At 59.8% G+C, this 56,803-nt stretch carries 52 protein-coding genes, 2 tRNA genes and 2 pseudogenes (1 of these 56 running past the window's edge); 35 read left to right on the top strand and 21 right to left on the bottom strand.

Annotated features, from left to right (window positions below; all coding sequences use genetic code 11):
- Positions 1-872 (top strand): annotated as a pseudogene (locus ACM6G4_RS16955) (cache domain-containing protein) (its annotated part extends 163 nt beyond the left edge of the window); the annotation flags it as partial.
- Between the two features lie 93 nt (positions 873-965).
- On the top strand, positions 966-1,730 hold the full coding sequence (locus ACM6G4_RS16950) for a methyl-accepting chemotaxis protein (protein WP_414914295.1): 765 nt from the start codon (positions 966-968) through the stop codon (positions 1,728-1,730).
- Positions 1,731-1,793: 63 nt separating this feature from the next.
- Here ACM6G4_RS16950 and ACM6G4_RS16945 read toward each other — a convergent pair whose 3' ends face one another.
- From ACM6G4_RS16945 to ACM6G4_RS16925, 5 genes are all read right to left on the bottom strand, one after another.
- The gene (locus ACM6G4_RS16945) at positions 1,794-2,396 is read right to left on the bottom strand and encodes a DUF924 family protein (RefSeq protein WP_056725774.1); all 603 of its coding nucleotides are present in this window, start codon (positions 2,394-2,396) and stop codon (positions 1,794-1,796) included.
- Positions 2,397-2,399: 3 nt separating this feature from the next.
- Entirely contained in the window at positions 2,400-3,410 is a 1,011-nt protein-coding gene (locus tag ACM6G4_RS16940; protein ID WP_007975526.1) for a class 1 fructose-bisphosphatase, read from the bottom strand.
- Positions 3,411-3,614: 204 nt separating this feature from the next.
- Positions 3,615-4,988, bottom strand: coding sequence for a DUF3999 domain-containing protein (locus ACM6G4_RS16935; RefSeq protein WP_414914157.1), 1,374 nt, complete (start codon positions 4,986-4,988; stop codon positions 3,615-3,617).
- Entirely contained in the window at positions 4,985-8,191 is a 3,207-nt protein-coding gene (locus tag ACM6G4_RS16930; RefSeq protein ID WP_414914156.1) for a DUF2339 domain-containing protein, read from the bottom strand. The genes ACM6G4_RS16935 and ACM6G4_RS16930 overlap by 4 nt, the downstream gene beginning before the upstream one ends.
- A 171-nt stretch (positions 8,192-8,362) precedes the next feature.
- Positions 8,363-10,813, bottom strand: coding sequence for a glycogen/starch/alpha-glucan phosphorylase (locus ACM6G4_RS16925; RefSeq protein ID WP_409078521.1), 2,451 nt, complete (start codon positions 10,811-10,813; stop codon positions 8,363-8,365).
- 256 nt (positions 10,814-11,069) lie between these two features.
- On the opposite strand from ACM6G4_RS16925, the gene ACM6G4_RS16920 reads away from it, so the two are divergent.
- Positions 11,070-11,510: a YkgJ family cysteine cluster protein gene (locus ACM6G4_RS16920; RefSeq protein ID WP_056725779.1), complete on the top strand. Its 441-nt coding sequence runs from the start codon at positions 11,070-11,072 to the stop codon at positions 11,508-11,510.
- Between the two features lie 159 nt (positions 11,511-11,669).
- Here the strand turns inward: ACM6G4_RS16920 and typA are convergent, their stop codons facing one another.
- Positions 11,670-13,490, bottom strand: a complete 1,821-nt coding sequence (gene typA, locus ACM6G4_RS16915) for a translational GTPase TypA (protein WP_007989225.1) — start codon at positions 13,488-13,490, stop codon at positions 11,670-11,672.
- A gap of 139 nt (positions 13,491-13,629) precedes the next feature.
- On the bottom strand, positions 13,630-15,084 hold the full coding sequence (thiI, locus tag ACM6G4_RS16910; RefSeq protein WP_056725781.1) for a tRNA uracil 4-sulfurtransferase ThiI: 1,455 nt from the start codon (positions 15,082-15,084) through the stop codon (positions 13,630-13,632).
- A 328-nt stretch (positions 15,085-15,412) separates the two neighbouring features.
- Between thiI and glnA the strand changes: the two genes are divergently transcribed.
- The 6 genes from glnA to ntrC all read left to right on the top strand — a co-directional run bounded on the left by glnA (position 15,413) and on the right by ntrC (position 21,325).
- Entirely contained in the window at positions 15,413-16,819 is a 1,407-nt protein-coding gene (gene glnA / locus ACM6G4_RS16905) for a type I glutamate--ammonia ligase (protein WP_008002929.1), read from the top strand.
- 178 nt (positions 16,820-16,997) lie between these two features.
- Positions 16,998-17,420, top strand: a complete 423-nt coding sequence (locus tag ACM6G4_RS16900) for a cupin domain-containing protein (RefSeq protein WP_414914294.1) — start codon at positions 16,998-17,000, stop codon at positions 17,418-17,420.
- 25 nt (positions 17,421-17,445) lie between these two features.
- Positions 17,446-17,961 (top strand): DUF4124 domain-containing protein, encoded by a 516-nt coding sequence (locus ACM6G4_RS16895; protein WP_056725784.1) that lies wholly within the window; start codon positions 17,446-17,448, stop codon positions 17,959-17,961.
- Positions 17,958-18,578 carry a DUF4124 domain-containing protein gene (locus tag ACM6G4_RS16890; protein ID WP_223541781.1) on the top strand — a complete coding sequence of 207 codons (621 nt, stop codon included), beginning with the start codon at positions 17,958-17,960 and terminating at the stop codon, positions 18,576-18,578. Before ACM6G4_RS16895 ends, ACM6G4_RS16890 begins: the two co-directional genes overlap by 4 nt.
- 228 nt (positions 18,579-18,806) lie before the next feature.
- The gene (gene glnL, locus ACM6G4_RS16885) at positions 18,807-19,892 is read left to right on the top strand and encodes a nitrogen regulation protein NR(II) (RefSeq protein ID WP_056725787.1); all 1,086 of its coding nucleotides are present in this window, start codon (positions 18,807-18,809) and stop codon (positions 19,890-19,892) included.
- Positions 19,889-21,325 (top strand): nitrogen regulation protein NR(I), encoded by a 1,437-nt coding sequence (gene ntrC, locus ACM6G4_RS16880; protein ID WP_056725788.1) that lies wholly within the window; start codon positions 19,889-19,891, stop codon positions 21,323-21,325. Before glnL ends, ntrC begins: the two co-directional genes overlap by 4 nt.
- Positions 21,326-21,861: 536 nt before the next feature.
- On the opposite strand, the gene ACM6G4_RS16875 is transcribed toward ntrC, so the two are convergent.
- Positions 21,862-22,302, bottom strand: a complete 441-nt coding sequence (locus tag ACM6G4_RS16875; protein ID WP_056725789.1) for a hypothetical protein — start codon at positions 22,300-22,302, stop codon at positions 21,862-21,864.
- Here ACM6G4_RS16875 and trmL point away from each other — a divergent pair.
- Positions 22,301-22,756, top strand: a complete 456-nt coding sequence (gene trmL, locus ACM6G4_RS16870) for a tRNA (uridine(34)/cytosine(34)/5-carboxymethylaminomethyluridine(34)-2'-O)-methyltransferase TrmL (RefSeq protein ID WP_056725791.1) — start codon at positions 22,301-22,303, stop codon at positions 22,754-22,756. The two genes, ACM6G4_RS16875 and trmL, sit on opposite strands and share 2 nt — an antisense overlap.
- A gap of 161 nt (positions 22,757-22,917) precedes the next feature.
- Here trmL and secB read toward each other — a convergent pair whose 3' ends face one another.
- Genes secB through ACM6G4_RS16855 form a run of 3 tightly spaced genes read right to left on the bottom strand, consistent with a single transcriptional unit; the run spans position 22,918 to position 24,129 of the window.
- Positions 22,918-23,403 (bottom strand): protein-export chaperone SecB, encoded by a 486-nt coding sequence (secB, locus tag ACM6G4_RS16865; protein ID WP_008047739.1) that lies wholly within the window; start codon positions 23,401-23,403, stop codon positions 22,918-22,920.
- Positions 23,404-23,459: 56 nt separating this feature from the next.
- The gene (gene grxC / locus ACM6G4_RS16860) at positions 23,460-23,714 is read right to left on the bottom strand and encodes a glutaredoxin 3 (RefSeq protein ID WP_008047737.1); all 255 of its coding nucleotides are present in this window, start codon (positions 23,712-23,714) and stop codon (positions 23,460-23,462) included.
- Position 23,715: 1 nt separating this feature from the next.
- Positions 23,716-24,129 carry a rhodanese-like domain-containing protein gene (locus ACM6G4_RS16855; protein WP_008047735.1) on the bottom strand — a complete coding sequence of 138 codons (414 nt, stop codon included), beginning with the start codon at positions 24,127-24,129 and terminating at the stop codon, positions 23,716-23,718.
- Positions 24,130-24,283: 154 nt separating this feature from the next.
- Between ACM6G4_RS16855 and gpmI the strand changes: the two genes are divergently transcribed.
- The 4 genes from gpmI (at position 24,284) to ACM6G4_RS16835 (ending at position 29,489) form a co-directional block, all read left to right on the top strand.
- On the top strand, positions 24,284-25,813 hold the full coding sequence (gene gpmI, locus ACM6G4_RS16850) for a 2,3-bisphosphoglycerate-independent phosphoglycerate mutase (protein ID WP_414914155.1): 1,530 nt from the start codon (positions 24,284-24,286) through the stop codon (positions 25,811-25,813).
- A 251-nt stretch (positions 25,814-26,064) separates the two neighbouring features.
- Complete coding sequence (locus ACM6G4_RS16845; RefSeq protein ID WP_056725794.1) at positions 26,065-27,360, top strand: murein hydrolase activator EnvC family protein; 1,296 nt, start codon at positions 26,065-26,067, stop codon at positions 27,358-27,360.
- 31 nt (positions 27,361-27,391) lie between these two features.
- Positions 27,392-28,711, top strand: coding sequence for a S41 family peptidase (locus tag ACM6G4_RS16840; RefSeq protein ID WP_056725795.1), 1,320 nt, complete (start codon positions 27,392-27,394; stop codon positions 28,709-28,711).
- Position 28,712: 1 nt separating this feature from the next.
- Complete coding sequence (locus tag ACM6G4_RS16835; RefSeq protein ID WP_414914154.1) at positions 28,713-29,489, top strand: divergent polysaccharide deacetylase family protein; 777 nt, start codon at positions 28,713-28,715, stop codon at positions 29,487-29,489.
- Positions 29,490-29,530: 41 nt separating this feature from the next.
- Here the strand turns inward: ACM6G4_RS16835 and ACM6G4_RS16830 are convergent, their stop codons facing one another.
- From ACM6G4_RS16830 to ACM6G4_RS16800, 7 genes are all read right to left on the bottom strand, one after another.
- Positions 29,531-30,286, bottom strand: coding sequence for a substrate-binding periplasmic protein (locus tag ACM6G4_RS16830; RefSeq protein ID WP_056725798.1), 756 nt, complete (start codon positions 30,284-30,286; stop codon positions 29,531-29,533).
- A 78-nt stretch (positions 30,287-30,364) separates the two neighbouring features.
- A complete protein-coding gene (hisF, locus tag ACM6G4_RS16825) occupies positions 30,365-31,135 on the bottom strand; it encodes an imidazole glycerol phosphate synthase subunit HisF (RefSeq protein ID WP_007972752.1) in 771 nt (256 codons plus the stop codon).
- 9 nt (positions 31,136-31,144) lie between these two features.
- Positions 31,145-31,882, bottom strand: a complete 738-nt coding sequence (gene hisA, locus ACM6G4_RS16820; RefSeq protein ID WP_414914153.1) for a 1-(5-phosphoribosyl)-5-[(5-phosphoribosylamino)methylideneamino]imidazole-4-carboxamide isomerase — start codon at positions 31,880-31,882, stop codon at positions 31,145-31,147.
- A 42-nt stretch (positions 31,883-31,924) separates the two neighbouring features.
- Positions 31,925-32,182 (bottom strand): DUF2164 domain-containing protein, encoded by a 258-nt coding sequence (locus ACM6G4_RS16815; protein ID WP_007989200.1) that lies wholly within the window; start codon positions 32,180-32,182, stop codon positions 31,925-31,927.
- Entirely contained in the window at positions 32,183-32,821 is a 639-nt protein-coding gene (gene hisH, locus ACM6G4_RS16810; RefSeq protein ID WP_056725801.1) for an imidazole glycerol phosphate synthase subunit HisH, read from the bottom strand.
- On the bottom strand, positions 32,821-33,414 hold the full coding sequence (hisB, locus tag ACM6G4_RS16805; protein WP_003218037.1) for an imidazoleglycerol-phosphate dehydratase HisB: 594 nt from the start codon (positions 33,412-33,414) through the stop codon (positions 32,821-32,823). Before hisB ends, hisH begins: the two co-directional genes overlap by 1 nt.
- A 247-nt stretch (positions 33,415-33,661) precedes the next feature.
- A complete protein-coding gene (locus ACM6G4_RS16800; protein ID WP_056725802.1) occupies positions 33,662-35,326 on the bottom strand; it encodes an OFA family MFS transporter in 1,665 nt (554 codons plus the stop codon).
- Positions 35,327-35,557: 231 nt separating this feature from the next.
- On the opposite strand from ACM6G4_RS16800, the gene ACM6G4_RS16795 reads away from it, so the two are divergent.
- From ACM6G4_RS16795 to ACM6G4_RS16770, 6 genes are all read left to right on the top strand, one after another.
- Complete coding sequence (locus ACM6G4_RS16795; protein ID WP_056725804.1) at positions 35,558-35,962, top strand: acetyl-CoA sensor PanZ family protein; 405 nt, start codon at positions 35,558-35,560, stop codon at positions 35,960-35,962.
- 78 nt (positions 35,963-36,040) lie between these two features.
- A complete protein-coding gene (locus ACM6G4_RS16790) occupies positions 36,041-38,272 on the top strand; it encodes an AsmA family protein (RefSeq protein ID WP_409078516.1) in 2,232 nt (743 codons plus the stop codon).
- Positions 38,269-39,336 carry an A/G-specific adenine glycosylase gene (mutY, locus tag ACM6G4_RS16785; RefSeq protein ID WP_414914152.1) on the top strand — a complete coding sequence of 356 codons (1,068 nt, stop codon included), beginning with the start codon at positions 38,269-38,271 and terminating at the stop codon, positions 39,334-39,336. Before ACM6G4_RS16790 ends, mutY begins: the two co-directional genes overlap by 4 nt.
- Positions 39,333-39,605 (top strand): oxidative damage protection protein, encoded by a 273-nt coding sequence (locus ACM6G4_RS16780; RefSeq protein WP_007989188.1) that lies wholly within the window; start codon positions 39,333-39,335, stop codon positions 39,603-39,605. The genes mutY and ACM6G4_RS16780 overlap by 4 nt, the downstream gene beginning before the upstream one ends.
- 103 nt (positions 39,606-39,708) lie before the next feature.
- Positions 39,709-39,784: transfer RNA gene (locus tag ACM6G4_RS16775), tRNA-Phe, on the top strand.
- A 354-nt stretch (positions 39,785-40,138) separates the two neighbouring features.
- Positions 40,139-42,301: a calcium-binding protein gene (locus ACM6G4_RS16770; RefSeq protein ID WP_414914151.1), complete on the top strand. Its 2,163-nt coding sequence runs from the start codon at positions 40,139-40,141 to the stop codon at positions 42,299-42,301.
- A gap of 56 nt (positions 42,302-42,357) precedes the next feature.
- Here the strand turns inward: ACM6G4_RS16770 and ACM6G4_RS16765 are convergent.
- Positions 42,358-42,519: pseudogene (locus ACM6G4_RS16765) on the bottom strand (carboxypeptidase regulatory-like domain-containing protein); the annotation flags it as partial.
- A 144-nt stretch (positions 42,520-42,663) separates the two neighbouring features.
- Between ACM6G4_RS16765 and ACM6G4_RS16760 the strand changes: the two are divergent.
- Together ACM6G4_RS16760 and ACM6G4_RS16755 are read left to right on the top strand one after the other, a co-directional pair.
- The gene (locus ACM6G4_RS16760; protein ID WP_414914150.1) at positions 42,664-43,743 is read left to right on the top strand and encodes a hypothetical protein; all 1,080 of its coding nucleotides are present in this window, start codon (positions 42,664-42,666) and stop codon (positions 43,741-43,743) included.
- A gap of 41 nt (positions 43,744-43,784) precedes the next feature.
- Entirely contained in the window at positions 43,785-44,576 is a 792-nt protein-coding gene (locus ACM6G4_RS16755) for a TSUP family transporter (RefSeq protein ID WP_409079115.1), read from the top strand.
- A gap of 123 nt (positions 44,577-44,699) precedes the next feature.
- On the opposite strand, the gene ACM6G4_RS16750 is transcribed toward ACM6G4_RS16755, so the two are convergent.
- Positions 44,700-45,149 (bottom strand): carboxypeptidase regulatory-like domain-containing protein, encoded by a 450-nt coding sequence (locus ACM6G4_RS16750; RefSeq protein WP_414914149.1) that lies wholly within the window; start codon positions 45,147-45,149, stop codon positions 44,700-44,702.
- Positions 45,150-45,402: 253 nt separating this feature from the next.
- Here ACM6G4_RS16750 and ACM6G4_RS16745 point away from each other — a divergent pair, with 253 nt between their 5' ends.
- The 6 genes from ACM6G4_RS16745 to vapC all read left to right on the top strand — a co-directional run bounded on the left by ACM6G4_RS16745 (position 45,403) and on the right by vapC (position 48,982).
- Positions 45,403-46,152, top strand: coding sequence for a DUF1016 N-terminal domain-containing protein (locus ACM6G4_RS16745; RefSeq protein WP_414914148.1), 750 nt, complete (start codon positions 45,403-45,405; stop codon positions 46,150-46,152).
- Between the two features lie 68 nt (positions 46,153-46,220).
- Positions 46,221-47,195: an alpha/beta fold hydrolase gene (locus ACM6G4_RS16740; RefSeq protein ID WP_414914147.1), complete on the top strand. Its 975-nt coding sequence runs from the start codon at positions 46,221-46,223 to the stop codon at positions 47,193-47,195.
- 108 nt (positions 47,196-47,303) lie between these two features.
- Positions 47,304-47,720: a hypothetical protein gene (locus tag ACM6G4_RS16735; protein ID WP_008046520.1), complete on the top strand. Its 417-nt coding sequence runs from the start codon at positions 47,304-47,306 to the stop codon at positions 47,718-47,720.
- Between the two features lie 7 nt (positions 47,721-47,727).
- Positions 47,728-48,177, top strand: coding sequence for a hypothetical protein (locus tag ACM6G4_RS16730; RefSeq protein ID WP_414914146.1), 450 nt, complete (start codon positions 47,728-47,730; stop codon positions 48,175-48,177).
- Positions 48,178-48,344: 167 nt separating this feature from the next.
- Positions 48,345-48,575: a type II toxin-antitoxin system VapB family antitoxin gene (vapB, locus tag ACM6G4_RS16725; RefSeq protein WP_056725827.1), complete on the top strand. Its 231-nt coding sequence runs from the start codon at positions 48,345-48,347 to the stop codon at positions 48,573-48,575.
- Positions 48,575-48,982, top strand: a complete 408-nt coding sequence (vapC, locus tag ACM6G4_RS16720) for a type II toxin-antitoxin system tRNA(fMet)-specific endonuclease VapC (protein WP_414914145.1) — start codon at positions 48,575-48,577, stop codon at positions 48,980-48,982. The genes vapB and vapC overlap by 1 nt, the downstream gene beginning before the upstream one ends.
- Before the next feature lie 77 nt (positions 48,983-49,059).
- Here vapC and gabP read toward each other — a convergent pair whose 3' ends face one another.
- A complete protein-coding gene (gene gabP, locus ACM6G4_RS16715) occupies positions 49,060-50,451 on the bottom strand; it encodes a GABA permease (protein ID WP_056725832.1) in 1,392 nt (463 codons plus the stop codon).
- Between the two features lie 564 nt (positions 50,452-51,015).
- Between gabP and ACM6G4_RS16710 the strand changes: the two genes are divergently transcribed.
- From ACM6G4_RS16710 to ACM6G4_RS16680, 7 genes are all read left to right on the top strand, one after another.
- Positions 51,016-51,789 carry an ABC transporter ATP-binding protein gene (locus ACM6G4_RS16710; RefSeq protein WP_007972784.1) on the top strand — a complete coding sequence of 258 codons (774 nt, stop codon included), beginning with the start codon at positions 51,016-51,018 and terminating at the stop codon, positions 51,787-51,789.
- Between the two features lie 13 nt (positions 51,790-51,802).
- Positions 51,803-52,552, top strand: coding sequence for an ABC transporter substrate-binding protein (locus tag ACM6G4_RS16705; RefSeq protein WP_015093061.1), 750 nt, complete (start codon positions 51,803-51,805; stop codon positions 52,550-52,552).
- A gap of 72 nt (positions 52,553-52,624) precedes the next feature.
- Positions 52,625-53,320, top strand: a complete 696-nt coding sequence (locus ACM6G4_RS16700; RefSeq protein WP_056725834.1) for an ABC transporter permease — start codon at positions 52,625-52,627, stop codon at positions 53,318-53,320.
- The gene (locus ACM6G4_RS16695) at positions 53,317-54,006 is read left to right on the top strand and encodes an ABC transporter permease (protein WP_056725836.1); all 690 of its coding nucleotides are present in this window, start codon (positions 53,317-53,319) and stop codon (positions 54,004-54,006) included. Before ACM6G4_RS16700 ends, ACM6G4_RS16695 begins: the two co-directional genes overlap by 4 nt.
- Positions 53,987-55,216, top strand: a complete 1,230-nt coding sequence (locus ACM6G4_RS16690; protein WP_414914144.1) for a methyltransferase — start codon at positions 53,987-53,989, stop codon at positions 55,214-55,216. The genes ACM6G4_RS16695 and ACM6G4_RS16690 overlap by 20 nt, the downstream gene beginning before the upstream one ends.
- Positions 55,217-55,559: 343 nt before the next feature.
- On the top strand, positions 55,560-56,384 hold the full coding sequence (locus tag ACM6G4_RS16685; RefSeq protein WP_414914143.1) for an FkbM family methyltransferase: 825 nt from the start codon (positions 55,560-55,562) through the stop codon (positions 56,382-56,384).
- Positions 56,385-56,462: 78 nt separating this feature from the next.
- Positions 56,463-56,538, top strand: a tRNA-Thr gene (locus ACM6G4_RS16680).
- Positions 56,539-56,803 lie beyond the last annotated feature (265 nt).

Below are 56,803 nucleotides of genomic sequence, written 5' to 3'. Positions count from 1 at the left end.
GCAACATCCAGACCTGGCTGGAAAGCCGCATGCAATTGCTGCAGTCGATGGCCCAACAGATCAACGCCGACGGCAATGCTCCCGCTGGCCTGAAACGGATCATCGACCTGCCCGCCTACACCGGCAACTTCCAGCTGAGTTACTTCGGTGGCACCGACGGCGTGATGTTCTCGGTCCCGGCGGGCAACCGCGCGGCGGACTACGACCCGCGCGCCCGCGGCTGGTACAAGGCGGCCAACAGCGCGCAACAGACCATCGTCACCGAACCCTACATCGCCGCCTCCTCCGGCAAGCTGGTAATCACCGTCGCCACCCCGGTGCTGCATCAGGGCCAGATGATTGGTGTCGCCGGCGCCGACATCGACCTGTCCAGCGTCAGTGCAATCATCAATTCGCTGAACTTAGGCGGTCACGGCCATGCGTTCATCGTCGGTGCCGACGGCAAGATCCTGATTCACCCGGACAGCAAGCTGGTACTCAAGAACCTGACCGAGGCCTACTCCAATGGTGCGCCGAAAGTCAGCCCGGGCATGAAAGAAGTCGAGATCGACGGCAAGCGCCAGTTCATCTCCTTCACCCACGTCAACGGCGTACCGTCGGCGGACTGGTACGTGGCTCTGGTGCTCGACCAGGACACCGCGTTCTCGATGCTCAGCGAGTTCCGCACCTCGGCGATCATTGCCATGGTGATTGCCGTGGTGATCATCATTGTGCTGCTGGGCATGCTGATCAACCTGTTGATGCAGCCGCTGCTGACCATGGGTCGCGCCATGCACGACATCGCCGAAGGCGAAGGTGACCTGACCAAGCGCCTGGTCATTCACGGCCACGACGAGTTCGGCGCGCTGGGGCTGTCGTTCAACCGTTTCGTCGAACGCATTCACACCTCGATCATCGAAGTATCCTCAGCCACCGGCCAGGTCAACGAAGTGGCGCTGCGGGTGGTGGCCGCGTCGAACTCGTCGATGCTCAACTCAGACCAGCAAGCCTCGCGCACCAACAGCGTGGCCGCGGCGATCAACCAGCTCGGTGCCGCCGCCCAGGAAATCGCCCAAAACGCCGCCCTCGCCTCGCAACATTCCAGCGATGCCCGCAGCCTGGCCGAAGACGGCCAACAGGTAGTGGATAAAACCATCGCTGCGATGCAGCAACTGTCGGCCAAGATCAGCGATTCGTGCGGCAACATCGAGACCCTCAACAGCAACACGGTCAACATCGGGCAGATCCTGGAAGTGATTACCAGCATCTCCCAGCAGACCAACCTGCTGGCACTGAACGCGGCGATTGAAGCGGCGCGAGCCGGTGAGGCCGGCCGTGGTTTCGCGGTGGTTGCCGACGAGGTGCGCAACCTCGCTCACCGCACCCAGGACTCGGCGCAACAAGTGCAGACGATGATCGAAGAGCTGCAAGTCGGCGCCCGGGCAGCGGTGGGCATCATGACCGACAGCCAGCGCCAGAGCGAAAGCAGCGTCGGCATCGCCAACCAGGCGGGCGAGCGACTGGGGAGCGTGACCCTGCGCATCGGGGAGATCGATGGCATGAACCAGTCGGTCGCCACCGCCACTGAAGAACAGACGGCCGTGGTGGAGTCGATCAACGTCGACATCACCGAGATCAACACACTGAACCAGGAAGGTGTGGAGAACCTGCAGTCGACCTTGCGTGCGTGTGCCGATCTAGAGCAGCAAGCGGCGCGTTTGAAGCAGCTAGTCGGAAGTTTCAGGATCTAAGGCGCGCTCACCGGCCCCTTCGCGGGCTTGCTCGCGAAGACGGCATCAGCAGCGACGAAAAAATTAGAACCGAGACCCGGGCCCCGAAAGAAACTCAATTTCCTCAGCCGTCGATTCCCTTCCCAACACCGCATTGCGATGCGGAAACCGCCCAAACTGCGCAATCACCCTCTGATGCCGCTCGGCAAAGTCCAGATAATCGGCGAACAACGCCCGATCGACCTCCGGCTGCTGCGCCACCAATTCGATGTAACGCGAGACACCTTCGTTCTGCACCGCGAGGTTTTCGCTGTGCTCGAACACCAGGTAGATGAACACCCGCTGAATCGGCTGCAACTGCCGATCGAAATCCGCCGCAATGCCTTGGGCCACGAGTTTCTGTGCCCGGGAATCGCCGGAAAACGCTTTGGGGGTGTCGCGAAAGATCATTCGCGGGATTTGATCGAGCAACAGCACCAGGGCCAGCCAACCTTCGGGACGTTGCATCCACTCGGTCAATCCGCCGGCCAGTGCCTGCTCGGCCAAGTCCCCGAAACGCTCGCGCGCTTCGAGGTCCTGGCTGTCGCGCTTGCCAAACCACAACCTGCCCTTCTGCGCCGCCACTTCCCTCGCTGACCCGGAGTTTCCGAACCACCAATCAAGCAACGGCTGCCAGGGCGCGGTCATGGTTTACTCCTTGTGGTAAGCCGTGACGCGGGCAACTTCTTCTTTCGAACCGAGGAACACCGCAACACGCTGGTGCAGGCCTTCCGGCTGGATGTCGAGGATGCGCTGATGGCCGTCGGTGGACGCACCGCCCGCTTGTTCGACCAGGAACGACATCGGGTTGGCTTCGTACATCAGGCGCAGTTTGCCCGGCTTCGACGGCTCGCGGCTGTCGCGTGGGTACATGAACAGACCGCCGCGGGTCAGGATGCGGTGCACGTCGGCGACCATCGCGGCAACCCAGCGCATGTTGTAGTTCTTTTTCAGCGGGCCTTCATCGCCTGCCAGCAATTCGCTGACGTAGCGCTGTACCGGTGCTTCCCAGTGACGCTGGTTGGACGCGTTGATGGCGAATTCCTGGGTGGCTTCAGGAATGGTGATGTTTTCGTGGGTCAGTACGAAGCTGCCCATTTCACGGTCCAGGGTAAAGCCTTTCACGCCGTCGCCCAGGGTCAGGATCAGCATGGTCTGCGGACCGTAGATCGCGTAACCGGCGGCCACTTGCTGTGTACCTGGCTGCAGGAAGGCCTTTTCATTCAAGGGCTCGTTCTGGCTCAGGTATTCGTTCGGGCAACGCAGTACCGAGAAGATGGTGCCCACCGGGGCGTTGATGTCGATGTTCGACGAACCGTCCAGTGGGTCGAATACCAGCAGGTACGCGCCTTTCGGGTATTTGCCCGGGATCTGGTAGGCGTTGTCCATTTCTTCGGACGCCATGCCGGCCAGGTGACCACCCCATTCGTTGGCTTCGAGCAGGATCTCGTTGGAGATCACGTCGAGCTTCTTCTGCACTTCGCCCTGGACGTTTTCAGTGCCCATGCTGCCCAGAACACCACCCAGGGCGCCTTTGGACACGGCGTGGTTGATCTCCTTGCAGGCACGCGCCACCACTTCGATCAGGAAGCGCAGATCGGCAGGAGTGTTGTTGCTGCGGGTCTGCTCAATCAAATAGCGACTCAAGGTAACGCGGGACATGGAAGGCTCCGGAGGAATGGGGGGGCTAAAAACCCGCGCAGTTTAACGCGAGTCGGGGCGCATTTCCTCCTATCAGACGTGATCGGCCGAAGAGAGTTCATGCGCGGGGGATGAGCGTAGTTGGAAATGGACTGGATGCGAGCCTGGGAACTGCGGTCATTTCGGCATTTTCAGTGACCGGGCGAACGCATTCGCCAGCCTTCTTCAGGATTTGGCTGGCGGTTTGCGCAACAAACTGAACGCCATCGCTGCCAGGAACAGGACACTGAGCAACAACACCGCCCACAAGCCGAATGTCTTCCACTGGGTGTCCGTCGTCGCCAGCGTTTTCTCTGTCGCCGCATTCGGGACCACCGCCCCGACATCCACCTTGGCCCGGCCCAGGGTCGCGAGTTTTGCCGGGCTGTAATCCGGAATCAGCGTCGACAGCGGCAAGTTCGCCGCCTTCGCCGTCGAATTCCCCACGACCAGCGTGTAAGGCCCCGGCCCACGCGCCAGGAACACCAGTTGCGTGGCGCGCACGGCAAACTTCAGCGTCGGCGCCTGATCACCCAGGCCACCGCCGCGTTCGTCCACGGTCAGTTTCAATTGCTGGACGATTTGCCCTGACAGCTGCAATTGGTTTTGCACCACGTCCTGACCGTCCTGGGTCAGGCGATAGAGCAAACCGCTGCCCAACGACTGCCATGGCAAGCTGCTGTCGCGCCGGCCGGCCAGGCTCACTGGCGCCAGGCTGTTGGGCTGGCTCAACTCGACCTGCACCCGCTCGACATTCAGCCCCATCGGCAGCTGCCAGGTGTACTCGCCCGCCTTCACGCTGCTGCCGGCCAACGGCTGGGACCAGACCAACGGCAGCGGCAGGCTGCGGATATTGGCGCTTTGCAGTTGCGCCGAAGTCAGTGTCGGCGCCGAATGCGGGGTGATCCACAGCAACCGCAGGTAGCGTGCCGACTGGCCCGGCAGGTTGACTTCATGCTGTTCGACCCGCTCGTCGGAAAAGGTCAGGCGCGCCACCTGCCCTTCGCCCCAGGACTGCCAATGCTGCAAATCATCGCTGGCTTCGATGGTGAAACGCTGGAATCCGTCGCGCTCGCTGATCCAGTCGAGAACCAACTGCTGCAACGGTGCCTTGATAGACGATGCGTCGAGCAACCAGCCGCGCAACTCCTCCTCACCCGCCTCCAGCTGACTGGAGGGCTGCACCTGGACCAACGTGCCGTTGGTGTTCGATTGCACCCGCACACTCGGCGCGGTTTCAGTGGCGTCCAACGAGCTGTACAACGGAAACCATTTCACCTCGTTCAAGGTGCGGGTTTCATTGCTCCGCGCCGACTCCCGGGCCAAGGCATAAGCCTGAACTTCGCCCACGGCGTTGAACACACGCACGTCGCTCAGGTCCGTCTGCCGTGCATTCAGCTGTACGTTCAGAGGCAGTTCAAGGCGATACCAGGGGCCTTCGCCCGTCACCGACAAAGGCACTTGAGTGGCGAAGTCCGCCGGTTTTTCCTGGGCAACCGCCGATAACACCACACCCATGGCAACAGCCCCCAGCCAACCCAGGTTAAGCTTCTGACTCAAGACGACACTCCTTCGGATTCCGGGACCGGTTTCTCGTTATCCGGCTCAGCTTCGGCACGCTTGGGCGGCAGCGGGGCGAAATAGCCCACCACCAGCAGCAATACACCGACACCGATAAACGACACGATCCGCGCCAGCCCGCCGCGGTTACTCAATTCGACAAAGAACAGCTTGGCCACGACCACGCCGATCAAGGCCGCGCCGATCAACCAGACTTCACGGCGGCGAAGCAAATGGCCGCCGATCATCAGGCTCAGGGCCATCAAGGTCCAGACGATGGACAGGCCGGCTTGCACCCGCATCGACGCCAGCAACAGATCCAGCTCGAACGGCACCCCACTCCAATGGTGTGCCGTACGCATCACCAACGCAGTAAAGAACACGAACAGCGAGGCACCTGCGACCCCTTGCGTGGCGATGGCGGCGTAATCCTCGCGGACCGCCAGTTGTGTCATGGCGCTGCGGGACCAGACATAGACGCCGAACAGCGCCAACAACAGGCCCAGCTCCAGCGGGTTGATCAATGGCACGTAAGGCAGTGGCTCGGCGTTGCCGTCACTGGCGACATTCGCCAGCCAGAACCAGCCGAGCATCAACAACGCCAACGGCGCGGCGGCGTATACACGGTATTCGCGCGGATACGCCGACACCGGCCACGGCCACGCGCGAGGTGCCGCCATCAGCACCAGGTACAGACTGGGCAGAATCGCCCAACCCAACCAGCGCCAGGCGTTGTATTGCTCGGACAACACCAGCAAGCCGTAACGCAACTCCAGAGCCAGCACCCCCATCAACAACCAACAGCCGAGCACATGGGCGACGCTCGTCGCGCGCGCCGGCAGCATGGGCGCCAGGCGTCGCAGGGACATGAAATGCACCACGAACACGGCGGCCCACGCCAGCCAGCCGACGTTGGCTGCCGGGTGATAACGCGAGTGCCAGGCCGCGAGCAGCACCAGTGCCGCTGCGGGAATCAACACCGTGCCGAGTGCCCCAAGAGATGGCCATTTCAGGCGCAGCGCCACTACCGTCCACAGGGCCACACTCACGGCCGCGATGCCCAACAACAAAGGCGCCCGCATCGGCAACGGCGCAAAATGCAGCACTTCGATGACCCAGGCCAACGCCCACCAGCCTGCGCCCCACACCAGCAACGCCTGGGACAATCGCAACAGGCTCAGCCCTTCGAATACTCCAAGCGAATGACCAATCTGCAAACGCCAGGCCCCGACCATCGCCGCCAGCCCCAACACCAGCGGCGCCCAGAATCCGGCATGAGCCAAGGGGTTCAGCTCTTCACTGAACAGCGGCCCCGTCGCCAGGAACAACGCGCCACCCAACAGTTGCACAGCGAGCGCGCTGAACACGAAGGTGCGCGATGGCAGGCGCAAGCCAACCAACAACGTCAGTGCACCGGCCAGGGCCCAACTGATCACCGTGCCGTGGCTGAAGAAAAACAACGGCGCCAGCAAATAGAGAAACGACAGCCCGAGGCACGCCAGGATTGGCAGACCTTTCAGTTCCCAAGGCCTGATCTGTTCCGGCAGGGCTTTACGCAACTGGTAGAAGCTGAACAGCAGCGCGACGCCCAGCAACAGCGCGCCCAGTGGTACACCGCCGAGCAGGCTGCTCTCGCTGTCGTGCAGTTCGCTGAGAAACGCCAGTGCCGACCCCAGTTGCAGGAGTAAGGCAAAGCCCCGGGCCACGGGCCTTTGCTGACGCAGACCGAGCCAGAAGATCCCCGCGCCTTCCACCGCCCATGCCGCTGTCGTCCAGCGTGCATCGAGCCCCAGCGGAATCGCCAGGCTGGCGAAGATCACACCCAAAGCCAGGCAGGTTTCCCCCAGCAACAGCGTGCGCCCGGCCATCAGCCAACGGGCCAGCCCCATGTAAATCATGCCCAGCGCCAAGGCACTGAACGCCGCCGCGAACTCCAGATGCTGCACCAATGCGAACTGCAAGCCGAAACCCACCAGCGGCGGGCCGAACAGCAGCGTGCCGTCGACGTAGTTGCCCTTGCGCGCCGACCACTGCAGCAGCGATTCGCGACTGCCCTCTGCCGGTGCATCGCTCATTTCCAGCAGCCTGCGCCGGGCGAACAGCAGACCAATGGCCAGGTACATCAGGAAAAACAGAATCAGGAACGGCTCGGTACTCCACAACTGCTCCGGCGAGTAGGAGCGCAGGCCCCAGGCGAAACCGATGCCGAAGGTGCCGCTGAACCCGATGACATTCAACAGCCGCCAGGCCTTGAACCAGGCGATGGCGAAGATGCCGGCGTTGAGCAGGGCAAAATAGCTGAACAGTGCGACGTGGCTACCGGCACCGGTGGAGGCCAGCAGCGGCGCGGCGAATCCACCCAGTGCGGCAGCGGCGGCCAGCCCCAGGGAGTCCTGGGTAATGGCGAGAATCGCCGAACAGGCCGTCACCGCCACCAGCAGGCCAAACCCGGCCGAGGGATCGAGCAGCGGATGCAGGCGCATCGCGGCAAACACCGTCAGGTACAGCACGGCGATCCCGGCACCTTGCAGGATCAACGCATAACTGTTGTTGCGCGCTCGCAACCACCAACCCAGCCCGAGCAGTCCCAAGGCCGCCGCCGCAACACCTGCGTAACGCAACTCAACCGGCACCACCACGCCTTCGGTGGCATAGCGCAGCAGAAAGGCCAGGCCGAGGAACAGCAGCACCACGCCGACCCGCAACACGGTATTGCCGCCGAACAACCAGGCACGGGCACGGCTGATGGCGCGATCGATGAAGTTCGGGCCACGCGGGGTGACGGGTGGCTGTGGTTCGCGAGCGGACGGCTCGGACCTCCAGGCATCGACAGGCTGCGAACGCTTGGTTTCGCTGGCTGCGACGGCTACCGGCTCGAGTTCGGGCGGTAGCTCCCAGAGCAAATCCGGGGCTGCGACAGGTACTTCATCAAGGATGGTTTCAGGTGAGGCAAATGGTTCGCGGGCTTGCGGCGCCTTGACGCCCGATGCCTCGAGCAGCGCCAGCCGTTGCTCGACCGCGTGCAGCGCGACCTGGGCCTGCTCCAGCAAACGCTGCTGCTCGAAGGCCTGCGAGTCCATGCGAGCCAAGCGAAGGGCCTGGCCGATACCCAATCCGAGTAACGCGCCCAGCAGCGCATCGCTGAATGACTCGTCAAGTATCCAGCCGAGCACCAGCCCTATCAGCATGAACATCCATTGCATGGTCGATATCCCTAAGCGCATTGGCCAATCCGGAAAGATTAGCTCAGCCGTATCCATAAAGATCGCAGCCTTCGGCAGCTCCTACATAGTCGCGGTATTACGCGATCCTGTAGGAGCTGCCGAAGGCTGCGATCTTTTCCGGCGCGCCAGTATATCCACCTGCCTGAAGACTTACTCCAGTGCCTTCCAGATTTCCGTGGCGTACTCGCGAATGGTCCGGTCCGAGGAGAACCAGCCCATCCGCGCCGTGCTCAACACGGCTGAACGCCACCACTCCTTCGAATCGTGCCAATGGGCTTCGACGCGCATCTGGGCGTGCCAGTAGGAATCGAAGTCGGCGCAGACCAGGAAGCGGTCGTAGTCCACCAGCGAATCGATCAACCCGGCATAACGGGACGGATCATCCGGCGAGAACACCCCGCCACGAATCGCCTGCAGCACATCATTCAGACGATGGGACGCGGCGATATCCGGCACCGCGCTGAACTCATGGTTCTGCTTGCGCGCCTCCACCTGCTGCGCGCTGAGGCCGAAGATGAACATGTGCTCGGCGCCAATGCGGTCGCACATTTCCACGTTGGCCCCGTCCAGGGTGCCGATGGTCAGCGCGCCGTTCAGGCCGAATTTCATGTTGCTGGTGCCTGACGCTTCGAACCCGGCGGTGGAGATCTGCTCGGACAAATCCGCCGCCGGAATGATGCTCTCCGCCAGGCTGACGTTGTAGTTGGGCAGGAACACCACTTTTAGCAAGCCGCGCACGGTCGGGTCGTTGTTCACCACCCGGGCGATGTCGTTGGTCAGCTTGATGATCAGTTTGGCCTGGTGATAACTGGCGGCCGCCTTGCCGGCGAAGATCTTCACCCGTGGTACCCAGTCGATTTCAGGTTCCGCGCGAATCGCCTGGTACAACGCCACGGTGTGCATCAGGTTGAGCAACTGGCGCTTGTATTCGTGAATCCGCTTGACCTGCACGTCGAACATCGCCGCCGGGTTGACCGCCACACCCAACCGCTCATGAATCAGGTACGCCAGGGCTTTCTTGCTGTGCAGGCGTTGCTCGGCAAACGCCTTGCGGAATGCACTTTTCTCGGCGAACGGTTCGAGGGCGCGCAAACGCTCTTCCGGGTTATCCAGCACTTCGGGGCCGAGGGTATCGACCAGCATCGAGGTCAGCTCGGGGTTGGCCTGATACAGCCAGCGGCGGAAAGTGATGCCGTTGGTTTTGTTGTTGATCCGCTCCGGGTAGAGCTTGTGCAGTTCGGAGAACACCGTTTGACGCATCAGTTGCGTGTGCAACCCGGACACACCATTGATGCTGTGGGAGCCGAGAAACGCCAGGTTGCCCATGCGTACCCGGCGACCGTTGTCTTCCTCGATCAGCGATACCGCGCGCAGCACATCGAAATCGTGGATGCCTTTGGCCCGCAGGGAATCGATGTGCTGGGCATTGATCAGGTAAATGATCTGCATGTGCCGCGGCAACATGCGTTCCATCAAACCTACCGGCCAGGTTTCCAGCGCTTCGGGGAGCAATGTGTGGTTGGTGTAGGACAGCGTATCGACGGTGACCTGCCACGCCGCGTCCCATGCCACGTCATAGACGTCGACCAGTTGCCGCATCAGTTCAGCCACGGCAATCGAGGGGTGAGTGTCGTTGAGCTGGATCGAAGCGTGATCGCCCAGGGTCAGCACCGAGGTGTGCATGTTGCGATGGCGGCGCAGCAAATCCTGCAACGAGGCGGCGACGAAGAAATACTCCTGGCGCAGGCGCAATTCCTGGCCGGCCTCGGTGCTGTCCGCCGGGTACAGCACCCGGGAGATGCTTTCGGCCCGGGCCACTTCGGCTACGGCGCCAAGGTGGTCGCCGGCGTTGAAACGCTCCAGATGCAGATCTTCCATGGCCCGGGCGCGCCACAAGCGCAGCGTGTTGACGCTTGCCCCGCGCCAACCGACCACCGGCGTGTCATACGCAATGGCCCGTACGGTTTCCGCCGGGTGCCAGACTTGCCTGGACTTGCCGCTGTCATCGGTCACTGTCTCGACACTGCCGCCGAAGCCGATCGGGTAAACCACCTCCGGGCGCTCGAACTCCCAGGGGTTGCCGAAATCCAGCCAGTGTTCGGTCTGCTCCTGTTGCCAGCCATCGACGATGGCCTGGCGGAACAAGCCGTGTTCGTAACGAATACCGTAGCCATGACCGGCGATGCCGAGGGTCGACATGCTTTCCAGAAAACACGCCGCCAGACGCCCGAGGCCGCCGTTGCCCAGGGCCGCATCGGGCTCCAGCAAGCGAATGCGCTCAAGGTCGACGCCGAGTTCGGTCAGGGCTTCGCGGGCCACGTCGAGCAGGCCGAGGTTGCTCAGGCTGTCGAAGAGCAGCCGGCCGATGAGAAACTCCAGGGAGAGGTAATAAACGCGCTTCTGGCCTTTGCGGTAGATCTGCCGCGTGTGGTCCATCCAGTGCTCGACCATGTGATCCCGCGCGGCCAGTGCAATGGCTTCGAACCAATCGTGGTCGAAGGCGTGATCCGGGTCTTTACCCACTGCATAAGTGAGTTTGGTCAAGACGGCGTCGCGGAATGCGGCCACCTCTGCTTCGCGAACAAGTGGTTCTTGAGTCATCGATAGGACCTCGAGCGAGCTTGGAGTTGTCTGAGCCTAGTCGGTCTGACAGGCGGTAGAGGCTCTGGTTCGGCAGTTTTTGCTTTGAATGCGAGCTGGATCGACATTGCGTTGTCTTGTGCCTGAATCAATGCAGGGCTCGTGCCTATTTTCCGGTTGTTTGCGCCGTCCGTGAAAAAAACTGGCGAAAGGTTGTTCAAAAATCCACCAGTCCCGGTATGATCGCGCGCCCTGATGCACACGCTGGTAACAACCGATGATGAAGCCGAACCTGATCGCCGCCGCGGAGATCGACCGACTCGATACCTGGGCCAAGTACTCCGCCCCGATGTGCGGCTCGTGCATGTCCAGCTGCTGCACCCTGCCGGTCGAGGTCAAGATCAAGGATCTGGTCCGTATCGGCGTAGTCGATGAATTCGAGCTGGGTGACCCGCCGAAGAACATCGCCAAACGCCTGCAAAAGGAAGGTTTGGTCGAGCGTTTCAACCAGAAGTCAGGAATCTTCACCCTCCAGCGCATGAGCAACAACGATTGCTACTACCTGGATCGTAAGAGCCGTCTGTGCACTATTTATGAAAAGCGCCCGGATACTTGCCGCAATCACCCGAAAATCGGCCCGCGGCCGGGGTATTGCGCGTACAAGCCCAAGGAAGTGGAGCGCGAGAGCAGCAGCCGCCGGACTTTGGAAAAGTTTTAAGCCTGAAAAGATCGCAGCCTTCGGCAGCTCCTACAGAAATGCGCACGACTGTGCTTTTGTAGGAGCTGCCGAAGGCTGCGATCTTTTTTATGGCTTCAGACAAACAAAAACGCCCCCGGCCTTTCGACCGGGGGCGTTTTCGTTAAGCCGGGCTAAATCTTATGCCTTGGCTTTCTTGGCAGCGCGGGTACGCTCGCTTTCGTCCAGGATCTTCTTGCGAAGACGGATGGACTTAGGAGTCACTTCACACAGCTCGTCGTCCTGGATGAATTCCAGAGCCTGTTCCAGGGTGAAGCGAACAGGTGGAACCAGGGCGATGGTTTCGTCTTTACCCGAAGCACGCATGTTGTCGAGCTTCTTGCCCTTGGTAGGGTTGACGCCCAGGTCGTTGTCACGGCTGTTCAGACCAACGATCTGACCGTTGTAGATTTCCTGACCGTGTTCTACGAACAGCTTGCCACGCGCCTGCAGGGTTTCCAGGGAGTAGGTCAGTGCCTTGCCGGTTTCAACCGAAACCAGAACGCCGTTCTGACGGCCGGACATGTCGCCGGACTTCATCACGTCGTAACGGTCGAAGATCGAGGTCAGGATGCCAGCACCGTTGGTCAGGGTCAGGAACTGGTTACGGAAACCGATCAGACCACGAGCAGGGATGTTGTATTCCAGACGTACACGGCCCTTGCCATCCGGCACCATGTTGGTCAGGTCGCCCTTACGCAGGCCCATCTCTTCCATCACCTTGCCCTGGGATTCTTCCGGCAGGTCGATGGTGACGTTTTCGAACGGTTCGTGCTTCACGCCGTCAACCAGACGGATAATCACTTCCGGACGGCCTACAGCCATTTCGAAGCCTTCGCGACGCATGGTTTCGATCAGTACCGAGAGGTGCAGTTCGCCACGGCCGGAAACCTTGAACTTGTCAGCCGAGTCGCCTTCTTCAACGCGCAGTGCAACGTTGTACAGCAGCTCTTTGTCCAGACGTTCCTTGATGTTACGGGAAGTCACGAACTTGCCTTCTTTACCGCAGAATGGCGAATCGTTTACCTGGAAGGTCATGGAAACGGTTGGCTCGTCGACGGTCAACGGCTTCATCGCTTCAACGGTGTCCGGGTGGCACAGGGTGTCGGAGATGAACAGCGAGTCCATACCGCTGATGCATACGATGTCGCCTGCAGCAGCTTCTTCAACGTCCACACGGTGCAGACCGTGGTGACCCATCAGCTTCAGGATACGACCGTTACGCTTCTTGCCGTCGGCGCCGATAGCGACAACCGGGGTGTTCGGCTTGACGCGACCACGAGCGATACGGCCAACACCGATAACACCCAGGAAGCTGTTGTAGTCCAGTGCGGAGATCTGCATCTGGAACGGACCTTCACGGTCAACAGCCGGCGCCGGTACGTTGTCGACGATCGACTGGTACAGCGGGGTCATGTCTTCAGCCATTTCGGTGTGGTCCAGACCGGCAATACCGTTCAGGGCCGAGGCGTAGACGACTTTGAAGTCCAGCTGTTCTTCGGTGGCACCCAGGTTGTCGAACAGGTCGAAGATCTGGTCCAGAACCCAGTCCGGACGCGCGCCTGGACGGTCAACCTTGTTGATGCACACGATCGGACGCAGGCCGGCTTCGAAAGCCTTCTTGGTCACGAAACGGGTTTGCGGCATAGGGCCGTCTTGAGCGTCAACCAGTAGCAGAACGGAGTCGACCATCGACATTACGCGCTCAACTTCGCCGCCGAAGTCGGCGTGGCCCGGGGTGTCCACGATGTTGATGTGGTAGCCGTTCCAGTTGATGGCGGTGTTTTTCGCCAGAATGGTAATACCGCGCTCTTTTTCCTGGTCGTTGGAGTCCATCACGCGCTCGTCGTTGAGCTCGTTGCGCTCCAGGGTGCCGGATTGACGCAGGAGTTTGTCTACCAGGGTGGTCTTACCATGGTCAACGTGGGCAATGATGGCGATGTTGCGTAGATTTTCGATCACTTGTGTATCTCGATCAGAGGATTCGGTGTGCTGACAAGTCTTGGCAGCGATTAACAGTAGCGTCCGTGAAAGCCGTTACAGCTTGACGGTGGCATCGGGGGGCCGGTGACGCAGGCCACAGGCAAACAGCCCCGGGCACTTAGCTCGGTCGATAAACGCGCACATTGGCATGCCCCTCACTGAGCAAATGGTGGGCATGCAGGCGACTCATCACGCCTTTGTCGCAATACAGCAGGTACTGGCGAGTAGGGTCCAGTTCCTTGAAACGAGCGTTAACTGCATAAAACGGCATCGTTTGTACCTCGATGCCAGCGAGGTCCAGCGGGTCGTCTTCAGCGGCATCCGGGTGACGGATGTCGATGACGATCTGACCGGCCAGCGCTTCGCTGACTTCTTCAATCTGCAAATCCTGGCCCAGTTCATCGATCACGCGATCGATCGGCACCAGCTTGGCGTTTTCGAGCGCACGCTCGAGTACCGCCATATCGAATTCTTTCTCTTCATGCTCGACGCGATGGCGCTTGGCCGCGGTCTTCGGATTGACCGAGATGACGCCGCAGTATTCCGGCATGTGCCGGGCGAAATCGGCGGTGCCGATTTCGTTGGCCGTGTCGATAATGTCCTGCTTGTGCGCGACGATCAGTGGGCGCAGGACCAGTTTGTCGGTCACGCAGTCGATCACTGACAGGTTCGGCAACGTCTGGCTCGACACCTGGGAGATCGCCTCACCGGTGACCAGTGCGTCGATGTGCAGTCGATCGGCAATTTGGGACGAAGCGCGCAACATCATACGCTTCAATACTACGCCCATATGACTGTTATCGACTTTGCCGAGAATTTCGCCCAGCACTTCTTCGAACGGCACACTGACAAATAGCACGCGTTGGGAGCTGCCGTACTTCTTCCAGATGAAATGCGCGACTTCCATGACGCCCAGTTCGTGGGCACGTCCGCCCAGATTGAAGAAGCAGAAATGCGCCATCAGGCCGCGGCGCATGATCTGGTAGGCCGCCACGGTGGAGTCGAAGCCACCGGACATCAGCACCAGGGTCTGCTCCAGCGCGCCCAGCGGATATCCGCCGATGCCGTTGTGCTGGCTGTGGATCACGAACAACCGTTGGTCGCGAACTTCGATCCGGACTTCGATTTCCGGCTTTTTCAGGTCGATCCCGGCGGCACCACACTGACGGCGCAACTGGCTGCCGACATATTTTTCGATATCGATCGAGCTGAACGGGTGCTTGCCGGCGCGCTTGCAACGTACCGAGAAGATCTTGCCGGCCAGTGCATCACCGTAGTGCTGCTTGCACTTTTCAACGATGTCGTCGAAATCGCCCAGCGGGTACTCATCGATTTGCAGGAAATGCGCGATGCCCGGCATGCAGCTCAGGCGTTCGCCCATCTCCTTCAAGGCCTTTGGGTCGCTGACACGGGTTTCCAGCTCGAGGTTGTCCCACACGCCGTTCACCACCACGGCCGGGTCCAGATCGCGGAGCACGGCACGGATGTTCTTGGCCAATTGACGGATGAAACGCATCCGTACCGGGCGGCTCTTGATGGTGATCTCGGGGAAGACTTTTACGATTAATTTCATGGAAACAGCGCGCGCATGGCCTGCCGAAAAAGGGGGGCGCGGATTATAGCGGAAATTGCTCAAGGTTTAACCAGTTAATGTGCAGAAGGTTTCGCGCGCACCAAAACAGGTCATTTGCAGGAGGCGGCGCCACATTACAGGGCGAGATTTTCTGCTTTAAAGCGCAATATGCCCCCGCAAGCGTGTTTTTGGGGCAAAAAACCCATGCTGGGGCACTGGCATGCAATTTGCTCCCTTGTGAGGCAGGTTGCCTTGGCAGAGTATTCGCGCCGGCATCACCCACATTTAAGGGCATCCACTACTAGCCCGAAGCCACCCGGAGGACACTATGTCGAAGTCGGTTCAACTCATCAAAGATCATGACGTCAAGTGGATTGATCTGCGCTTCACGGACACCAAAGGCACTCAGCACCACGTGACCATGCCGGCTCGCGATGCGCTGGATGACGACTTCTTCGAAGTCGGCAAAATGTTCGACGGTTCCTCCATCGCTGGCTGGAAAGGCATCGAAGCCTCCGACATGATCCTGATGCCGGACGACTCCACCGCCGTCCTGGATCCGTTCACCGAAGAACCGACCCTGATCCTGGTCTGCGACATCATCGAACCTTCGAGCATGCAAGGCTACGACCGCGACCCACGTGCGATCGCCAAGCGCGCCGAAGAGCACCTGAAAGCCACCGCTATCGGTGACACCGTATACGCAGGTCCAGAGCCAGAGTTCTTCATCTTCGACCAGGTGAAGTTCAAGTCCGACATTTCCGGCTCCATGTTCAAGATCTACTCCGAACAAGGTTCGTGGATGTCCGACCAGGACATCGAAGGCGGCAACAAAGGCCACCGTCCAGGCGTCAAAGGCGGCTACTTCCCGGTTCCGCCGTTCGACCATGACCACGAAATCCGTACCTCCATGTGCAACGCACTGGAAGAAATGGGCCTGACCGTCGAAGTTCACCACCACGAAGTGGCGACTGCCGGCCAGAACGAAATCGGCGTCAAGTTCAACACCCTGGTGAAGAAAGCCGACGAAACCCAAACCCTGAAGTACGTCGTGCACAACGTTGCCGATGCCTACGGCCGTACCGCGACCTTCATGCCTAAGCCTCTGTACGGCGACAACGGCTCGGGTATGCACGTACACATGTCCATCTGGAAAGATGGCAAGAACACCTTCGCAGGCGAAGGTTATGCCGGCCTGTCCGACACCGCCCTGTACTTCATCGGCGGCATCATCAAGCACGGTAAGGCCCTGAACGGCTTCACCAACCCGGCAACCAACTCCTACAAGCGTCTGGTTCCAGGCTTCGAAGCTCCAGTGATGCTGGCCTACTCGGCTCGCAACCGCTCCGCTTCGATCCGTATTCCTTACGTGTCGAGCCCGAAAGCCCGCCGTATCGAAGCACGCTTCCCGGATCCGGCTGCCAACCCGTACCTGTGCTTCGCCGCACTGCTGATGGCTGGCCTGGACGGCATCCAGAACAAGATCCACCCTGGCGACGCTGCTGATAAAAACCTGTATGACCTGCCGCCTGAAGAGGCCAAAGAGATCCCACAAGTTTGCGGCAGCCTGAAAGAAGCCCTGGAAGAGCTGGACAAAGGTCGTGCGTTCCTGACCAAAGGCGGCGTTTTCAGCGACGACTTCATCGACGCTTACATCGCCCTGAAAAGCGAAGAAGAAATCAAGGTACGTACCTTCGTACACCCACTGGAATACGAGCTGTACTACAGCTGCTGATCCGGTAGCGTCGCAACACGCGGCGTGACAAAAAGAGGCCTCCTTCGGGAGGCCTTTTTTGTGGGCAACTTCCGACAATGAAACCCGACATCTCCTCGGGCACACACGGCATCGTCCGGCATCAACCAACTTGAATGACTCGTAGCCTGCTCACTACCTGCAATCAACGGATGGAATGATGAAAACCTTCCCACTCAAGACGCTACTGGCCGCTCTCACCACCTTCGCCCTCCTGGGCTGCAACACAATCCCCCAGTCGACAGAAATCAAACGGGAAATCCTGCTGCAAAGCAGCAAGTCGTGGGATAACACACCTTACATTCGCTACCCGGATGCCGCGCCCGAACTGACCGTGCTCAAACTCACGATCCCTGCCAATAGCAAACTCCCCTGGCACACTCATCCGATTCCCAACGCGGCTTACATCCTCTCTGGCGAGCTGATAGTCGAAGACAGGAACAGCGGCCAGACCCGGCGTATCAAACCAGGCGAAGCGCTGGCTGAAATGGTCAACATCACCCATCGCGGCGTCACCGGCGATGAACCGGTAGAACTTGTTGTGTTCTATGCTGGCAGCGAAGGCATTCCATTGGCGGAGTAGTCCTTGCTTCACACAGGAAGTCCGAATGCGGCCACTTTTACTCCTTCTACTGCTGTCCTTCATTTTTCCTGTGATGGCCCAAATCTACAGATACACCGATGCTGCCGGTAATACCGCCTACAGCAATCAACCGCCCGATGGCGTTGAAGCCCGGGCGGTGGATCTGCCACCACTCAACAGCATCGAACGCCAACCACCCGGCGATCTTGCGCAACCTCAGGCAGGCAATATCCCCGAGCCAATCCACGGCGCCTACGAAAAACTGGAACTCACCGGCCTGCCCACCACAGAAGCGTTACGCGCCAACAATGGCACCTTCACGATAAACGTACTGATCAAACCGCACCTGCAACGCCCTCACCTGTTGCGCCTGCTGCTGGACGGTCAACCCTACGGCGAGCCAGGCAATGTACCGACCCTGCAACTGGTGAACATCGATCGCGGCGAACACCGTCTCGCCGTACAAGTGATCGATGGCGAAAATGTTGTGCAGCAGAGCCCGGCGGTGACATTCACCGTACAGCGGGTGCACAAGCCTTGAAGGCCTGGTTACTGATCGCCTGCCTGATCGCCCTGCCCGCCTCGGCAGAGGTCTTCATGTATCTCGATGCTCAGGGCAATCGGGTTTTCACCGACCAGCCCAAACCCGGCGACGCCAGGCGCGTACCACTGATAACGAGCAATCGAATAGCGGCCACTCCCACCAGTGCAGCGCCATCGCTTGCCCAGAGCAGCCCCGAAGTACAAGCGCTGTTCCACTATGAGGTGCTGCGCATCCTGATCCCGGAACCCGACGCAACCATCCGTAGCAACACCGGCGAAGTCATCATCAGCGCCACCAACGAACCCGCCCTGCAACCCGGCCACCGTTACCGGTTGCTGCTCGACGGCCAGCCCACCGCCGACCCCGGCCTGAGCCCGGTGTTCGCCTTGAGCAACATCGATCGCGGCAGCCATACCCTGTCCGTGGAAATCCTCGACGAACAGGGACGCATCGTCGAACGCACCGCCAGCCAGCCTTTCCACATGCAGCGCACGTCTCTCGCCCAGAAGCGCAGGATCAAACCCTGTGTCCTCGAAGACTACGGCCAGCGGCCGGAATGCCCGCTCAGCGACAAACCTGGCGAAGAAAAAAATCCTTTCCTGAGACTTTTCTAACCTCATTCAGGTTTGCGCACTATATTGGTGCAATAGCTTGCACCGCACTCACATTCCAACCCATTTTGGTTCGAAAGTACCCGCGAAAGCTGGCAGAACGCCACGCAAACGAGCGTCAAACGCCTGTTTCAGGCCTTGAGCGCTTCTTTTCGGAGCCTTGGTTTGGTTTTTGCATTTTGCCCGTACCAGCGTTTTTTTTGCGCATGCTCTGCCCTAAAAGAGGTCCCGATGACCATTAGCGACGCGCTCCACCGTTTGCTACTCGACAACCTCACCACTGCCACCATCCTGCTCGACGCCGAACTGCGCCTCGAGTACATGAACCCGGCGGCGGAGATGCTGCTGGCCATCAGCGGTCAGCGCAGCCATGGGCAGTTCATCAGTGAGTTGTTTACCGAATCGACCGAGGCGCTGAACTCGTTGCGCCAGGCCGTCGAGCAAGCGCACCCGTTCACCAAGCGCGAAGCGATGCTCACCGCCCTCACCGGCCAGACCCTGACCGTCGACTACGCGGTAACGCCGATCCTGAGCAACGGCGACACCATGCTGCTGCTCGAAGTCCACCCTCGCGACCGCCTGTTGCGGATCACCAAGGAAGAAGCACAGCTGTCGAAACAGGAAACCAGCAAGATGCTGGTGCGCGGCCTTGCCCATGAAATCAAGAACCCCCTGGGCGGGATACGCGGCGCGGCACAATTGCTGGCCCGGGAACTGCCGGAAGAAAGCCTGCGCGACTACACCAACGTCATCATCGAAGAAGCCGACCGCCTGCGTAACCTGGTGGACCGCATGCTCGGCTCCAACAAGCTGCCGTCGCTGGCCATGTGCAACATCCACGAAGTGCTTGAGCGTGTCTGCCATCTGGTGGAGGCCGAAAGCCAGGGCTGCATCACCTTGGTGCGCGACTACGATCCAAGCATTCCCGACGTCCTGATCGACCGCGAGCAAATGATTCAGGCCGTGCTGAACATCGTGCGCAACGCCATGCAGGCCATCAGCAGCCAGAACGAACTGCGCCTGGGTCGCATCAGCCTGCGCACCCGAGCGATGCGCCAGTTCACCATCGGCCACGTACGCCATCGCCTGGTGACCAAGATCGAGATCATCGACAACGGTCCGGGCATCCCGGCAGAACTTCAGGAAACCATTTTCTTCCCCATGGTCAGCGGTCGTCCGGACGGTACCGGGCTGGGCCTGGCCATTACCCAGAACATCATCAGCCAGCACCAGGGCCTGATCGAATGTGACAGCCACCCCGGCCACACCACCTTCTCGATCTTTCTGCCACTGGAACAAGGAGCCACATCGACATGAGCCGTAGTGAAACCGTGTGGATCGTCGATGACGACCGTTCTATCCGTTGGGTCCTGGAAAAAGCCTTGCAACAGGAAGGCATGACCACGCAAAGCTTCGACAGCGCCGATGGCGTGATGAGCCGCCTGGCGCGCCAGCAGCCGGACGTGATCATCTCCGACATCCGCATGCCCGGCGCCAGTGGCCTGGACCTTCTGGCGCGGATTCGCGAACAGCACCCACGGCTGCCAGTGATCATCATGACCGCTCATTCCGATCTGGACAGCGCTGTCGCGTCCTATCAGGGCGGCGCCTTCGAGTACCTGCCCAAGCCGTTCGATGTCGACGAGGCGGTTTCCCTGGTCAAGCGCGCCAACCAGCACGCTCAGGAACAACAGGGCCTGGAAGTGCCCCCGACCCTGACCCGCACCCCGGAAATCATCGGCGAAGCGCCGGCGATGCAGGAAGTGTTTCGCGCCATCGGGCGCTTGAGCCACTCCAACATCACCGTGCTGATCAATGGTGAATCGGGTACCGGCAAGGAGCTGGTGGCCCACGCGCTGCACCGTCATAGCCCGCGCGCCGCTTCGCCATTCATTGCGCTGAACATGGCGGCGATCCCCAAGGACCTGATGGAATCCGAACTGTTCGGCCATGAGAAAGGCGCATTCACGGGCGCCGCCAACCTGCGTCGCGGGCGTTTCGAACAAGCCGATGGCGGTACGCTGTTCCTCGACGAAATCGGTGACATGCCCGCCGACACCCAGACCCGCTTGCTGCGGGTACTGGCCGATGGCGAGTTCTACCGCGTCGGTGGTCATGTGCCGGTGAAGGTCGATGTGCGCATCATCGCTGCGACTCACCAGAATCTGGAAACCCTGGTGCACGCCGGGAAATTCCGAGAGGACTTGTTCCACCGCCTCAATGTGATCCGCATCCATATCCCGCGCCTGTCGGATCGTCGCGAAGACATCCCGACCCTGGCCAAGCACTTCCTCGGCCGCGCCGCCCAGGAACTGGCGGTCGAGCCTAAGCTGCTGAAAAGTGAAACCGAGGAATACCTGAAGAACTTGCCGTGGCCCGGCAACGTGCGTCAGTTGGAGAACACCTGCCGCTGGATCACGGTGATGGCTTCGGGTCGCGAAGTGCACATCGGCGACCTGCCGCCGGAACTGCTGAGCCTGCCGCAGGACTCGGCACCGGTCACCAACTGGGAGCAGGCCCTGCGCCAGTGGGCTGACCAGGCACTGGCCCGTGGTCAGTCGAGCCTGCTCGACAGCGCTGTACCAGCCTTCGAGCGGATCATGATCGAGACCGCCCTCAAGCACACCGCCGGTCGCCGCCGCGATGCCGCCGTCTTGCTGGGCTGGGGACGCAACACCCTGACCCGCAAGATCAAGGAATTGGGGATGAAGGTTGATGGCGGGGATGATGATGAGGGGGATGAGGGTTAAATCTGGCTTTCGAGTTTAGTCGCAAGCGAAAAGATCGCAGCCTCCGGCAGCTCCTACAGTCGTACGCAAGACCCAGTAGGAGCTGCCGAAGGCTGCGATCTTTTTTGGCCGATAACAACGCCCCATGCACCGCCGCAATGCACCGTGAACCGCAATCGCGCACAAAAACAGCTTCGAATCCCCGCCTGCTTTCGCAACCGAATCCCTTTCGAAAAAACACGAAAGCCCCGAATTCCGGGGCTTTCAGCGCTTCAAAGCGATTTTTTGTTTCTCTTTGTGAAAACTGGCACGCCCCCTGCAACAACCCTTTCAGGTGAATCAGTTCACCCACCCGGTTTCGGGGACCTTGGTACAGGCAGGCCGGGGATTCCCCTCTTTACATCGGGCTCACACCGCACCCGCGACGAGCCCCGCAGTTTTGGGGCCCTTGATACAGGCAGGTCAGGGGTTCCTTCTTTACACCAGGCTCACACCGCACTCGCGACGAGCCTCCCGTTTCGGGAACCTTGGTACAGGCAGGCCGGGGATTCCCTCTTTTATTGCTCCCGGAGATGGATCTCCAGCCGCCAGCGGTCATCGACCTCGCTACCGGCCCATTGGCCCTGCAGAGGCCGGGCCGCCACCAGTGTCAGCAACAACCCCCCATCGCTCAAACGTACCCGCCAGTTCACGTCCTTGCCACCGAGCTTGAGCTGACCTTTCTGCGCCTTGCCCTCGGCGCCAAACAGTAGCGCAACACTGCCATCAACCATCTCGCCGTGGGTCTTGGGCTCATTGTTGAACCACACCACCAGCCCGTCGTTCGTCACTTCCACCTGCTGCAACTGACTGGGGTCCGGCGTGGTCAGGCGACCGATCATCATCCCGACCATCACCCCGACAATCGCCAGCGAGCCCATTACCCGCAGGAATAGTTTCGAACGCACGCCTTCTGGCGGCGTAGAATGCGCGTCATCTTTGCCTTCGGAGCCGTGCATGTTTCACGTCATCCTTTTCCAACCAGAAATTCCGCCGAATACCGGCAACGTTATCAGGCTGTGCGCCAACAGTGGCTGCCACCTGCATTTGATCGAACCGCTGGGTTTCGAGATGGACGACAAGCGCCTGCGCCGGGCCGGCCTCGACTACCACGAGTATGCCACCCTGCAACGCCACGCGGACCTTGCCAGCTGCCTGGAGAGCCTCGGCCATCCACGACTGTTCGCCTTCACTACCAAGGGTTCGCGGCCGTTCCACGATGCCAGCTTCGTCCCGGGCGACGCGTTCCTGTTCGGCCCGGAAAGCCGGGGCTTGCCCGCCGAGGTGCTAGACGCCCTGCCGAGCGAGCAACGCCTGCGCCTGCCGATGCGCGAGGGCTGCCGCAGCCTGAACCTGTCCAATACCGTGGCAGTGGCCGTGTACGAAGCCTGGCGTCAGAACGACTTCAAGTAACACCATGACCCAATGTAGGAGCTGCCGAAGGCTGCGCTCTTTTGATTTTGATTTTCAAGATCAAAAGAGCGCAGCCTTCGGCAGCTCCTACTCGAAGGTTTCGTTTGTTCCATGAAAAAAGCGCCTTCGGAGGCGCTTTTTTCATGGAGCAAACGAAGCTTTTACTGAACGGTCGGAGTCTCGCCAGCAGCCTGCATGCGTTGCAGCTCTTGCGCGTACAGCGCATCGAAGTTCACCGGAGCCAGCATCAGTGCCGGGAACGAACCGCGGGTCACCAGGCTGTCCAGGGTTTCGCGAGCGTACGGGAACAGGATGTTCGGGCAGAACGCACCCAGGGTGTGGCTCATCGAAGCGTCGTCCAGATTCTTGATCAGGAAGATACCGGCCTGTTGCACTTCAGCGATGAACGCCACTTCGTCACCGTTTTTCACGGTAACCGACAGGGTCAGCACGACCTCGTGAAAGTCAGCTTCCAGCGTCTTCTGACGGGTGTTCAGATCCAGACCGACGCTCGGCTCCCACTGCTGGCGGAAGATCGCCGGGCTTTTCGGAGCTTCGAAGGACAGGTCACGCACATAAATGCGCTGCAAGGAGAATTGCGGTGCAGTTTCTTCTTCGTTCGCAGCAGTGTTCTGTTGGTCAGTCATCGCAGATCCTTCTTGATCCAGGGTTCTTTTAGGTTTGCTTGTTTGGGATATTGCCGTCAGGCCCTGAGCAGCGCGTCGAGCTTGCCGGCGCGCTCCAGGGCAAACAGATCATCACATCCGCCCACGTGTGTGCTGCCGATCCAGATTTGCGGCACGGACGTACGCCCGGCCTTCTGGGCCATCGCAGCGCGTACCTGCGGCTTGCCATCGACCTTGATCTCTTCGAAGGCCACGCCTTTGTTCTCGAGCAGGTACTTGGCTCGCGAGCAGTAAGGGCAGTAATCGCTGGAATAGACGACGACGCTGCTCATATCACTTCACCAGCGGCAGATTGTCGGCTTTCCAGCTGGAGATACCGCCGGACAGCTTGGCGGCGGTGAAGCCGGATTTCATCAGTTCGCGGGCGTGGGTGCCAGCGGTCTGGCCCATGGCGTCGACCAGGATGATGGTCTTGGCCTTGTGCTTTTCCAGCTCACCAACGCGGGCGGTCAGTTTGTCCTGGGGAATGTTCAGCGCGCCGACAATGTGACCGGCGGCGAAATCCTTGGTCGGACGAATGTCGATTACCACGCCTGCGTCCTTGTTGACCAGCCCGGTCAGTTCGCCAGTGCTCAGGCTACGGCCGCCGCCCTGCATTTGATAGGCAATCAGCAACGCCAGCAGTACGACGAAGATACCGACGAGAATGTAGTGGTTAGTGGCAAATTGAATCAGGTTAGCAACCATCGAAGGAGGTTCCAGGGCGTTAAAATGTCGGCCAGTATACACAGCCACTATGGTGGGCCAAACCCCGTCCGGCGGTGACGCGGCCGGAACTTCGCTTTAAACTGCGACTCCCTTTTCCATTACCCCCCTTTTACCTCAGCCACGAGTGGATTCCATGACTACCACGCCTAAACCTTTGGTCCTGATGATTCTCGACGGCTTCGGTCACAGCGACAATCCCGAATCCAACGCCATTTTCGCGGCGAAGAAGCCTGTACTGGATCGTCTGTGGGCCACCGTGCCGAACGGCCTGATCTCGGGCAGCGGCATGGACGTCGGCCTGCCGGATGGCCAGATGGGCAACTCCGAAGTCGGCCACATGAACCTGGGCGCCGGCCGCGTGGTGTATCAGGATTTCACTCGCGTGACCAAATCGATCCGTGACGGCGAGTTCTTCGAGAACCCGACCATCTGCGCTGCGGTGGACAAAGCCGTCGCCGCCGGCAAAGCCGTGCATTTCATGGGTCTGCTGTCCGATGGCGGCGTGCACAGCCACCAGGATCACCTGGTCGCCATGGCCGAACTGGCCTTCAAGCGCGGCGCACAAAACATCTACCTGCACGCCTTCCTCGACGGCCGCGACACCCCGCCGAAAAGCGCGCAGTCGTCGATCGAGCTGCTGGACGCGACCTTCCAGGCCCTGGGCAAGGGCCGGATCGCCAGCATCATCGGCCGCTACTACGCCATGGACCGCGACAACCGTTGGGACCGCGTGTCCCAGGCCTACAACCTGATTGTCGATGGCCAGGGCGAATTCAACGCCGCCACCGCCCAGGAAGGCCTGCAAGCGGCCTACGAGCGTGGCGAGAGCGACGAATTCGTCAAGCCCACCTCCATCGGTGAGCCGGTAAAAGTCGAAGACGGCGATGCCGTGGTGTTCATGAACTTCCGCGCCGACCGTGCCCGCGAGCTGACCCGCGTGTTCGTCGAAGACAACTTCAGTGAGTTCGAGCGTGCCCGCCAGCCGAAACTGTCCGGTTTCGTCATGCTGACCCAATATGCCGCCAGCATCCCCGCGCCCTCGGCTTTCGCCGCCGGCAGCCTGGAAAACGTGCTGGGCGACTACCTGGCGAAAAACGGCAAGACCCAACTGCGCATCGCTGAAACCGAAAAATACGCCCACGTGACCTTCTTCTTCTCCGGCGGCCGCGAAGAACCGTTCCCGGGCGAAGAACGCATCCTGATCCCCTCGCCGAAAGTCGCCACCTATGACTTGCAACCGGAAATGAGCGCACCGGAAGTCACCGACCGCATCGTCGACGCCATCGAAAACCAGCGTTACGACGTGATCGTGGTCAACTACGCCAACGGCGACATGGTCGGCCACAGCGGCGTGTTCGAAGCGGCGGTCAAGGCCGTTGAGTGCCTGGACCTGTGCGTAGGTCGCATCGTCGATGCCCTGGAAAAAGTCGGCGGCGAAGCCTTGATCACCGCTGACCATGGCAACGTCGAGCAAATGTCCGATGAAACCACCGGCCAGGCGCACACTGCGCACACCACCGAGCCGGTACCGTTCATCTATGTCGGCAAGCGCGACCTGAAGGTCCGCGAGGGCGGCGTTCTGGCGGACGTGGCGCCGACCATGCTCAAGTTGCTGGGCCTTGAGCAACCGGCGGAAATGACCGGGACTTCGATTCTGGTCTGACCGGATCTCCAAAACGCCACAAAACCTGTGGGAGCGAGCTTGCTCGCGATAGCAATCTGACAGCCAACATCTATGTTGAATGATCGGACGCCATCGCGAGCAAGCCCGCTCCCACAGTGGTTTATGGAGTTTTCGAAATGGAATTCAGTCTGTCGCTTGCTCCAGTCATCACACAGTCAGAAATGGGCATTTTTTTTGCCGCCCATGGCGGGCATACTAGGCCGTCCCTTTCCCTGGTGCCGCCCGCCCCTATGCTCCGCGTCCTGATAGCCCTAGCTCTGACTTGCCTGCTCCAACCGGCCTTTGCTGACGAGCGCGCAGATACCCAACAACAGTTGGACGCCACGCGTCAGGACATTGCCGAGCTGAAGAAGCTGCTGGGCAAGTTGCAGGAAGAAAAGTCCGGTGTGCAGAAAGAGCTCAAGGGTACCGAAACCGAAATGGGCAAGCTCGAGAAGCAGGTCGATGCCCTGCAAAAAGAGCTGAAGAAAAGCGAAGCCGAGCTGCAGCGCCTCGATGCAGAGAAAAAAAAACTCCAGAGCGCGCGTATTGAACAACAGCGATTGATCGCCATCCAGGCCCGGGCGGCCTACCAGAACGGTCGCCAGGAATACCTCAAGCTGCTGCTCAACCAGCAGAATCCGGAAAGATTCGCTCGTACCCTCACCTATTACGACTACCTGAGCCAGGCTCGCCTGGAGCAGTTGAAGAATTTCAACGAGACCCTGCGCCAACTGTCCAATGTCGAGAAAGACATCGCCATGCAGCAGGCGCAATTGCTGGTGCAGCAAAGCAGCCTCGACACCCAGCGTGACGAGCTCGAGAAAGTCCGCAAGGAGCGCCAGCAAGTCCTGGCCAAACTCAATGACGACGTAAAGGCTCGCGATCAGAAACTGGCGGCACGCGAGCAGGATCAGGCAGACCTGTCTAAAGTCCTTAAAACCATTGAAGAAACCCTGGCGCGCCAGGCTCGTGAGGCAGAAGAAGCGCGGCAAAAAGCGCTGATTGCCCAGCAGGAAGCCGAAAAAAAGCGTTTACGTGAGGCCCAGGCGCAGGCAGATGCCAGCGACGACGCCCCACGCAAACCGGTCAGATCAACGCCTGGCGCTCTGGTTTCCAGTTCCGGCGAGACTTTTGGCGGCCCGTTTGCGTCAACCCGCGGCAAACTTCCCTGGCCTGTCGATGGTCGACTGCTGGCGCGCTACGGTGAAAGCCGTGGCGACGATGCCCGGACCAAGTGGGATGGCGTGATGATCAGCGCGTCTGCCGGCAGCACCGTGCATGCGGTGCATGGTGGTCGCGTAGTGTTTGCCGACTGGCTGCGAGGCGCCGGGTTGCTGGTGATCCTCGACCACGGCAACGGCTTTTTGAGTCTTTATGGTCACAACCAGACGCTGCTCAAGTCTGCGGGTGACGTGGTAAAAGCCGGTGAGTCCATCTCCACTGTGGGTAGCAGTGGCGGACAAGATACGCCGGCATTGTATTTCGCGATTCGTCAGCAGGGTCACCCGAGTGATCCGGCGCAATGGTGCCGCGCGCAAGGATAAGTGCGTTACCTAATTCAGGAGTTTGTTAGACATGCTGCATTTGTCCCGCCTTACCTCGCTGGCCCTGACGATCGCCCTGGTGATCGGCGCGCCTCTGGCGTTTGCCGCTCAACCAGCGCCGGCGGTTGCGCCTGCGGGCACTGCTGCGACCACCAAGGCGCCACTGCCGCTGGATGAGTTGCGCACCTTTGCCGAGGTGATGGACCGGATCAAGGCCGCTTATGTCGAACCGGTGGACGACAAGACCCTGCTGGAAAACGCCATCAAGGGCATGCTCAGCAACCTCGATCCGCATTCCGCCTACCTGGGCCCTGAAGATTTCGCCGAGTTGCAGGAAAGCACCAGCGGTGAGTTCGGCGGCCTGGGCATTGAAGTCGGCGCCGAAGACGGCTTCATCAAGGTGGTGTCGCCCATTGACGACACTCCGGCCTCCAAGGCCGGCATTCAGGCCGGCGACTTCATCGTCAAGATCAACGGCCAGCCGACCCGCGGCCAGAGCATGACCGAAGCCGTCGACAAGATGCGCGGCAAGATCGGCCAGAAAATCACCCTGACCCTGGTGCGCGACGGTGGCACGCCGTTCGACGTAACCCTGGCCCGCGCCGTCATCCAGGTGAAGAGCGTGAAGAGCCAGTTGCTGGAATCGGGCTATGGGTATATCCGCATCACCCAGTTCCAGGTCAAGACCGGCGAAGAAGTTTCCAAGGCGCTGGCCAAGCTGCGCAAGGAAAACGGCAAGAAGCTCAAGGGCATCATTCTCGACCTGCGCAACAACCCGGGCGGCGTGTTGCAAGCGGCGGTGGAAGTGGTCGACCACTTCATCACCAAGGGCCTGATCGTTTACACCAAGGGCCGCATCGCCAACTCCGAGCTGCGTTTCTCTGCCACCGGCAAGGACGAAAGCGAAGCGGTGCCAATGGTCGTGCTGATCAACGGCGGCAGCGCCTCGGCTTCGGAAATTGTCGCCGGTGCCCTGCAGGACCAGAAACGCGCCGTGCTGATGGGCACCACCAGCTTCGGCAAGGGCTCGGTACAGACGGTTCTGCCGCTTAACAACGAGCGCGCACTGAAGATCACCACGGCGTTGTATTACACGCCGAACGGCCGCTCCATCCAGGCCCAGGGCATCGTGCCGGACATCGAAGTGCGCAAGGCCAAGATCACCAGCGAGCAGGACAGCGACTACTTCAAGGAAGCCGACTTGCAGGGTCACCTGGGCAACGGCAACGGCGGCGCCGACAAACCGACCGGTTCCAGCGGCAAAGCCAAGCCAATGCCGCAGGACGATGATTACCAATTGGCCCAGGCCCTGAGCCTGCTCAAAGGGCTGAGCATCACATCCGGCCGTTGAGATGTTTCTGCGGTTGCTGATCGGTCTGTTGTGTTGTCTGGCGGGTGTTGCTCACGCAGAACCCGCCGGACCGACGCCCCACAAAGCCTACCTGAGCCTGATCATCGATGACCTGGGGCAGAATCTGCCCCGGGATCGCCGCGTACTCGCCCTGCCCGGCCCTGTGACCACGGCAATCATGCCCGACACACCCCACGCCACCGAATTCGCCCGCGAAGCCCATCGCGCCGGCAAGATCGTCATCCTGCACATGCCCATGGACCCGGCCACCGGACCGTTCGCCTGGCACCCCGAGCTGCCCGTCGAAGAGCTGGAAAAGCGCCTGGACGCCGCATTCAAAATGGTTCCGTATACCAGCGGCATCAACAACCACATGGGCAGCCGCATGACCGCGCAACCAGCCGCTATGGCGTGGTTGATGGCGGATTTGCAGCGCCGGCACAAGTTCTTCGTCGACAGCCGTACCAGCGCCCAGACCGTGGCCGCCGCCCAAGCGCAGAAGATCGGTTTGGCGAGCGTTTCACGGGATGTATTTCTCGACGATGAGCGTACTGAGGCGGCGATCCTGATCCAGCTGCAAACCGCGATCAGCCTCGCGCACAAGCAGGGCTCGGCGGTGATGATCGGTCATCCGTATCCGCAGACGCTGGCGGTGCTGGAGCGTGAATTACCCAGGCTCAAGGCCCAGGGGATCGAATGGATTGATATCCGACAGATGATCAGTGTGCGCGGAAACCGGGCGACGGCTGCGCATGGCAAGGATGGGGTGTACCGCTAAGTCTGCGCACCGCCGCTCCCACACTGGTATGTGCAGGATCGTTAGAGATACTGCGCCATGATCTCGTCCACCCGACCTTCCTTGCGCATCTGGTCCAGCGCCGCCTGGAGCTTGGCCACCGTCTCGTCCGGCACGCCCCTGTTCAGTGCCAGGTACAGTTCGGCACTGTTGAAACGCAGTACGGTTTTCAACCCGCTGACCCCTTCCTGGCGCGCCAGATAGCGCCCGGCCGGGTCACCGGTAGCCCACAGGTCGATCTGACCGTTGACCAGTTTCCTGGCGTTGTCTTGATCGCGCAGCACAACGATCGGCTGGAGGCCTTGTTTGGCAAGCGTCTCGGCAATGGCGTCGCCCTTGTAGGCGCCGATCTTGTATTTGCGCGCGTCATTCAAGGTTTCAAGGGTGATCTTGCTGTCAGCCTTGGCCAGCATGATCCAGTCGTCCGGGCCAATCGGGCCGACCCATTTGAATAGCTTTTCGCGATCGGGCAGGCGCGCCATGACGAATACGCCGTAACCGGGTTTTTCCAAGGCGAGTTTGTAGACCCGCTCCCAAGGGAAACGCAACGTCAGGCTGTAGCTAATGCCGGCGCGCTTGAATATTTCGCGGACGATATCGGTGGCGATGCCATTGATGTTCTCGTCCTGAGCGAAGTTCTTGCCGTTCTTCGCCATGTTGTACGGCGGGAAGTTCTCTGTCAGCAACACCAGGTCGGTATCGGGGCTGTCTTTAGCGTTTGCTCCGCTGATCAACAACAGAGAAGCGCTGGCAAGGACGAGAAGAAAGCGTTTAAGCATGTCTGGCTACCGAAATCCATGGCGTACCCAAGAGTGCCTTGGGTATGCCATGGTGTCCACTAGCCTGTACCGGTTTGTTTAACGCATCACGATTCCGCGATGGGCCATATAGGCCTTGGCTTCCTGCACGGTGTATTCGCCGAAGTGGAAAATACTCGCCGCCAATACCGCGCTGGCGTGGCCTTCGATAATGCCGTCGGCCAGGTGTTGCAGGTTGCCGACACCGCCGGAGGCGATCACCGGAATGCCCAGTGCGTCGCTGATGGCGCGGGTAACACCCAGGTCGAAACCGTTTTTCATGCCGTCCTGGTCCATGCTGGTCAGCAGGATTTCGCCAGCACCCAGGCCTTCCATCTTCTTCGCCCACTCAACGGCGTCGAGGCCGGTTGGCTTGCGACCGCCATGGGTGAAGATTTCCCAGCGCGGGGTTTCGCCAGGTCCGGAAACCTTCTTCGCGTCGATGGCCACCACTATGCATTGCGAACCGAAATGCTGCGCGGCTTCGCCGACGAATTCCGGGTTGAACACTGCTGCGGTGTTGATCGAAACCTTGTCCGCACCGGCATTGAGCAGGTTGCGGATGTCTTGCACGGTGCGCACGCCACCGCCCACGGTCAGCGGGATGAACACCTGGCTGGCCATGCGCTCGACGGTGTGCAGCGTGGTGTCGCGGCCATCGACGCTGGCGGTGATGTCGAGAAAGGTAATCTCGTCGGCGCCCTGCTCGTCGTAGCGACGGGCAATTTCCACCGGGTCACCGGCGTCGCGGATGTTTTCGAATTTCACACCCTTGACCACCCGGCCGTTGTCCACGTCCAGGCAAGGGATGATGCGTTTGGCCAGCGCCATGATCAGTCCTCAGCCTTTGTACGAATCGCAGAAAGCTTGCGCTTCGGCGACGTCGAGGGTGCCTTCGTAGATCGCACGGCCCGTGATCGCGCCGATGATGCCTGGCGCCTTGGCGTCGAGCAGGGTCTTGATGTCACCCAGGTTGTGGATGCCGCCGGAAGCGATCACCGGGATCTTTGTTGCAGCAGCCAGTGCAGCGGTGAACGGTACGTTGCAGCCCTGCATCATGCCGTCTTTGGCGATGTCGGTATAAACGATCGAAGACACGCCGTCGGCTTCGAATTGCCTGGCCAGGTCGATCACCTGGATGGTGCTGATTTCAGCCCAGCCGTCAGTGGCGACAAAACCGTCCTTGGCGTCCAGACCCACGATGATTTTGCCCGGGAACGCGCGGCAGGCTTCGGCGACGAAGGCTGGATCTTTCACCGCCTTGGTGCCGATGATCACGTAGCTCACGCCCGCTTTCACGTAGTGCTCGATGGTTTCCAGGGAGCGGATGCCGCCGCCGATCTGGATCGGCAGGTTCGGATAGCGCTTGGCGATGGCGGTGACCACTTCGCCGTTGACTGGCTGGCCTTCAAACGCGCCGTTCAGGTCGACCAGATGCAGACGACGGCAACCGCCCTCCACCCACTTGGCAGCCATGCTCACCGGGTCATCGGAGAACACCGTGGAATCTTCCATGCGGCCCTGGCGCAGACGAACACAGGCACCGTCTTTAAGATCGATAGCGGGAATAATCAGCATCTGGCAAACCTTCAAATTTGAATGTTCAGCTTGACTCGGAAATCAGTTTTTCTCGAGCGCCCACAGGTCGCTTTCGATGCTTTCGAACCTCTCTTTGAGGTGCGCCTGCACATCGAAAATCGCCCTGTTGTAATAGTGCGGAGCAATTTCACGGGTAAACAGCTCAAGAATCTCCGCCGCCTCGAACGAGCCGAGGTCGAGTTCGAAGCGGTCTTCCATGAAACGCTTGATCTTGCGATTGGCCTCGCTCTCTTGCTCGGGAGTGAGGGTCAGGATCGGGGGTTTCTTCTTGACTGCCATTTACCAGCGACCGTCCCACGCAGCGAAGTTCTGCAGCAACTGCAGGCCATGGGTATGGCTTTTCTCCGGGTGGAACTGCACGGCGAAACGCGAGCCTTCGGCCAGCGCCGCGGCGAAATCGACACCGTAGTGACCGCCACCGACCACCTGCCGCGCGTTGGCGGCAGCGATGTAGTAGCTGTGCACGAAGTAGAACCGCGCCATGTCCGGAATATCGTGCCACAGCGGGTGACTGACCTTCTGCTTCACTTCGTTCCAGCCCATGTGCGGGACTTTCAGGTGTTCGCCATCTTCGACCAGATCCTTGCCGAAGAACTTCACCGCGCCCGGGAACAGGCCGATGCAGTCGACGCCGTCGTTCTCTTCGCTGGTGTCGAGCAAGGCTTGCATGCCCACGCAGATGCCAAGGAACGGACGGTCCTGACTGACTTCACGCACCAGGGAATCGAAGCCGAGGCGACGGATCTCCGCCATGCAATCGCGAATCGCGCCGACGCCGGGGAAAACCACCCGGTCGGCTTCGCGAATCACGCTGGCATCGCTGGTGATCAGCACCTTGCCGGCACCGACGTGCTCGAGGGCCTTGGCCACCGAGTGCAGGTTGCCCATGCCGTAATCGATAACCGCGACTGTCTGCATTACAGGACGCCCTTGGTCGAAGGCATTTGCCCGGCCATGCGGTCATCGAGCTCGACGGCCATGCGCAGGGCGCGGCCGAATGCCTTGAACACGGTTTCGATCTGGTGGTGGGTGTTGGTGCCACGCAGGTTGTCGATGTGCAGGCTGACCAATGCATGGTTGACGAAGCCCTGGAAGAATTCCTGGAACAAGTCAACGTCGAAGCCGCCAACGGTGGCGCGGGTGTACGGCACGTGCATCTGCAGGCCTGGACGACCGGAGAAGTCGATCACCACGCGCGACAACGCTTCATCGAGCGGCACGTAGGCATGGCCGTAGCGACGGATGCCTTTCTTGTCGCCGATGGCTTTGGCAAATGCCTGGCCGAGGGTGATACCGACGTCTTCCACCGTGTGGTGGTCATCGATATGCAAGTCGCCCTTGCTGACGATATCCAGGTCGATCAGCCCATGACGGGCGATCTGGTCCAGCATGTGCTCAAGAAAAGGAACACCGATATCGAATCGGGCCTTTCCGGTGCCATCGAGGTTGATCGAGGCTTTGATCTGGGTTTCCAGAGTGTCGCGCTCGACAGACGCCTTACGTTCGGCCATCACCAGCTCCGCAAAATCATTGGGCGAAAAAGGCAGCCATTATAGGCGTGCGGGCGCCAAACAGAAACACGAGAGGTGATATCCCTGACGGAGTGAATTCGGGGGTGTCGGCGATAGACATGTCCATACAAGCAAAAGATCGCAGCCTTCGGCAGCTCCTACGGCCGGTGTAGGAGCTGCCGAAGGCTGCGATCTTTTGGCATTGAGCAAATGTGCCTGACACAACACCCGTCAGGCACAGAAGTTTTTAATGGAACAACACCGCCGTCTTCTGCAAGGTCACCCACACACCCCACGCCAGCGGAATGCCCACCACCAGCCACGCTGCAATCGCCAGCGGCTTGGTACCCGGCGCGGCTTTCCACTCCAGCACGGTGCTGCTGTCAGCGCCTTTGTCATGGCCCAGCGCCTGTTCGGCGGCCAGTTCGGCGTCGGTCATGAAGTATTTGTCCGCCACCGGACGCACCAGCAGGTTGCACAGGAAACCCAGTACCAGCAGGCCGGCGAGGATGTACAGGGTGATGTCGTAAGCCGCCGCACGCTCGACACCGATACTCAGCTGGTATTCACGCAGGTAGTTCACCAGCACAGGGCCGAGCACACCGGCAGCAGCCCAAGCGGTCAGCAAACGACCGTGAATCGCACCGACCATTTGCGTGCCGAACAGGTCTGCCAGATACGCAGGAACAGTCGCGAAACCACCGCCATACATCGACAGGATGATGCAGAACGCCGCCACGAACAGCGCAATGCTGCCCAGATGACCCAGGTTCGGAATCAGTCCGTACAAGGCAAAGCCCAAGGCGAAGAACACGAAGTAAGTGTTTTTACGGCCCAGGTAATCCGAGAACGAAGCCCAGAAGAAACGCCCGCCGATGTTGAACAGGCTCAACAAACCGGTGAAACCGGCAGCGATGGCGGCAATCGAAGCCAGTTGCGAGGCATCCAGTTGACCGAAGGCCAGGTCATTGCCCAGCAGCTTGCCCGCGAACACTTCCTGCAGCAGCGGCGACGCCATGCCGAGGATGCCGATACCGGCCGATACGTTCAGGCACAGCACCAGCCACACCAGACGGAACTGCGGCGTCTTCCAGGCCACATTCACGTGAACATGACGATGCGTGATCATCGCGTTCGAGGCTTTTTTCGCCGGGGCCGTCCAGCCTTCAGGCTTCCAGCCGGTTGGCGGAACGCGGTAGGACAGCGCGCCACCGATCATGAACACGAAGTAGATCGCGGCCATCACCAGGAAGCTCTGCCACACGCCGACGCTGGTTGGCGAAGCGAAATGCCCCATCAGCGCCGCCGCCAGCGGAGCGCCGACCATTGCGCCACCGCCGAAGCCCATGATCGCCATGCCGGTCGCCATGCCGCGCTTGTCCGGGAACCATTTGATCAGGGTCGACACCGGCGAAATGTAACCCAGGCCCAGGCCGATACCACCAATGACCCCGGAGCCGATCCACATCAGCCAGATCTGGTGGGTGTACACCCCCAGCGCCGAAATCAGCAGGCCGCCACACCAGCACAGTGCCGATACGACACCGGCCTTGCGCGGTCCGGCGTGTTCCAGCCAGCCACCCCAGATGGCGGCCGAGCAACCCAGGAAGATGAAGAACAGGGTGTAGATCCAGCCAAGCATCGAGATCGGCCAGTCACACTGGGACGAAAAGACCTGTGCGATAAAACTCATGTCCGGTGCGCAGGCCACTGGAGCGGCGATGCCCAGCGCCTTGGACAGCGGCAACCAGAACACCGAAAAGCCGTAGGCCATGCCGATGCACAAGTGGATGGCCAGCGCGGCCGGTGGCACCAGCCAACGGTTGAAACCGGGCTTGGCGATGATCCGCTCCTTGGACAGGAACGCAGGCTGGTCGGCGCTGAAGCCGTCCGCCGTGATGCTCGTGGTCATTGTGTATCCCCCAATTATCAGTATGGTTCGCCAGCCACGGTCCGCTCCCGGCCTCTACGCACGCAGGCATGACCGTTTTTTGGGTGGAGCACCTTGTTGTGCGACAACAGGTCGCAGAAGGACGGACGAACGGGCAAAGGTTACCATTTGCAAGTGACAGAAAAACCAAACTGACATCACCTTTTGTACGTCATCTGATCTCTATCGCTTCATGACCTCACAGGAATCCCCATGCCGATCATTGTCGAGCCGCTGAACCAAGCCACTGCCCAGGATCGGCAGGATCTGCAGAAGATCTACAGCGACGCCCCGGACTGGCTGTTCCCCCCGTTTTCCGGGGCCTCGCAGTTGATCGAAGACTGTCTGCGCGACGGCACACTGATCGCCGGACGCTTCAATGATCGCCTGCTGGGCGCGGCCCGCTTGCAAAGGCACCAAGACGCCTGGCACTTGTCCCTAATATGTGTGCGAAAGATTACCCGTCGCCGTGGTGTTGCCGAGCGACTGGTCGCCGAAGCCCGGAAAATGGCCGCGCAATCGGGCATGCCCCTGCGCCTGCTGGCGCCCGCCGGGCATCTGGAGGCTCAGGCGCTGGCCGCCAAGCTGAAACTTCCGCTGGATATATTGCCGGCGTGAACACTGACCGGTCGCCTGTTCGGGGGCGCTATACTCCTCGGCTAAATTTTGAATTCGATTAATTACAAGGACTCGCCCATGAAAGCGTTCGGCAAAATCCTGGGTCTGGTACTTCTCGGGCTGTTGCTGATCATTGTGGCGCTGGGCTTTGCCCTGACCCACCTCTTCGATCCCAACGACTACAAAGACGAGATCCGCCAGATTGCCCGCGACAAGGCCCACATCGAGCTGACGCTCAATGGCGATATCGGCTGGAGCCTGTTCCCGTGGCTGGGCCTGGAGCTGCACGACGCCAGTGTGGCGACCCTGGTCAAGCCGGCCGAGCCGTTTGCCGACTTGCAGATGCTCGGCCTATCGGTGCGCGTACTGCCGCTGCTGCGCCGTGAAGTGCAGATGAGCGACGTGCGCGTCGAGGGCCTGAACCTGCGCCTGAACCGCGACAAGGACGGCCACGGCAATTGGGAAGACGTCGGCAAGGTGCCGGCAGCGGCCAACACCGACACGACCGGTACTGCGCCCGCAGCGAGTGAACCTGCGCCCGAAGCCAGCGTCGCGGCCGAAAAACCGCCGCAGCCGATCCGCCTGGACATCGACAGCCTGACCGTGAACAACGCTCGGGTCGAATACAGCGACGAAAAAACCGGCAAGAGTTTCAGCGCCGAAAGCATCCAGTTGAGCACCGGCGCGGTTCACGACTCCGTCAACATTCCGCTCAAGCTCACGGCCTTCCTGTCAGCCAACCAGCCGGCACTGCGAGTGCGTACCGAGCTCAATGGTGAGGTGCGCATCGCACGTGCACTGCAGCGCTATCAGCTCGAAGACATGAAGTTGTCCGGTGAAGTGACCGGCGACCCGTTGCAAGGCAAGACCATGACGTTCTCCGCCCAGGGGCAGTTGGTGCTGGACAAGGCCGCCAATGTCGCCGAGTGGACAGGCATCAAGATCTCCGCCAACCAATTGCGGGCACTGGGTGAACTGAAGGTCAACGACCTCGACAAGACCCCACAGGTCAGCGGCGGCATCTCGATTGCCCAGTTCGACCTGGCGAAATTCGTCGAAAGCATCGGCCAGAAACTCCCGGCCATGGCCGAAGGCAGCCTGAGCAAGGTCGAACTGGTCAGCCGTCTGGCAGCAACACCCACGAGCCTGGCGCTCGACGACCTCAACCTGAAAGTCGACGACAGCACCTTCAGCGGCCGCATCGCCGTCGAAGACTTCGCCAGGCAATCGCTGCGCGCAGTACTCAAGGCCGACACCTTCAACGTCGACCGTTACCTGCCGCCAAAATCCGCCGAGGCCAATAGCGCGACACAAGTGCGCCAGGCCGAAGTCGCCAGCACCGAAGCCGATGCCATGGCCGGCGCCGGCAGCACTCCGTTGCCACCCGCACCGACCAAGGACGCCTGGAGCAGCGAGCGCCTGCTGCCTGTGGAACGCTTGAGCAAGCTCGATGTGGACGCCGACCTGAACTTCGGCCAGTTGACCCTGCAAAAACTGCCGATCCATAACGCAGCACTCAAGGCCACCGGCCAGGGCGGCCTGCTGACACTGGCCAACCTGCGCGGCGACCTGTACGAGGGCAACTTCGAAACCACCGGCACGCTCGATGTACGCCAGCCAGTGCCGGCGCTGAACCTGCAGACGAAGATCAGCCGGGTACCGGCAGAAAAAATCCTCGAAAGCCAGGGCAAGAACCCGCCGGTCAAAGGCCTGGTCACGCTCAACAGCAGCCTGACCGGCAGCGGCAACAGCCAGAAAGCGTTGATCGAAACCCTCAACGGCAACGCCAGTTTCGTCATCAACAATGGCGTGCTGCTCAACGCCAACCTTGAGCAACAGCTGTGCAAAGGCATCGCCACGCTCAACCGCAAAACCCTCAACGGCGAACCCCGGGGCAAGGACACACCCTTCCAGGAACTCAAAGGCAACCTGACCTTGCGTAACGGCGTGGCCAGCAATCCGGACCTGAAAGTGCGTATCCCGGGAATGACCGTCAACGGTGACGGCGACATCGACCTGCGAGTGCTGGGCATGGACTACCGCGTCGGCATCATCGTCGAAGGCGATACCAGCGCCATGCCGGACCCGGCCTGCCAGGTCGGCGACAAGTTTGTCGGCATCGAGTGGCCACTGCGCTGCCGCGGCCCGCTGGAACTGGGCGCCAAGGCTTGCCGCCTGGATAATGACCGCATGGGCCAGGTCGCGACCAAACTGGCTGGCGACAGGATCAGCGAAAAAATCGACGAGAAATGGGGCGACAAGGTCGACCCGAAACTGAAAGACGCGCTCAAGGGGCTGTTCAAGCAATGAGAGCCGAACAGTTTTCAACGGCGGTGCTGGACTGGTTCGATCGCCACGGCCGTCACGATTTACCCTGGCAACAAGGCATCAACCCCTATCGGGTATGGGTTTCGGAAATCATGTTGCAGCAGACCCAGGTCAGCACCGTGCTGAACTACTTCGACCGCTTCATGGCCTCATTGCCCACGGTCGAAGCCCTGGCAGCGGCGCCGGAAGACGAAGTGCTGCACCTGTGGACGGGCCTGGGTTACTACACCCGCGCGCGCAATTTGCAGAAGACCGCGAAGATCGTCGTCGAGCAATACGGCGGCGAATTCCCCCGGGACGTGGAAAAACTCACTGACTTGCCGGGGATCGGCCTGTCCACCGCAGGCGCCATTGCCAGCATCAGCATGGGCCTGCGCGCACCGATCCTCGACGGCAACGTCAAACGGGTGCTGGCGCGCTTTACCGCGCAGGAGGGCTACCCAGGCGAACCAAAGGTCGCCAAACAGCTCTGGGCCAACGCTGAGCGCTTTACACCGCAGACCCGCGTCAACGCCTACACCCAGGCGATGATGGACCTGGGCGCCACGCTCTGCACCCGCAGCAAACCGAGCTGCCTGCTGTGCCCGCTGGAAAAGGGCTGCGAGGCGCACATGCTCGGCCTGGAAACCCGCTACCCGATTCCCAAGCCGCGCAAGGCGATTCCGCAGAAACGCACATTGATGCCGATGCTTGCCAACGACGAAGGCGCGATCCTGCTTTACCGTCGCCCGTCCACGGGCCTGTGGGGCGGTTTGTGGAGCCTGCCGGAGCTCGACGACCTCGACGACCTGCCGCACCTTGCATCACAGCACTCGCTGGAACTGGGCGCCCAACAGGCATTGCCGAACCTGGTGCACACCTTCAGCCATTTTCAGTTATCCATCGAACCCTGGCTGGTTCAGGTCCAGGAGGCCGGCCATCACGTGGCCGAGGCTGACTGGCTCTGGTATAACCTCGCCACCCCGCCGCGCCTGGGCCTTGCCGCCCCGGTCAAAACCTTGCTCGAACGCGCGGCCGCCGTATTGAACGCAGGAGATTCGTCATGACCCGCACCATCATGTGCCGCAAGTACAAAGAAGAATTGCCAGGCCTGGAGCGCGCTCCCTTCCCGGGCGCCAAAGGCCAGGACATTTTTGACCACGTCTCGCAAAAGGCCTGGGCCGACTGGCAGAAGCACCAGACCCTGCTGATCAACGAAAAACGCCTGAACATGATGAACGCCGAAGATCGCAAATATCTTCAAGGCGAAATGGACAAGTACTTCTCCGGCGAGGATTACGCCAAGGCCGAAGGCTACGTGCCGCCGTCGGAATAACCCCGATTTATCGGGGGTCGGAACGTAAGCGACGGTAATAATTAAATTTTTTTTGAAAACTTGCTTGACGACCCCCTGAAAAACCCGTTTAATGCGCCCCGTTGCCCAGATAGCTCAGTCGGTAGAGCAGGGGATTGAAAATCCCCGTGTCGGCGGTTCGATTCCGTCTCTGGGCACCAAAATACCGAAAAACCCCAAGCGAAGATGATTCCTTGGGGTTTTTTATTGCCTGCGATTTAACGGCCGCCGGACCAGGTCCCTCACACTTTCCCCTTGACCCGTCATTCCAGCCATTCTCACTCCCGCCTCTCAAAAACAGATAGCTTTCGAAATGCTTGAAGCTATCGCCGAGAACTCACCCAAGCCGCATCCACTGACGCAGGCTCAGTTGCCGGGTTCAAAACACAGCTGACAGGGGCAAACAGCCTGGAGCTACCGATTTGATCGTCTGACTGATGGCAGTTTGACGCCATCGTTTTGCCCTGTAGACTGCCAGGCACTTCCGCTTTCTCTTTGCATAAAAGGAATTTGCAATGCCAACCCTGGGCGAAATTCGCGTCAACCCTACGACTGGCTATCACTCCGAGCCCTCCCTCACGGCTCTGAAAGATGGTGGATACATCGTGGCGTGGAGCGATCAGGGAACAGGCTCCACCGATTACATCTACACCCAGCGCTATAACGCCAGTGGCGTGAAGACAGGCGGGCCCGCCCTCGTCAACAGCGTTACGAACAGCGCACAGGAAGATCCCACCATTACCGCACTGGCCATCGGTGGCTACGTGGTCGCCTGGCAATCGGACAGCTTTGACGATATGTCGGACATCGCCGCCCAGGTCTACAACGCCAATGGCGCCAAGGTTGGAAGCGAGTTCATCGTCAACACAAGCAGAAACGGCATCCAGGACAGTGCGCAGATCACCGCGCTAAAAGATGGCGGTTTTGTGGTGTCCTGGGCTTCGTACGGCCAGGACGGCAGCGGTTGGGGCGGTTACCTGCAGCGCTATAACGCCAGCGGCGCAAAGACTGGTGCAGAAACACGCGTCTCTACCACCACTCAGTACGACCAGGATGGCCCTACGGTCACCGGTCTTGCCGATGGCGGCATGATGGTGGTTTGGGAGGGTAACGGAACAGGCGATACATCCGGTATTTTCGGTCAGCGGTTCAAGGCCGACGGCAGCAAATCGGGTGGAGAAATTCGCATCAACACCAGGGTTGCCGACGATCAGACAGACCCCATGATCAAGGTTCTGAGTAATGGTAACTATGTCGTCACCTGGCAATCAGCTCCCGACGATGGCGATGGCGACGACGAAACCGATGCCCCTGGCGACGTCTACGCGCAGCTTTTCAATGCCGCCGGCGTAAAAGTGGGCGCAGAAACCCGGGTAAACACCACCACCGCAGGCAATCAGGAAGAGCCTGATGTCACCGCCATGACGGGGGGCGGTTATCTGGTGACCTGGGCAGGCCAGGGCACCGGTGATGTAAATGGCATCTTCGCCCAACTCTTCAATGCCAGCGGCGTCAAGGTTGGGAGCGAAACCCGCATCAATACCACCACTACCGGCAATCAAATGTTCACCCAGGTGACTACATTGGCCGATGGCGGTTATGTGATTGCCTGGGAGTCCTCTGTGGTCAATGGGCAAGTTGACGTTTATACCCAGCGTTTTGACGCGAACGGCAACAAGGTTTCCAGCCTGACAGGCGATACCTTGGCCAACACCCTGACCTGGACCGGCGCCGGCAGCGTGATCATCGACGGCGGCGCGGGCAACGACACGCTTACAGGTGGCCGCGCCAACGATCATCTAAACGGCGGCGCCGGCAATGACTCGCTCAACGGCGCTGCCGGTGCCGACCGCCTGATCGGCGGCGACGGCTCCGACCTCTACTACGTCGATAACGCCAGCGATATCGTCAGCGAAACCAATGCCACGGCCAGTACCGGCGGCACCGACAGAGTGTATAGCTACCTCGGCGCCTACACCCTGGGTGACAACGTCGAGAACCTGCGCCTGCTGTCGACCGGCGCTGCCAACGGCACCGGTAACAGCCTCAACAACGTCATCGACGCAGGTGCCGGCAACAACATCCTCAATGGCGGCGCCGGTATCGATACCGCGTCTTATGCCTACGCCACCGCGGCGGTCACGGCCAACCTGGCGCTGACCACCGCGCAAGCCACCGGTGGTTCCGGTTCAGACACCCTGTTGAACTTCGAAAACCTCACGGGCAGCAACTACAACGACAAGCTGACGGGCAACGCAGCCGCCAACACCCTCATCGGCGGTGCCGGCAACGACACGCTCACCGGTGGCGCCGGCAACGACCTGCTGATCGGCGGCACGGGTCTGGACAAGCTGTATGGTGGCACCGGGGCCGACAAGTTCGACTTCAATGCCTTGAGTGAAATGGGCCTGGGCGCCGCCCTGCGCGATGTCATTGGCGACTTCAAGACCAGCGAAGGCGACAAGATCGACCTGTCGACCCTGGACGCCAACCTGGCGACGGTGGCCAACGATGCGTTCAGCTTCATCGGCTCCAGCGCCTTCAGCAGCAATGCCGCAGGGCAGTTGCGGTTCGCCGGCGGCATTCTCTACGGCAGCACCGACGCCGACACGGCAGCGGAGTTCGAAATTCAGTTGGTGGGGGTGAGCAACTTGCAAACTACCGACCTGATTGCCTGATAGAGGGTCGTCTCTGACACTAAAGTACCAAGAAACCCTGAATCGCAGGATTCAGGGTTTTTTATGCCCGCGGGAAAGTGAATGTGCAGGTTATAGCCGGTGGTCTGCTGGATGACCTTGGACTCATCCTCGCCGATACCGCCCGACAGGTAGGTGATGCCGTTTTGTTCCTGGCTTTGCACCTGCACCCCCTGGCTGTCGATGGGCTCAAGGCTGGCCATTCCTGGTTGCCCCCCCGGCCTGTCAGAACGCTCCGCCTGCTTTAACGGAAATGGATGACATACGACGATTAACAGTTTGTGCAGAATTAAAGGAGGAGCTGCCGCATAACCGGCAGCAGATACACAGCAGGGATGTAGAAAATGACTGACGCCGCTCAACCAGACGTCGAAACCGCAGAGCTTTTTACCGAACAAGAAATCGGAACTTTCAGCTTTGATATTCCGCAGTCAACGTTGCTTCACACATTCGCCGAAGAACTGGCCGCCATCGGTGGGCCACAGGCACCGGGAGCCAAGTCCAAAGCCGCTTTGGCGGCTATTGAATTGAAGTTCTCGTTCTCGAAAGACCAATGCGAACTGTTGAGTACCTATTCCGATGGCCTTGTTTCCGTATTGATCTTTGATGGGTTGCAAAAAATCTCAGACGCCAGCCCTCCAGATGAACTACCAGATCAGACTTCCCTGGAAAACCGAAGCGACGTCCTTTGCCTGGCCGCCCGCAATCAGATCCTGTTGAAACTGGTAGATAACAGGGCCTTTGCCTACGACATGGACAATGACGGAAAACTGGTTCGACTGGTGGCCAACTTCAAGGGCGGCGGACTGACCAGAATCCCTGCAGAGCCGGACATCAAAGAATTGAGCTCCCACTCCGGCCTGGCGCTAGGCCCACACACAGAGGCGCCCTACTGGTGCGCCATAAACGCGAAAGACGGACACTCACCCTCGCCGTCGTCGCTGATACTCTCAGCTTTGTGGAACCCGAGCCTGGAACCGATACGAGTCATTCCACTGCCTCCCATACTCGAAAAAATCGGCATAACCAACTGCCTCGCGCTGACTACGGGGAGCTTTCAGTTCACCCGCAGTGACTCCTTTGTCAGAGGCAAGGGAGAGGATGGTCACAATGTTTCAATTCTGGAATTCGATGACAACGTCGGGTTCGCGGCCCGTTTCAACTCATACCGATTTTCGGTTAACGGCAATGCCTCACGTTTCGTCAAAACGGCCTATGCCGCCCTATGCCAGGGTGTGCGCGAAGCAACGCCAATCGAATACACGCTGACGCAAGAGTCCGCCGTGCTCATCAATAACGTTCGGGCGCTGCACGGACGGGACATCATCCAAGACAACAGACGGGTGCTAGTTCGCATTTTTGGCCTGTCGAAATTTTCGTCTCCTATCGTTATTTCAGAAGACCCGCTGAGGCTGCAGGGCTGACTTTTGGATGACTTGCCAGTAACTGTAAAAGAGGAATCGGAATGTCTTGGGATGTAATTAGCCTATTAGCGCTCGTCGCATTTTGCGCCGGCTTTTTTGATGCAATAGCAGGTGGCGGAGGATTAATAACCTTGCCTGCACTGTTTCTGGCTGGGGTGGATCCCATCAGTGCGATTGCCACGAACAAGTTCCAGGCCGCTTCGGCAACCGTTTCGGCAACGGTAACCTTTGCTCGCAAAGGAATGATCGAGTGGCGCGAAGGCCGCTTCCTGGTTGTCTGCGGATTTATTGGCGGCGCCAGTGGAGCCTTGCTGGTCAGCTCTATTGATAAGCGCTACCTGGAAGTTTGCGTACCTATCATGCTGATTCTGGTAGCCATCTATTTTGCGCTTTCTCCAAAGCTGGCCAATGAAGATCGACGCAAGAGAATTGGCATTCTGCTTTTTTCGTTTAGCGTTGCGCCGATTCTGGGCTTCTACGACGGTATATTTGGCCCCGGTGTAGGCTCTTTCTTTATCGTCGGATTCGTACTGCTCTGCGGCCTGGGCATGATGCGGGCCATGAGCTTTACCAAACTTGCCAACGCCTCATGTAATCTCGGTTCCCTGTCGGTCTTTATCACCAAAGGTGTGATTATCTGGCCGGTAGCCATAGCCATGGCTTTGGCGGCCTTCGTCGGTGCTCAATTGGGTGCACGGGCCGCTGTCCGGGTCGGACCACGGTTGATCAAACCTATGTTGATCGTGGTCTGCTGCGCGTTGGCCATCAAACTGCTGAGCGTAGAAACCAACCCTTTACGCGTTGCACTCATCCAGACATTGGCGTCGTTATGATCATCACGTCGAAAATGATCGGCGCCCCAGACGGGTCTGTACGCCGTTCATGACACCACATACAAGAAACCCTGAATTACAGGATCCAGGGTCTGATTGCGCTTCTTGATTTACAGCCTCTCGCTAACTTGCATCATTCCAGTGGAAAACCAGGTTACGGGCTGCACCACTGCCAACATCGGCAACCTCCTGCCGTGTTTCGCCGTTATGCGTCGCTATGACCGTGTATTTACCGGCCGGCAGTTTCACGTAGACCAGCGGGCCGGCGCCATTGAGCGTCAACACGGTCTGCCCCGGGGCTTTCTGAATAACCACATTCACGTCTGGAGTGTATTCATTTCCCGTCCCGACAGAGAATGTCATGTGCAGGTTATAGCCGGTGGTCTGCTGGATGGCCTTGGACTCATCCTCGCCGATACCGCCCGACAGGTAGGTGATGCCGTTTTGTTCCTGGCTTTGCACCTGCACCCCCTGGCTGTCGATGGGCTCAAGGCTGGCGGCAGGTGTCATCGCTGGATACATCAGCATGCCTACAGCGGTGAGGGGCAACAGGAGTGTATGGAGGTATTTCATGATGACGACTCCCGGGTTCTGCAGAACCCAATCGTTACACTCTTTGGATTTCCAGCCGGAGGGAGGGGTTTAGATTGATTTGGCCTGAGTACGAAACGTACTACGCCATTTGCTCCTCAACCCTCGCTTGCCATCAGACCCGTCCTGCCGGACAACCCGGTATTTCCTGTCTGTTTTTCAGTAATCCCCGGCATCTTCGAAAGGTGCACACTTGTCATTCTCTTTCGCTGTTCAACCTGCTGCGGAAGACCTCATGACAACCCCCACCCCCAGCGACACTCACGACCCACATCTGGCATCACTGCTTGGCAACCTTGGTAAATTGATCCATCAGGCACGTCAGAAAGTGCTTCGGGCGGTCGATACCGTGCAAGTGCAAACCTGCTGGCAGATTGGCCGGCACATTGTTGAGTTCGAACAGAACGGCGCGCGACGGGCCAGGTATGGCAAAGAGTTACTATCGACCTTGGCCAAAGTGCTAACTGCGGAGTTCGGAAAGGGATTTGACGCGTCCAACCTTCGGTATATGCGTCTGTTCTATCAAGCCTTTCCAATTCGTGACGCACTGCGTCACGATTTGAGCTGGACCCACTACCGCCACCTGCTTCGGGTCGACAACGACAGCGCTCGTCTCTGGTACATGAACGAATCAGCCACCCAAAACTGGTCAAGCCGAGCGCTGGAGCGCCAGATCAATACGCTGTACTACGAACGCCTGCTGGCGAGTCGCGATCGCGGCAGCGTCAAGCAGGAGGCCGCCACCCACATTCAAAACATGAAGGCCAGCCCTCGGGATTTCATCCGTGATCCGGTGGTACTGGAGTTTCTTGGTTTACCCAATGCCGGCAAGCTTCAGGAAAGCGAGATCGAACAAGCGCTGATCGAACAATTGCTGGCCAGCAAGTACAAGCTTGTCCTGCCGAGTGAAGAGGAACTGCGTGATGCACTGGATCGGGAGCGAGCAGCACTTGAAGAGCGCTTGACCAATCAACAACCGCGTTGAATCGAACGGATTGTCCATCAACGGCATCAAGACTATCGTTGGCAGCTACCCGCAAAGGACTGACGCCGATGAATTTGCAGGACACGCCTCCACTGGCCCCCACGCGCATCGGGCTGCCGCGGCCGGATACCATCCCTGGCAAGCCGTTCAAGGAAACCGCCGCGGACGGCTTCATCCTCGGTGGCTTCACCTGGCGACACGCATCTCAAGACGCCGCTCGTCCGGTAGTGATCATCAATGCCGCCACGTCAGTCCGTTGCCGGCATTACTCACGTTTTGCCGACTACCTGTTCGCCCACGGCTTCGATGTCATCACCTATGACTACCGCGGCATCGGCGAGTCGCGTCCGGCATCGCTCAAGGGGCTTCAAGCCTCGTGGACCGATTGGGGAGCGCTGGATTTCGAAGCGATGCTCAAGCGCGCACAGCGTGAGTTCCCGGGGCAGCCTGTCGATGTGGTCGGCCACAGCTTTGGCGGCTGTGCAGCGGGCCTGGGGGCGTCCGGGCACCTGATCCGCCGCCTGGTGACGGTCGGTGCGCAATTCGCCTACTGGCGCGACTATGCGCCGGCCCATCGCTGGCGCATGTTCGGCAAGTGGCATGTGCTGATGCCACTGGTGACGATGATCTACGGCTACTTTCCGGGCAAACGCCTTGGCTGGCTGGAAGACACGCCTGCTGGCGTGGTCCGTGACTGGAGTCTCTCCACTGCCCGTTACGAGAAACGCGCCAGCGGCCGCACAATCAGCAAAACCACCGGGCAGTTGCCCTTTGCCAACGTCACCGCGCAAACCCTGGCCATCAGCATCAGCGACGATCCATACGGCACGGTCCCTGCCATCGAGCGCCTGCTTGACTACTTCACCGGCAGCTCAAACTCTCACCTGCGCATCCATCCCGAAGACATCGGCGAAGAAGAAGTCGGACATTTCGCCTTTTTTCGTAGCGCATACCAAGCCACACTATGGCCCATTGCATTGGCCTGGCTGCAAAACGGCGAACTGGCCCCCGATACCCCCGGGCGGCGAGTGCCACGCAGTTAGGGGGCGTTCTCAATTAGTTTTCACGCCGCGCCGGGTCTGCTGACGGGAAAACTAATTGAGAACGCCCCCTAGGCCCTTTGCCCCTTCAACGAATACGGAACGACGCCCATGGCCTCCGCCAACAAGCAGCAAAAACGCGCCTCCCGCGCCAAGGCCAAGGCCAAGCAGAACCGCACCCAGCGGGCAGCCGCGCCGGTGGAACTGGACCCGAACGACGATCGCATCGACTTCGAGTCGGTGGACCTGACCGACATGTTCAAAGAGATGATCGACGCACAAAAGATCAGCCAGCAGGCCATGTGCGCGGCCTTTCTGGAACATCCGCTTATCGCACTGGTACTGGAACAGGAAGGCGAGGAAACAGCGACAGACTTCATCCTCGCTGCTCTGATCGAATATCGCCAATGGTCGGCCGAAACCGACGAAGCCGGCGCCCTGGCGTGGATCGAATCACCGGCCTTTCAGGCCGACTACGTGGCGGCGTCCGACGCCATTGCCGCGCAAACCCAACAGAAACCGAACTGAGTTCCCCATGGCCTCCCTGAACAAGCAACAAAAACGCGCCAAGCGCGCAAAAGCCAAAGCCAAGCAGATCCGCATGGTCGGCAGAAAATCCATCGTGGATCAGGACCTGCCCGAGTTCGGCGAGCCCATCCCGCAATACACCCTGGCGATGTTCAGCAAAATGCGCGACGCGGAAGCCGTCAGTCGTAGCGAAATGCTCTCGGTGCTGCTGACGAACCTGGCCTTTATCATCATCGACCATCCAGAACTGCTGGACATGGAAAACGCCGACGACGAAGGCATGGCCGCCACCCACCTGGCCGCCGACATGCTGATCGACTACCGCATGTGGGCCGACGGCATGGACCGCGACGCCGCCCAGGCATGGCTGAGCGAGCCACAGTTCATCGCCGATTTCGGCGCTGCGCTGGATGTCTACCGCGAGTCGCTGGAAGCGCCGGAAGAAAAAGCCGAGTAAGGGTTACGCCCAAACAAAAACGGCCGCTTGTCATCACTGACAGCGGCCTTTTTTGGCTCTGATCGAGCGCATTCCTTCCGTCAGGCACCACGTATATCCCATTGACATATCCAACACAAAACCTATCCTTTGGGCTCATCGCACCAGCAAAAGCGCAGGAGGTCCAAATGGAACAGACAACCCTTTTCATGAGCAATCGAAGCCAGGCCGTTCGCCTGCCGAAAGCTGTAGCCATGCCAAGCGACGTGAAACGAGTCGACGTCGTCGCCGTAGGTCGAAGCCGAATCATCACGCCCGCCGGTGAAACCTGGGACAGTTGGTTCGATGGCGAAAGCATCACGGCAGACTTCATGACCGATCGCGAGCAACCCGCCGATCAGGAGCGTGAGTCGTTCTGATGATCAAGTACATGCTCGATACCAACATCTGCATCTTCACCATCAAGAACAAACCACAGGTGGTACGGGAGGCGTTCAACCGTCATCACGGCCAACTGTGCATCAGTGCGGTTACGCTGATGGAGCTGATCTACGGCGCGGAAAAATCAGCAGCGCCCGAAAAAAACCTGGCGGTCATCGAGGGCTTCGCCGCCCGACTTGAAGTCCTGCCCTTCGACAACGAAGCAGCAGCACACACCGGAATGATTCGATCCGAGCTGGCAAAGGCAGGCAAACCCATAGGCCCGTACGACCAGATGATCGCGGGGCACGCACGCTCACGCGGGTTTATCGTGGTCACCAACAACCCGCGGGAGTTTGAGCGAGTTCCAGGGTTACGCGTAGAAGACTGGGCTCATGTCGACTGAACACATGACAATCAACAGAAACAAAAACGGCCGCTTGTCATCACTGACAGCGGCCGTTTTGCATTACGCGGTATGGATCAGTTCAGCACTACCGCGCCGCGTTTTTCCAGCTTGCGGCGGCGAGCCACCAGCAAGCCGGTCGCTACCACCAGGGCACTGAGCAAGCCGGTCGCAAGAATTTCCACGCGATGGGCATCCTGGAACAGCATGATGGTCAGGGCCGCGACGATGAAGACGATCACCGCGTAGGTCAGGCCCGGGAACAACCACATGCTGAAGGCGATTTTCTCGCCGCGCGCGATACGCTGCTTACGCATGCGCAGTTGCGAAATCGCAATCACCAGGTACACCAGCAGTGCGATGGCGCCGGAACTGGCCAGCAGGAATTCGAACACCGCAGCCGGAGCCACGTAGTTGGCGAATGTTGCCAGGAACGCAGCGCCGGTGGACAGCATCACCGCCCAGTAAGGCGTGCCACTTTTGTTGGTGCGCGTGGACATCGCCGGCGCATCGCCGCGCTTGCCCAGGGAAAACATCATGCGCGACGACGTGTAGAGCGCCGAGTTCAGGCAGCTGGTCACGGCAACCAGTACCACAATGTCGACGATCATCTTGGCGTTCGGGATGCCCATGCGTTCAAGCACAGTCTGGTAAGAACCAACGCTGGCCAGGATCGGGTCGTTCCATGGCACCAGGGCCACAACGATGAAGATCGACACGAGGTAGAACAAGCCGATCCGCCAGATCACCGAGTTGGTGGCCTTGGAGATTTGCTTGCCCGGATCTTTCGATTCGGCGGCCGCGATGGTCACGATCTCGGTGCCCATGAAGGAGAACATGGTGGTCAGGATCGCACCCAACACTGCGCCCATGCCATTTGGCAGGAAGCCCTGGGTGTCGAACAGGTGCGAAACACCGCTGACCTGGCTGCCCGGCAGGAAGCCGAAGATCGCCATGAGGCCCAGAACAATGAAACCAATGATGGCCAGCACTTTGATCAGGGCGAACCAGAACTCGAACTCACCGTAGTTCTTTACGCTGAACAGGTTGGTCACGGTCAGCAGCATCGTGATGACCAGGGCGAAGGCCCAGATGTCCACGCCAGGGAACCAGGCATGCAGGATGGTCGCAGCGGCGTTGGCTTCCAGCGGAATTACCAGCACCCAGAACCACCAGTAGAGCCAGCCGATGGTGAATCCGGCCCAGTGACCGATCGCACGGTCGGCGTAAGTCGAAAACGAACCGGTGTCCGGCGAGGCAACGGCCATTTCGCCGAGCATGCGCATCACCAGCACCACCAACATGCCGGCGGCGGCGTAAGCCAACAGAACAGCCGGACCTGCAGCGGCGATGGCGTGACCCGAGCCAACGAACAAGCCGGCGCCGATAACCCCGGCAATCGACAGCATGGTCACGTGGCGCGGTTTGAGCCCCTGTTCGAGGCCACTAGAGCTTTGGGTACTGCTCATTAAAACTACCTTTGTAAGGAGAAGCGAATGCGTGCATCCCGTTCGGCGAACCTTCTCGTAAAAAGAAGCCAACAGGGCGTTCTGGATTCTGCACGCAATAATTGCGCCAAAATATTTCAAAACCCTCTAACCCGGCGATCTCACCCCGACCGGACAGTCATCGCAACCCATTGAATTCAATGGCACTTTGCCAGAACGTTACCCTGCCACCCACTTTGTGGGGTGAATCAGCGCACCGGAAACACACCTGAAAATGGCTCCGCGCACATTAAAAGTGCACAAGCGGTGCATTTGGCCGGATAGCGCTTCCAACACCCTGCCAAAGCTGGCAACATCGCGCCTTTTTTTGCGGCAGCCACCGCGCTTTTTATCGACAGGCAAGGTTCAAACGGCTGTTCGGTTGTTGATGGGGCGACAGTCTGCTGCGCCGATGCGACAACCTGCCACGCACCAGCCGTTTACCGTCCGTAGCGCTGTTGGCTGCCATTGAAACGCTATGCTAGGTTGGCCGCCTCGCCAGGAAGGCCGCCAACAGCAGGAGCGCAACATATATGAGGAACGCACATGGCTGAGGCCACGCCCGCGCTTGAAATCCGCAACTTGCACAAACGCTATGGTTCGCTGGAGGTGCTCAAAGGCATCTCGCTGACCGCCCGCGACGGCGACGTGATCTCGATCCTGGGTTCCTCCGGCTCCGGCAAGTCCACGTTCCTGCGGTGCATCAACCTGCTGGAAAATCCGCACCAGGGCCAGATCCTGGTCGCCGGCGAAGAACTCAAGCTCAAGGCCGCGAAGAACGGTGAACTGGTGGCCGCCGACGGCAAGCAGATCAATCGCCTGCGCAGCGAAATCGGTTTTGTATTTCAAAACTTTAATCTGTGGCCGCACATGAGCGTGCTCGACAACATCATCGAAGCCCCGCGCCGCGTACTCGGCCAGAGCAAGGCCGAAGCCATCGAAGTGGCCGAAGCCCTGCTGGCCAAGGTCGGTATCGCCGACAAGCGCCACGCGTACCCGGCGCAGTTGTCCGGCGGCCAGCAACAACGGGCGGCCATCGCCCGCACCCTGGCCATGCAGCCCAAGGTCATCCTGTTCGACGAGCCGACCTCGGCGCTTGACCCGGAAATGGTCCAGGAAGTACTTAATGTCATCCGCGCGCTGGCCGAAGAAGGCCGCACCATGCTGCTCGTAACCCACGAAATGGGCTTCGCCCGTCAGGTCTCCAGCGAAGTGGTGTTCCTCCACCAGGGCCTGGTAGAAGAGCAAGGATCGCCACAGCAGGTGTTCGAAAACCCGCTTTCGGCGCGCTGCAAACAATTCATGTCCAGCAACCGCTAACGGAGCTACCCACATGCAGAACTACAAAAAGGTCTTCCTGGCTGCCGCCGTCACCCTGGCGTTCAGCGCCGGTGCCATGGCCGAAACCCTGAAGATGGGCATCGAAGCGGCTTACCCGCCGTTCAACAATAAAGATGCCAGTGGCAATGTCGTCGGCTTCGACAAAGAGATCGGCGACGCCCTGTGCGCCAAGATGAAAGTCGAGTGCACCGTCGTGACCTCCGACTGGGACGGCATCATCCCGGCCCTGAACGCCAAGAAGTTCGACTTCCTGATCTCCTCGATGTCGATCACCGACGAGCGCAAGCAAGCGGTGGACTTCACCGACCCGTACTACTCCAACAAGCTGCAGTTCATCGCCAAGAAAGACATCGACTTCAAAACCGACAAGGCGGCGCTCAAAGGCAAGATCATCGGCGCCCAGCGCGCGACCCTGGCCGGCACCTTCCTGGAAGACAACTATGGTGACGACATCACCATCAAGCTCTACGACACCCAGGAAAACGCCTACCTCGACCTGACTTCCGGCCGCCTGGACGGCATCCTGGCCGACAAGTACGTCAACTACGAATGGCTGAAAAGCGACGCTGGCCGTAGCTACGAGTTCAAGGGCGACCCGGTGGAAGAAAGCGACAAGATCGGTATTGCCGTGCGCAAGAAGGACCCGATCCGCGAGAAGCTGAACACCGCGCTCAAAGAAATCGTCGCTGACGGCACCTACAAGAAGATCAACGACAAGTACTTCCCGTTCAGCATCTATTGATACTGACCTGCCTGACCGGCGCCTGATGGCGCCGGTTCTCGGCCTTGCCTGCCGCGATTTGAAAAGAAATCCATGATTATCGACCTCTACGGATTCGGCCCGGCGCTCGCCGCTGGCGCGCTGATGACTGTGAAACTGGCACTCTCGGCCCTGTGCCTGGGGCTGGTACTCGGTCTGCTCGGCGCCTTGGCCAAGACTTCCCCGTACAAGCCGCTGCAATGGCTTGGCGGTACTTACTCGACCCTGGTTCGCGGCATCCCGGAATTGCTCTGGGTGCTGTTGATCTACTTCGGCACGGTCAACCTGATGCGTGCCTTGGGCGAGTTCTTCGGCAACCCCGACCTTGAACTCAACGCCTTCGCCGCCGGCGTGATTGCGCTGGGCCTGTGCTTCGGCGCCTACGCCACGGAAGTGTTTCGCGGCGCGATCCTCGCCATTCCCAAAGGCCATCGTGAAGCCGGCGTGGCCCTGGGCCTGTCGAAGTGGCGCATCTTCACCAAGCTGATCATGCCGCAGATGTGGCGCATCGCCCTGCCCGGCCTGGGCAATCTGTTCATGATCCTGATGAAGGACACCGCGCTGGTGTCGGTGATCGGCCTGGAAGAAATCATGCGTCACGCACAAATCGGCGTAACCGTCTCCAAACAGCCGTTCACCTTCTATATGGTGGCTGCGTTCATGTACCTGAGCCTGACGGTGCTGGCGATGACCGGCATGCACTTGCTGGAAAAACGTGCCGCTCGCGGCTTCGCGAGGAGCACCCAATGAACTGGGAAGTCATCATCAAGTGGCTGCCGAAACTGGCCCAAGGCGCAACCCTGACCCTCGAGCTGGTGGCCATCGCCGTGATCGCCGGTTTGCTGCTGGCCATCCCACTGGGCATCGCCCGCTCGTCGCGCCTGTGGTGGGTGCGGGCATTTCCCTACGGCTACATTTTCTTTTTCCGTGGCACGCCGTTGCTGGTCCAGCTGTTCCTGGTCTACTACGGCCTGGCGCAGTTCGACGCGGTCCGTAACAGTTCGATGTGGCCGTACCTGCGCGATCCGTTCTGGTGCGCCACGGCGACCATGACCCTGCACACCGCGGCCTACATTGCGGAAATCCTGCGGGGCGCCATCCAGGCGATTCCACCGGGCGAGATCGAAGCGGCACGGGCGCTCGGCATGTCCAGGCCCAAGGCACTGTTCTACATCATCCTGCCGCGCGCCGCGCGCATCGGCCTGCCGGCCTACAGCAACGAAGTGATCCTGATGCTCAAGGCCAGCGCCCTGGCCAGCACCGTGACCCTGCTGGAACTGACCGGCATGGCCCGCACCATCATTGCCCGGACCTACCTGCCGGTGGAGATCTTCTTCGCCGCGGGCATGTTCTACCTGGTAATGGCTTACGTGCTGGTGCGTGGCTTCAAGCTGCTGGAGCGCTGGTTGCGCGTCGATGCCTGCCAAGGGCGTTGATACCGGCGTGTTGACGGGCGAGGCCCTGCTCGCCCGTTTCACTGCGCTGGATGCTTTTCTGACAGAGCATCAGGCACTGTGGAAACCTCGGCCGTTCACTCATCTACAGCTGCCTTGGGAAGCGTCCTACCCGGAGCTGGCCGCATGGCTACGCGAGCGAACGCTGGAAGACGCGGAAAACGCTCACAACCAACCCGCCCTCCTGAATGCACCCGAACCCTTTGCTTGCCTGGCAACAATGTCCGTTGCCTTGAGTGCCGTGGATGAATTGCCCGCGCGCATGCTCGAAGCGGCCGGCCATCGATTGAACGTCGATGTACCGGGGCGCAAATGGCAGCAGATCGAAGCCTTCGCCAGTCGCTTGCAGTTTTCCGAGGTACCGCAGCATTGGCTGGACTGGTGCTCAGGCAAGGGGCATCTGGGCCGCCGCCTGCTGCAACCGGGGCAACAACTGACATGCCTGGAATACGACCCGGCACTGGTCACCAGCGGCCAGGCACTCAGCCAGCGCCATCACCTGCATGCGCTGCATATAGAACAGGATGTGCTCGCGGCAGACGCCGCTTGTCTACTGCGTGCGTATCACACGCCCGTCGCGCTTCACGCCTGTGGTGATTTGCATGTGCGGTTGATTCAACTCGCCAGCGCCACAGGCTGCAAACAGCTCGCCATTGCTCCGTGCTGCTACAACCGAATCAGTCTTGCCCAATACTCGCCGATTTCCTCGGCCGCCAATGGCTCCGGCCTACAGCTTTCCCTCGACGACCTCGCGCTGCCCATGAGCGAAACCGTTACCGCCGGTACCCGCGTGCGACGTCAACGCGACACCTCCATGGCCCGGCGCCTGGGCTTCGACTTGCTGCAACGGCAACTGCGCGGCCTGGACGAGTACCTGCCAACCCCTTCCCTGCCCAGCACCTGGCTGGACAAACCCTTCGCCGATTACTGCCATCACCTGGCCGCACTCAAAGAGTTATCCACAATCGGCCCGCAAAATTGGCCAGCCCTCGAAGCCGCCGGTTGGCAACGACTGGCCGAAGTGCGCAACCTTGAACTACTGCGCGGACTTTTCCGACGCCCGCTGGAGCTTTGGCTGGTCCTTGATCGGGCACTTTTCCTCGCCGAGCGGGGCTACAGCGTCCGCGTCGGCACCTTCTGCGAAACCCCACTCACGCCGCGTAATTTCCTGCTCCTGGCCGAACGCGCCTAAACGCATCCGACCTGTGGATAACTCTGTTGATGGAATTATCGTGGATCCAATATCCATGCAGGTTTCAGGGCTAAATCCACACTGTTCATTTTTTGTACACCCGAATAAAAAATCGAAAAAACAGGCATTTGCGGACAAATGAGAACAGATCCACAAATTCGGCCTAAACCCGGTGCGCTGCCAATCGCATTGTGCATAAGCATTTAATCAAAACGACATAAACGCCTAATCCCGGACCGTAGACAGGGGAAATTGCACCCTTTCATTACTCTTGATATACACACACGCAAGGGCGCCGGCAGCGCGGCCACAAACAAGAACATTCCTCCGACAGGATGCCCCAGTGACGTTCATTTCCTACGCACAGAATTTCGAAGACATACGCCTGTGGCGCGCCCTCAAAACCGTTGAGAACGGCTTCTACATCGACGTCGGGGCAAACCACCCCACCCATGACTCAGTCACCAAGGCGTTCTATGACCATGGCTGGACCGGCATCAACGTCGAACCGATGCCCAACTACTACGAAGCCCTGTGCCAGCAACGTCCCAAAGACACCAACCTGCAATGCGCGGCCGGGGAAAGTGCTGACGACCTGACCTTCTACGGCATCGCCGGCACCGGCCTCTCGACCCTCGATCCGGCGATGGCGAAATTGCACAAAGACGCCGGCATGGACGTGCGCAGCCAAACGATCAAGTCCCGCACCCTGAGCTCCATCTGCGAAGAACACGCCCGGGACCGCGATATCCATTTCCTGAAAATCGACGTCGAAGGCCACGAAGAAACCGTCCTGCGCGGCATGGACTTCAGCCAATGGCGGCCATGGGTGATCCTCATCGAAACCCCCTGGGCCCGCGACCAGACTTGGGAAACCCTGGTCACCGACGCCGGCTACCACTCCATCCTGTTCGACGGCATCAACACCTACTACCTCGCCGAAGAACACCTGAACCTCAAACCCGCCTTCGACATCCCGCCTTGCAACCTGGACGAGTTCCAGTTCTGCAAAGGCCACAACTTCAGCCACCCCGTCAGCGACGCCGAACACCAACTCGCCGCCGCCCTGCAACGCGCCGAACAGGCCGAAGCACAGCTGCGCGCGATGCAAAACAGTCGAGCCTGGCAAGCCATCCAGAAACTCAAGAAAACCCTGCTGCGCACCTGACCTGAAGCTCGTGTAAAAATAGTCAGAATTCAGGGGTTTACAGAAGCCAGCCAATCGCTATAATCGTCGCCCTGACACGCCGGTATAGCTCAGATGGTAGAGCAACTGACTTGTAATCAGTAGGTCCCGGGTTCGATTCCTGGTGCCGGCACCATATAGAATAAGGCTCGCAGCAATGCGGGCCTTTTTCGTTTTTGATCCGGGGTTACACCGGGGTTACGTTTTCGGTAAATCTTCAGCGATATCGACCAGTCGTTTTTCCGCTTTCAGACTCTCGGAAGTCGCGTTACGCGCGCGTACGGTCGCGAAACTTCGATTGCAGCGGCCCGTACGGTGTTCTATTCGACCAGTCTTTCGTGCTTAGCGATCTGACGAGCCCTGCTAGGAAACTTTGGGCCGCGGCGAGTGGCGATTCTCTG

The organism is Pseudomonas sp. IT-P258 (genome assembly GCF_949767825.1).
Taxonomy (GTDB): domain Bacteria; phylum Pseudomonadota; class Gammaproteobacteria; order Pseudomonadales; family Pseudomonadaceae; genus Aquipseudomonas; species Aquipseudomonas monachiensis.
Note: the sequence above shows the minus strand (reverse complement) of the source record. Positions and strands in the feature narration are given on the sequence as shown.

Coding starts and splice junctions, on each gene's coding strand:
- ACM6G4_RS16815 (WP_007989200.1), bottom strand. CDS start 32,182: ATGGCAGTCAAGAAGAAACCCCCGATCCTGACCCTCACTCCCGAGCAA.
- ACM6G4_RS16690 (WP_414914144.1), top strand. CDS start 53,987: ATGCCTGCCAAGGGCGTTGATACCGGCGTGTTGACGGGCGAGGCCCTG.
- grxC (WP_008047737.1), bottom strand. CDS start 23,714: ATGAGCAGCGTCGTCGTCTATTCCAGCGATTACTGCCCTTACTGCTCG.
- trmL (WP_056725791.1), top strand. CDS start 22,301: ATGTTTCACGTCATCCTTTTCCAACCAGAAATTCCGCCGAATACCGGC.
- glnL (WP_056725787.1), top strand. CDS start 18,807: ATGACCATTAGCGACGCGCTCCACCGTTTGCTACTCGACAACCTCACC.
- ACM6G4_RS16895 (WP_056725784.1), top strand. CDS start 17,446: ATGCGGCCACTTTTACTCCTTCTACTGCTGTCCTTCATTTTTCCTGTG.
- secB (WP_008047739.1), bottom strand. CDS start 23,403: ATGACTGACCAACAGAACACTGCTGCGAACGAAGAAGAAACTGCACCG.
- gabP (WP_056725832.1), bottom strand. CDS start 50,451: ATGAGCAGTACCCAAAGCTCTAGTGGCCTCGAACAGGGGCTCAAACCG.
- mutY (WP_414914152.1), top strand. CDS start 38,269: ATGAGAGCCGAACAGTTTTCAACGGCGGTGCTGGACTGGTTCGATCGC.
- ACM6G4_RS16770 (WP_414914151.1), top strand. CDS start 40,139: ATGCCAACCCTGGGCGAAATTCGCGTCAACCCTACGACTGGCTATCAC.
- ACM6G4_RS16795 (WP_056725804.1), top strand. CDS start 35,558: ATGCCGATCATTGTCGAGCCGCTGAACCAAGCCACTGCCCAGGATCGG.
- ntrC (WP_056725788.1), top strand. CDS start 19,889: ATGAGCCGTAGTGAAACCGTGTGGATCGTCGATGACGACCGTTCTATC.
- ACM6G4_RS16705 (WP_015093061.1), top strand. CDS start 51,803: ATGCAGAACTACAAAAAGGTCTTCCTGGCTGCCGCCGTCACCCTGGCG.
- ACM6G4_RS16735 (WP_008046520.1), top strand. CDS start 47,304: ATGGCCTCCGCCAACAAGCAGCAAAAACGCGCCTCCCGCGCCAAGGCC.
- ACM6G4_RS16875 (WP_056725789.1), bottom strand. CDS start 22,302: ATGCACGGCTCCGAAGGCAAAGATGACGCGCATTCTACGCCGCCAGAA.
- ACM6G4_RS16925 (WP_409078521.1), bottom strand. CDS start 10,813: ATGACTCAAGAACCACTTGTTCGCGAAGCAGAGGTGGCCGCATTCCGC.
- hisF (WP_007972752.1), bottom strand. CDS start 31,135: ATGGCGCTGGCCAAACGCATCATCCCTTGCCTGGACGTGGACAACGGC.
- ACM6G4_RS16700 (WP_056725834.1), top strand. CDS start 52,625: ATGATTATCGACCTCTACGGATTCGGCCCGGCGCTCGCCGCTGGCGCG.
- ACM6G4_RS16945 (WP_056725774.1), bottom strand. CDS start 2,396: ATGACCGCGCCCTGGCAGCCGTTGCTTGATTGGTGGTTCGGAAACTCC.
- vapC (WP_414914145.1), top strand. CDS start 48,575: ATGATCAAGTACATGCTCGATACCAACATCTGCATCTTCACCATCAAG.
- ACM6G4_RS16790 (WP_409078516.1), top strand. CDS start 36,041: ATGAAAGCGTTCGGCAAAATCCTGGGTCTGGTACTTCTCGGGCTGTTG.
- thiI (WP_056725781.1), bottom strand. CDS start 15,084: ATGAAATTAATCGTAAAAGTCTTCCCCGAGATCACCATCAAGAGCCGC.
- ACM6G4_RS16750 (WP_414914149.1), bottom strand. CDS start 45,149: ATGAAATACCTCCATACACTCCTGTTGCCCCTCACCGCTGTAGGCATG.
- ACM6G4_RS16930 (WP_414914156.1), bottom strand. CDS start 8,191: ATGCAATGGATGTTCATGCTGATAGGGCTGGTGCTCGGCTGGATACTT.
- ACM6G4_RS16830 (WP_056725798.1), bottom strand. CDS start 30,286: ATGCTTAAACGCTTTCTTCTCGTCCTTGCCAGCGCTTCTCTGTTGTTG.
- hisH (WP_056725801.1), bottom strand. CDS start 32,821: ATGCAGACAGTCGCGGTTATCGATTACGGCATGGGCAACCTGCACTCG.
- ACM6G4_RS16835 (WP_414914154.1), top strand. CDS start 28,713: ATGTTTCTGCGGTTGCTGATCGGTCTGTTGTGTTGTCTGGCGGGTGTT.
- ACM6G4_RS16740 (WP_414914147.1), top strand. CDS start 46,221: ATGAATTTGCAGGACACGCCTCCACTGGCCCCCACGCGCATCGGGCTG.
- ACM6G4_RS16695 (WP_056725836.1), top strand. CDS start 53,317: ATGAACTGGGAAGTCATCATCAAGTGGCTGCCGAAACTGGCCCAAGGC.
- ACM6G4_RS16920 (WP_056725779.1), top strand. CDS start 11,070: ATGATGAAGCCGAACCTGATCGCCGCCGCGGAGATCGACCGACTCGAT.
- ACM6G4_RS16755 (WP_409079115.1), top strand. CDS start 43,785: ATGTCTTGGGATGTAATTAGCCTATTAGCGCTCGTCGCATTTTGCGCC.
- ACM6G4_RS16710 (WP_007972784.1), top strand. CDS start 51,016: ATGGCTGAGGCCACGCCCGCGCTTGAAATCCGCAACTTGCACAAACGC.
- hisA (WP_414914153.1), bottom strand. CDS start 31,882: ATGCTGATTATTCCCGCTATCGATCTTAAAGACGGTGCCTGTGTTCGT.
- ACM6G4_RS16745 (WP_414914148.1), top strand. CDS start 45,403: ATGACAACCCCCACCCCCAGCGACACTCACGACCCACATCTGGCATCA.
- ACM6G4_RS16940 (WP_007975526.1), bottom strand. CDS start 3,410: ATGTCCCGCGTTACCTTGAGTCGCTATTTGATTGAGCAGACCCGCAGC.
- ACM6G4_RS16780 (WP_007989188.1), top strand. CDS start 39,333: ATGACCCGCACCATCATGTGCCGCAAGTACAAAGAAGAATTGCCAGGC.
- ACM6G4_RS16900 (WP_414914294.1), top strand. CDS start 16,998: ATGAAAACCTTCCCACTCAAGACGCTACTGGCCGCTCTCACCACCTTC.
- glnA (WP_008002929.1), top strand. CDS start 15,413: ATGTCGAAGTCGGTTCAACTCATCAAAGATCATGACGTCAAGTGGATT.
- hisB (WP_003218037.1), bottom strand. CDS start 33,414: ATGGCCGAACGTAAGGCGTCTGTCGAGCGCGACACTCTGGAAACCCAG.
- ACM6G4_RS16845 (WP_056725794.1), top strand. CDS start 26,065: ATGCTCCGCGTCCTGATAGCCCTAGCTCTGACTTGCCTGCTCCAACCG.
- vapB (WP_056725827.1), top strand. CDS start 48,345: ATGGAACAGACAACCCTTTTCATGAGCAATCGAAGCCAGGCCGTTCGC.
- ACM6G4_RS16840 (WP_056725795.1), top strand. CDS start 27,392: ATGCTGCATTTGTCCCGCCTTACCTCGCTGGCCCTGACGATCGCCCTG.
- ACM6G4_RS16855 (WP_008047735.1), bottom strand. CDS start 24,129: ATGGTTGCTAACCTGATTCAATTTGCCACTAACCACTACATTCTCGTC.
- ACM6G4_RS16760 (WP_414914150.1), top strand. CDS start 42,664: ATGACTGACGCCGCTCAACCAGACGTCGAAACCGCAGAGCTTTTTACC.
- ACM6G4_RS16730 (WP_414914146.1), top strand. CDS start 47,728: ATGGCCTCCCTGAACAAGCAACAAAAACGCGCCAAGCGCGCAAAAGCC.
- gpmI (WP_414914155.1), top strand. CDS start 24,284: ATGACTACCACGCCTAAACCTTTGGTCCTGATGATTCTCGACGGCTTC.
- ACM6G4_RS16950 (WP_414914295.1), top strand. CDS start 966: ATGCTCAACTCAGACCAGCAAGCCTCGCGCACCAACAGCGTGGCCGCG.
- ACM6G4_RS16800 (WP_056725802.1), bottom strand. CDS start 35,326: ATGACCACGAGCATCACGGCGGACGGCTTCAGCGCCGACCAGCCTGCG.